The following is a 40,385-nucleotide window of genomic DNA, read 5'->3' as shown; positions in this document are numbered from 1 at the left end:
CTTCTTGAGTAAGATGAGTATAGTTCATGATGCAACTTTGACTTTGGTCGGTCGGAAGCATAATGCTAACTCATCTTGCTTTCTTCCAATACATTAATCTCTGTTGCACTTCATTTGAGAATCTAAGAAGTTAAAAAATGCCAAGCTTTTCATTTTAAAGGCGGGCAAGCCGCCAAAACGGGCACAGGTGGACATTTACCCGGTCATAAAGTAGTAGGTAAAATTGCCGAAGTACGTAATCTACCTGAAGGCGAAGCCGCAATTTCTCCAGCGACCTTCCCTGACTGGACGGAGCTGTCTCAATATAAAGACTTTGCAAATTATATCCGCGAAGAAACTGGTGGCATTCCAATTGGCTTTAAGCTGTCTGCTCAGCATATTGAAAAAGACATCGATGCAGCCATCGCGGTTGGTGTTGATTACATTATTTTAGATGGCCGTGGTGGGGGTACAGGTGCAGCACCCACGCTGTTCCGTGACAATATCTCCGTTCCGACCATTCCAGCACTGGCACGTGCACGTCGACACCTAGATCGCTTGGGTCGCCGAGATATCAGCTTAGTGATTACAGGTGGTTTACGTGTGCCTGCCGACTTTATTAAAGCTTTGGCTTTAGGTGCAGATGCAATTGCAGTGTCTAACTCTGCGATGCAAGCCATTGGCTGTTTGGGTATGCGCGCATGTCAATCCAATGATTGCTCAGTCGGTATTGCCACACAGCAAGATCATTTACATGCACGACTTGAAATTGAAAAATCTGCACAGCAATTGGCAAATTTCTTTCATGCATCTATTGAACTCATGCAAGTCATGGCGCGGGCATGTGGCCATCATCATCTAAATCAATTTTGTAAAGATGACCTCACCACATGGAAAAAAGAAATGTCTGAACTGACTGGCATTCATTATGGCGGGTTTCAGAATTAAGAACATCGCGATGAACATGCTGTAAAAGCAATGCTTAAAATGCCAAAAACAGATGGTGCACACTTAGTCTCTAAATGTGCACCACGTGGCATGTAGTTGCCTATTACGAATTACACACAGTGCCGCAAACTGCGCGATGATCGCCTCACTTTGACTGGGGCGAATAAACACATAATCATCGACCTGTATTTGGCAGCCTGAAGGTAGTTGCAACATTTCCTGATTGCTACTTCGACCATATAAACCATGTGGTTTTGCACCCAATGGGTACTCACATTTCCCCCGCCAATATCCGCCGTAAATAAATACCGCCTGTTGTTTGCGAAATACGCGTGACAAGAATGATAGTTCAGGTAATTGCACGTGAGGAATCACTTTTAAAACTGGTGCTGCAATCCACAGCGCAGGACGAAATGCCTTTAATGAACTTAACTCAAAATCCAGCGGTTTGACTAAAGCAGATCCCACCGCCAAATCATTACAAACCGTAGCTTGCTGATGTAAGCCAAAGCTGGCACTGCCTGCACCATTCAAGCACACGTCCTTTAATTCAGCTTCAGAAAAATACTGGCGTAGGCATCGTATAAAAAACTGATACCGTTGCTGTATACGTTGAAAAATAGCTTCTGGCTTAAACCAAGGCTGAGGCAACTTGCTCACATGCGCATCGTAGCCCATTAAGCCGCTGAGCTTCAAATACGGCGCATTCGCCTGAATCAATGCCAATGCCTGTGTAAAGTTGGTTTCGTCTGCAAAGCCACCTCGGTGCAAGCCTATATCAATTTCCAAACTTACCCTAAGTTGAATCTGTCTTGACTGCGCAAACTGCAAATATTGGTTTAAGCGCTCAACTGAGTCGATGAGCCATTGTATATTTTGCGATTCAAAAAGCTGTTGATCCGATCTTTGTAAAGATTGGATCGGCATAGGCTTGCCCAATAAAATATCACCCTGCGGAAATAGAGTTTGAATCTGTTTTAAATGTGGAAAATGGAACAGCATAAAGCGTTGGCTCGGCAATCGCTGGCTAATGTATTGCAACAACTCAGGACTTGCCAAAGACTTAACAACAATGCGCATCTGACATTGAGCATTCAATTGAGCTTGTAATGCAGCAAGGTTAGCATCTAAACTATCGAGATCTAACAGCAACTGTGCTTGCCCCGTTCCTGCTTGTATCAACTCACGATTCAGTGCTTCAAAGTACGCAACAGACATATCAATCACTACGTCCCCAAAATAAATGTTCCAGATGCGAATTGATCCACTTTTTCTCAGGATCTAACTGTTGCCGCAAATGCATAAAATCATCCCATTTCGGATACAAGGTACTTAACACATCTCCTCCTAGCGTGTGCAATTTCCCCCAATGTGGTCGTCCACCATATTTTTGAAAGATTGGCTCTGCCAATTTAAAAATACTGACATAATCTTGCCGATAGTACTGATGTATCGAAATTGAAATCGAGTCCTGCTGATAAAATGGGCTCAGCCAAATGTCATCGGCTTTGACATAACGAAATTCAATTGGAAAAAACATCGGGACTTTGTGCTTTTTTAAACAGTACATCAGCTCTTCTAAGCAAGCGAGTCCTTCTTTGACTGGCAACTGATATTCCATTTCGTTAAAGCGTGTTTCACGTACAGCGGGAAAGATCCGACTGGACCAATCAATTGCGGTACTCGGTCGTACCAATAGACTCACCAATTTCTGCAATGCTGGATTTAAAACAGGACATGACTTGGTGAGTTCAGAACAGATTCGTAAAAATACATCTTCATCTACAATTTGTTCTGTTTTAGGTTGTACGGGTTCATTGGTTTCGTCTAAAGTTTTTAAAATGACATTCGGCGAATGAATAAATGCCCAAAACTCGATATGCCGATGTTGTGATTTCCATTGCTCAATATGTTGGAGCACTTCTGTAAATGGGCAACTGCGGATCTGCTCTTTGAGCTTATACATGGGACGATTTTGTAATTTAATTTTAGTCATGAGCCCCAAGCTTCCAAAAGCAACGCGACCTGCTTGATATATCTCACGATGGTGCAATGCATCACACCAAATTAAATCGCCATCTGCCGTAATCAACTCAAAGCCTTCTACATAGGCAGATAGACATTGCAAATCGATCCCCGTGCCATGCGTTCCTGTCGCAATTGCACCCGCCAATGTCTGTTGATCTATATCCCCCTGATTCATGAGCGCCTGATTATAGGCAGCCAGTTTTTCACCTAAATCATATAAATGCGTACCTGCCTGCACCACACTTTGGCAATGCTGATCATCATGTGAGACCACACCTTTAAAGTAATCTAGGCTCAAAAGTACGTCATTGGTTTGGGCCAAGCGACTAAATGAATGCCCTGCACCGATCACTCGAATTTTGGGGTGTGTACGTATCACATTTTGTAATACCTCTAAGCTGTTCGGACGCAGTACTTTTGGATAGGCCTGTTGCGAACCTGACCAGTTCGACCAAAACTCGGATTGCATTTTTATCATTGTTATATCCTCAGTCTGTGCGCTAAGCACAATGCTGAATTGCTCTTCTTATTTTTTTAAAGTGTGCAATGCAATATTGACCCTTCCTATATGTATATGGCTCAATTTATAAACAAAAGTCAATCTACTTTAAGTTCTTGCTTAGCTATAAAAACGAAAAAGGCACAGCTATGCTGTTATTGAACGCTACCTTGTTGAATATACTTCATTAAAAATCTCACACACAGGTATGCTCTTTCTCATACTTCAGGACCCCAAAAGCTGTCTAAATCACCTCATCTCTCTATACCCAAAAAAAGATCAATGCACTCGACGTTAAGCATACAATAGAGTAAATACTCGACTAAAGAATAAATGCAACAATCCACAATTCTGAATATTGTGTAAGCAGGAAATTAGAATAAATAAATTTGGAGTTTTGACATGGTCAGTCCTTATGATGAATTGCCTCGTACACCGGCAAACTTCGTTGCATTATCACCTTTGCGCTATTTAGAACGGGCTGCATATATTTATCCAGACCAAGATGCGATTATTCATGGTGATCGTCATATCAGCTGGCGTCAAACGTATCAGCGCTGTCGTCAGTTTGCCCACCAATTACAGCAATTGGGCATTCAAAAAAATGACACTGTGTCGGTTTTACTTCCAAATATTCCAGCAATGATCGAAGCACACTTTGCAGTGCCTATGGCAGGTGCGGTTTTAAATACCCTTAATACCCGCTTAGATGCAAAAACCATTGCTTTCATGCTTGAACATGCTGAAAGCAAAGTTCTTTTGGTTGATCCTGAATTTACCAGCGTAGCACAAGAGGCCTTAGCCCTGATCAATAAAGAGATCTACATTATTGATGTCGCTGATGTTGAATATGAAGGCACCAGCCAACGCATTGGTCAAATTGAATATGAAGACTGGATTGCACAAGGTGATAGCAATTTCGAATGGGACCTCCCTGGCGATGAATGGGATGCGATTAGTCTGAGTTATACCTCAGGCACCACAGGCAATCCAAAAGGCGTGGTTTATCATCACCGTGGTGCTTATATTAATGCAGCCAGCAATATCATTGCCTGTGGTATGAAGCCACGTGCGACTTACCTTTGGACCCTCCCGCTGTTCCATTGTAATGGTTGGTGCTTTGGCTGGACCATGGCAGCCAATGGTGGAACCAATATCTGTTTACGTAAAGTTGATCCTGAGCTGATTTTCAAATTAATCGCTGAACATAAAGTGGATTATTTCTGCGGTGCGCCAATCGTACTTTCAATGTTGATCAATACCCCAGAAGAGAAAAAGACTTCATTCGATCATCGTGTAGAAGTGATGGTGGCTGGTGCAGCACCTCCAGCAGCCATTATTGAAGGCATGCGTGGTATTGGCATCAATGTGACTCATGTTTATGGCCTTACAGAAACCTATGGTCCTTCTGCACTGTGTGCTTCACAAGCAGGCTGGTCAGAGCTTTCAATTCAAGAACAAGCACAGCTACACTCGCGTCAAGGCGTACCATATCCACTTCAGGATGGCATGAAAGTGCTTGATCCAGAAACAATGCTCCCTGTAAAAAATGATGGCCAGACCATGGGTGAAATCATGTTCCGTGGCAACATTGTGATGAAAGGCTATTTGAAAAACCCCGAAGCTACGGCTGAAGCTTTTGCTGGTGGCTGGTTCCATACTGGTGATTTAGCAGTCTGCCAGCCCGATGGCTATGCAAAAATTACCGATCGCTCTAAAGATGTGATTATTTCAGGTGGCGAGAATATTTCATCGCTTGAAGTTGAAGAAGTCCTGTACCAGCACCCAGCAGTACTCACTGCGGCTGTCGTTGCGAAACCAGATCCACGTTGGCAAGAAGTCCCTTGTGCCTTCATTGAGCTCAAGGTCGGCAAAGAAGCCACTCCTGAGGAAATTATTGAATTCTGTAAGCAACACCTTGCACGCTTTAAAGTCCCTAAAGATGTGGTGATTACAGAAATTCCAAAAACCTCGACAGGTAAGTTACAAAAATTTGTCCTTCGTGACTGGGCAAAAGAACGTGCCACAGGTGAGTTCAGCTAAGCATTCAGTTAAAACAGAAAAACGACCGCTATGGGTCGTTTTTCTTTATGCACAGATAGAATCAATAGACATACTACTCATAGATTCAAAAAAAACAGCTCTTATGAGCCGTTTTTAATTACAACATTAATTGTCTGAAATTAATGCAACTTGCTGTACATAGTTGAATAATTTGAGTCTAGACGCTGCAATTTCTTCTTCCGTTGCATTCTTTGCGATATCACGATGAACACGTAAAGCATGCTGACGTAGAGTATGGCGCTCTGTCGCATTATAAGTTTTAGAAAAGTCATTAATGACTGGATCACCATCTTTAATAATGCGATCAACCCAACGATTCAACTGCGCAGTTTTTTTCAAACCTTGCTTCGGTGTTAAATACGATAAAATGACACTTTCATCTTCATTACGCATTAACTTGCCAATACGCGAGCATTGACGGCGACGCGCTTCATGCGATGAAATTGCTTGAATATCAAGAAGCGCTTCAATCAAGCGCTCATCCACTGGAAGATTTTTGATTTGTTTAGGACTCAGCTCTGCAAGCTGTTCACCCAAAGCGGCCATACGCTGTACAGCCTTCTTTTGTTCGGTTTTGCTTGCACGTCCTTCTAGAGATTCAAAATCATCTTCAGTAAAACGAGTTGGTCGACGTGCCACGATTAATCTGCCTCATAAAATTTTGCTGCGAATAATGCTTGAATATCAGACAAAGCTTTTTCTTCATCTGCACCATCAATCACTAAGCGCAAAGTTGTGCCTTTACCAGCACCGAGCATGAGCAAAGACATAATGTTTTTTGCGTCTACTAATTTATCACCTTTGCCAATCTGAATCGATGAGCGAAATTTAGTGGTGACTTCAATGAGTTTTCCAGACGCACGCGCATGTAAACCTAGTTTGTTTATTACGTCAACAGTTGTGTCTATCATGACCAGTGCTTCATTTCTCTATGTAAGACCTGAACAGACCATTTTGCCTCAAGGGCTCTCTTGAGTCTATCCACAATATAAACCGAACGATGTTGTCCACCCGTACAACCGATAGAAACCGTCATATAATGGCGGTGTCCTTCTGCAAAAGCAGGCAACCACTTTTCTAAAAATTGATAAATATCAGTAAACATTTCATTGGTTTGTGCACTGCTTTCTAAGAATTTTTGTACAGGTACATCTAAACCAGAAAATTTTCTTAACTCTAAATCCCAATGCGGGTTAGGTAAATGCCGAACATCAAACACATAGTCCGCATCTAAAGGGATGCCATGTTTAAAACCAAAAGACTGTAAAATAACAATTAATTGGTCAGCTTGCCCTAATTTAGATAAAAGCACATGCTTTAAATCATGTACGCTTTTATCTGTGGTGTCGATATGTACTGTCGCACGAAATTGAATCGGCAACAACAAATCTTTTTCTTGTTGAATACATTCATTCAAACTATTAAAACGGCTGGATAATGGATGAGGACGACGCGATGCACTAAAGCGTGCTATCAGTTCCTGATCACGCGTAGTCAAATAAATCACATCCACGGCACCATGCTTTTGCAATAATGAAAAAACATGGTCAAACTCTTGCATATCTTGGCGTGTACTTCGAACATCCACCCCTAAGGCCAGTTGCTCGAGATTATTTTCCTGATCTAATTTTTCAACAATTTCAGGCAACAGCGCGAGAGGCAAATTATCAATACAGTAATACCCCAAATCTTCCAGCACCTGCAAAGCAGATGACTTTCCTGATCCTGACTGGCCTGTAACGATTAAAATTCGTTTCATCGCGCGTGCTGTCCTTTCATGCAAATTAAGATGCAGTAAACTTAACCTGTAAATTATCAATTAAGCGTGTTTTGCCAATTTTGGCTGCTACAAACAAGACGACGTCTTGATTAAAGCTATCGACTTTTTGAAGTTCTGGGCTACGTGCTTCCACATAATCCACCACAAAACCAGCATCCGTTAATGTTGCTCGAATTGTATTTAAAGCATCTGACAACGCAGTGCCTGACGTGAGTTGTTGTGCTGCCGTTTGTAAGCTTTGGTAAATAACTGGAGCAATTTCACGGTGCTCAGGGCTTAAGTAACCATTACGTGAGCTGAGTGCCAAACCATCTGCAGCGCGTGTAATCGGCACACCAATCACTTCTAAAGGAATATTTAAATCACGCACAAACTGACGAATCACAGCCAGTTGTTGATAGTCTTTTTGACCAAAAAATGCAAAATTGGGTTGCACCATGTTAAAGAGTTTGGTCACAACTACTGCAACACCATCAAAATGACCTGGGCGCTGTGCACCACATAAATCATCTGTAATGTTATTCACTGAAATATTGGTTAGACGCGGTTGATTGCCATACATTTGCTCTACAGTTGGCGCAAAAACGATGTCACAACCCACATCAGCTAAAAGTTGCTGATCGCGTTCTAAAGTACGTGGATAATTATCAAAATCTTCATTTGGCCCAAACTGAATTGGGTTGACAAAGATACTCACCACCACCACATCACAGAGTTTACGCGCTTCACGTACAAGGTTTAAATGCCCTTCGTGCAAATTACCCATAGTTGGAACAAAGCCAATAATTTTACGTGCTGCTTTTGCAGGACTCAGCGATGCAGTCAAGCCTTGAATCGTGGTTTCAGTTTTCATCTTTTATAACTCAATTTGGAAAGTTTGTTCTTTTGCAGGGAAAGATCCATCGAGCACTGCGGCATGGTAAGCCTTAAATGCATCTAAAATAGCCGTCTCACCTGACTGTTCTTTCATAAAGTTACGTACAAATTTCGCAACATGGCTAAATGTAAGCCCGAGCATATCTTGCTGTACCAACACTTGGCCATCCGTATCTGCCCCAGCACCAATACCAATCACAGGTGTTTGCGGGAACAATTCACTAATTTCTTTACCGACTTGTGCTGGAACGCATTCCAACAACAAAATCGCAGCGCCTGCATCAACCACAGCTTTACAGTCTGCAATAAGCTGATCTGCTGTTTCACGTGTACGGGCTTGGACTTTATAGCCACCAAATACGTGTACAGATTGAGGTGTTAAACCTAAATGCACACATACAGGAATCCCGTTACGTGTCAGCGTTGCCACAGTTTCTGCTAACCATGCCCCACCCTCAAGTTTCACCATGTGCGCACCGGCTTGCATAATGGTTTTTGAGTTTTCTAAGGCATCATTTAAAGTTGCATAACTCATAAATGGCAGATCAGTTAAAATAAAGGCATGTTGATTACCACGGCGCACTGTTGCAGTGTGGTATGCCATATCTTCAACAGTTACAGGCAAAGTCGAATCATGACCTTGAATGGTCATTCCGAGTGAATCACCTACTAAGATTGTATCAATTTCAGCAACTTCCATTGCTTTTGCCATACTTGCATCATAACAAGTTAAGCAAGAAAACTTTCGGCCTTCCGCTTTAAATTTTTTTAAGTGGCTTAGACTGATCATCTAGAATTTCCTCTTATGGCCATATTTTCAGCCAATAAAAATTTAAATTTTTGCCCAATTTCCTGCATCTAAGACAGTCAGACTGACTTGATCCAGAATGGGTAAAGTATTTAATTGTTGTCCATTTAACTGTAGATTTTCATCTAAATCGAGTAATGGAATCAGCACAAAATCACGTTCCATCACGCCTACATGAGGCACAATTAAACGCGGATGTTGAATATTTTGTTGGCCATAAATCAACAAATCTAGGTCAAGTGTACGCTCGCCCCAACGGCGTAGACGTACGCGACCAGACTCTTGTTCAAAGCGCTGTAATTCATCAAGTAATGCCAATGGTTCTAAATCGGTTTGCAATTGCACTACAGCATTTAAATAATTCGGTTGATCCTGCGGACCCATGGGCGGACTTTGGTACAGTTTAGAGACTTTAACCGTACCTAGTGTCGACAATTTATGCACAGCTTCGGTCAAAATTTGCAGAGAATCCCCCAAATTACTGCCTAAGCCAATATAGGTAATCACGCTCATTGCGTTGGTCCAAAAATCACCGTGCTCAAATCTCGTTTTACACGCTTACGTTTTAGAATTGGGTGATCTGCCGTAATTTGATCATTCCCCCCATTCACCGCCTGTGCTTTAAAGTCAGCTTGTTGCTTGGCTTTACGCGCACGACGACTACGAGGTTCTGGCTCATTCACCAAAGGTTCAATCTCAGCTTGTTGAACTTGATGTAATGGCTTAATGTCTTCTTGAGTAGCACCTTTACGGCGCCCTTTCGCACGTTGGCGATTGTAGTCCGCAATCGCACGTTCTTTTTCATCTGTGCTAAGTGTTTGGTAAGTATCCCACCACACACCCATGCCTTGAGTCGTTTGATCACCCGATTTTTCACGTAGCAATAAAAAGTCAAAACCCGCACGGAAACGTGCATGTCCAGACAATGCTTCAATTTGCTGCGGTTTTGGATTAAGCAAACGCGTCTGCATCTCCCAAACTTCACGAATAAAAGTTTCTGCAAAACGTGGAATAACAGTACGTGTCGCTTGACGTTTAAGCACATCTAAACCAGCCTGAGCACGAGCTTCAGCAGCAACTACGCCTTTTTTCGCATAAAACTCACAACGCTCAAGGAAAGGCTTCCACAGCAACACTGCATAGAAAAATGCAGGATTGATGGTCTTACCAATTGAGATACGCTGGTCTGTGTTTTTGGCTGCGCGCTCGATAAATGGCGTGATATTTGGCTGGATATCCGCAAATAACTGATGCCAGATCTCGAATTCTATCAGCATTGGCATGACACGGTTTAAGTGTCCCATCGTGAAGAGTTTCTGGGACTCATCGTATAAACGATGTGGAGACACATCACGGAGTAATTGCGCAGTTTCAGGTGTAAAGACATCCAAAATGCTTTGATCGATAGAGAAGTTTAATTTCGCTGCAAAACGCAATGTGCGTAACATACGCACAGGATCTTCTTCAAAACGAAGCATTGGATCGCCCAATAAACTTAACTTTTTCGCTTTGATGTCTTCATAGGCATTACAAAAATCGAGCACGATACCTTTGCGTGGCTGGTAATACATGGCATTAATTGAAAAATCACGTCGTGCAAAATCTTGCTCAATGGTTCCCCAGTTATTGTCACGTAAAATCATGCCTGCAGCAGAAGTTACTGCTTTTTTCGGAGGTGCACGAAAAGTAGCAACTTCAATGAGTTCACGACCTGAATAGACATGTGCCAACTCAAAGCGACGTCCGATAATCCGACAACGTCGTCCGAAGACTTCTTTAACTTGTGATGGTGTGGCATTCGTCACCGCATCAAAATCCTTAGGATTCAGACCCAGCATTAAATCACGTACACCACCGCCGACGATATAAGCTTCATAGCCTGCCTTAGTTAAGGCATCAATCACATCTAATATGGAAGAAGGTAATTGTGCGGTAGATAAACCGCATTTGGACGCGCGCAAAGTTTGCAAAAGACGCTGTCTCCTACGTCTGGACGTAAAAATTTTAAGATGCCGTAATCATATCTCTAACACAATCAAAGGGCAATTTGATTCTATCAATCCAACCGTATTGCCTAGATTGGAATTTTCTACAATTGCAATATTTACAAACTTAAGCGCGCTCTATTTTTGGCATACAAAGCAGGCCCTATACCTTTGACTTGTTGGATTTCTTCAATGCTTTTGAACTTCCCGTTTTGGCTCCGATACGCAATGATTGCCTCAGCTTTTTTCTGACCAATACCGTGTAATTGTTGTAACTGCTCACTATTCGCAGTGTTTAAACTCACTTTGGCGCCTGAAGTATTCGCATGTAACGTAGGTTTAGCCAAATAATGCTGTGCCGTAGCATCTGGGGTTTTCAAGCGCTGATCATGTGCCTGTTGCGTCGCTTTCCACTGCGTGTAGTCTGCAGTTTCAGCTTTAGCCCAAGACATGCTCAGTGTCATCAAAATCATTAACCAAAGAAGAAGCTGTGCTTTATTCAATCCGCCCTGTTTCATGCTGTGCCTGCTGTTTTAAGTGTTGTTTTGCCTGTTCCCACAGCTGATCCATTTCAGCCAGTGACAGGTCTTCTATATTGTTATTGTGTAATGCAACCTGTGATTCTATATATGCAAAGCGTGAGCGAAATTTTTGAATCGTGCCCAACAATGCAATCTCACTAGAGATGCCTAGTTTACGACCAACATTCACCAGTGAAAATAAGCAATCGCCAAATTCATCTATAATTTCATCGGAATTTTGCGAAGCCAAAGCCTCTTGAAATTCTGCCAATTCTTCTTCGACCTTGCCATACGCCTCTTGCACATCTGGAAAATCGAACCCTATTTTGGCAACTTTTTTTTGGATCTCTTCTGCTTGATTCAATGCAGGGCCAGGTTTAATTGCATCTAAGCGGGATGCACTTTTTCCAGCACGTTCCTCTGCTTTAATTTTTTGCCAAAGCTTGGCAACATCGTCCGCATTGAGCTGGCTAAATTGCTCGGCTTGAAACACATGCGGATGACGACGAATTAATTTTTCTGAAATCGCATTCACGACATCATCAAAGGTGAAAGCCCCCATTTCACTATACATTTGCGATTGAAACACCACCTGTAAGAGCAAATCACCAAGTTCATTTTTGATCTCATCAATATGACCTTCACGAATTGCCGCTTCAACTTCGTATGCTTCTTCAATGGCATATTGAGTGAGGCTTTGTGGCGTTTGTTGTTGATCCCAAGGGCACTTCATCCGTAGCTCTTGCATAATATTCAATAAACGTTCCACATTTCACCTCAGTGTTTTTCATGTTGCTCAAGATTTCCTCATTTTATTTTGTTATGCTCAAAATCGCATAGGGAAAATAAGGAGAATCATAAAAGTGCAAAGTATATTTATTAGTGGGGCAGCACAAGGCATTGGTGCAGCAACCGCACAATTATTTTATCAACAGGGCTATAAAGTCGGTATTTACGACATTAACGTCGTACAAGCTCAACAACTGGCTCAGCAACTTGGCCCCCATGCCAAAGCAGGCTTACTCGATGTCAGCAATGCTCAACACTGGGAAAATGCGCTCGCAGAATTTAGCACTTGGGCAGGTGAGCTCAATATCTTGGTCAATAATGCAGGAATTCTCTACTCTGGCCCCTTTGAAGAGACTGAACTCAGTACTCACCTTAAAACCGTCGACATTAATATTAAGGGCGTTTTGACGGGTTGCTATTTAGCATTGCCCTATTTACGCCAAGCATCTTTTGCACGTGTGATTAATCTATCTTCTGCTTCTGCCATTTATGGTCAACCCGATTTAGTCAGCTATGCCGCATCTAAATTTGCAGTCCGAGGCCTGACCGAGGGTCTAGATATTGAATGGCAAAAATACGGGATTCGCGTGTTCGATATTATGCCTTTATTTGTACAAACCAATATGGTGAAAAACATGAATGCAGGGAGTATTCACAATATGGGGGTACACTTAAGTGCTACAGATGTTGCACGGCAAATACTACACACAGTCCAATTAAAAGATACGCCTTTTACCGTCACGCATCATACAGTTGGCCTAAAGGCCAAAGTCCTCATGACACTCTCCAATGTAAGCCCACAGTTTGTTAATCGAATGAGCAATCTTTGGATTAGCAAAAAATAGTTAAGCAATCCACTGCACAGCATCTTGCACGTGATTCAGACTTCATTTAAACAAACTAAAGGTGCGAATGAACTGCAATCACGGGCAGGCGAAAACCCTGACAAGAACGTTCTGTACGCCAAGCCACACTAAGCATAGCTTTTCCAATCACATAACATTGATAAGCAAACACCCCAAGTTCAGGATGACTACATATTCCACTGTTTTGTGTAGCATGAGCTTGTGTGTTCAGCTCATGTAAATTCAGGCGAATGCCGAGCCCTGATGCCTTTAATACAGCCTCTTTAATGGTCCAAACCTTAAACCAATATTCCGTATCCTCTGCTAAATCGCGCCAATGTTGTATTTCTTCGGGATGAAATGCGTGTTGAGCCAAAGCAGCAAAGCGCACAACACGATCAAGGTCTTCCACATCAACCCCCAAATCTGCCACACGATGGCTCGTGGCTAAGGCATAATGTTTTTGACTGTGACTATGATTAAAATAAAATTTCGGATGTTCAAGCAAATAAGGTTTGCCATATTCAGTCCGTGCAAAATCTGTATTTTGAATAGGTTGCTCAAGCACTGCTGATAAATAACGATTGCGCATTTCGGCTGTCATTACTTTGCGATGTTGTACTTGTTGCTGACGGTTCAGCTGTAAATCTGCTAATTGTACAATCTGCTGTAGATCAATCCGAATCTGCGCCATCAAGCTGACCTCAATTTCATGTGTGTAAACCAATTTAACTCACCAATCTCTAGTCTAGCCCAAAGCGCAAAAAGCCTGCAATTGCAGGCTTTTTGAGATCAACGAATTAACGTTTAAATTTCTTTTCAGCTTTCTTAAACTTCTGAACATAACGGCGTTTACGTGCCAAAGTACGTTCATCCACTTGAGATTTACGACCTTCAAATGGGTTTTCAGAGGTTTTAAATTCGATCTTCACTGGCGTACCTTCAAGCTTGTACACTTTACGGAACACGTTTTCTAAGTAACGACGGTAATCCGCAGGTGTTTTATCCACTTTGTTACCATGGATCACAATCGTTGGTGGGTTTTGACCGCCAATATGCGCATAACGCATTTTGATTGCACGACCTTGCACTTTCGGTGGATGGTGCGCATCTGTCGCATCATTCAAAATTTGGGTGATTTTTGCTGGTGAAACCTTCAAACGTGATGAATCATACGCACGGTGAATTGAAGGATAAAGATCGCCAACACCTGTACCATGCAAAGCAGAAATCAAATGAATTTTTGCCCATGGAATAAAGTCAAAACGACGCTCAACATCAAGTTTACATTGCTTACGATCATATTCAGACATATTGTCCCATTTATTAATCGCAATCACCATCGCACGACCCGCTTCAATGGCATAGCCAATCAAGTGTAAGTCTTGCTCAACAATCCCTTCACGCGCATCGACCACTACCACAATCACGTTGGCATCTTTCATCGCTTGTAAAGTTTTAACAATTGAGAACTTCTCAATCATTTCATCCACTTTACCTTTACGACGTACACCAGCAGTATCGATTAATGTGTATTTACGGCCATCACGTTCAAAAGGAATATAAATCGAGTCACGCGTTGTACCTGGTTGGTCAAATGCAACAACACGATCTTCACCCAATAAACGGTTTACTAGCGTAGATTTACCCACGTTTGGACGACCAATGATCGCAAGGCGTAAGCCTGTATCTTTGTCATGTTCTGCAGCATCTTCATCTTCAGGTACGTCTGTAAGGACTTCCTCAAGCATTTGTTGTACGCCACGGCCATGGCTGGCTGCAACCTGCAAAGGCTCACCCATACCTAACTTGTAAAATTCAACAAGTGCGGCTTCAGCATGTACACCATCAACTTTGTTAGCAACAAGATAAACTTTTTTACCTAATGTACGTAGCTCACGAGCAATCTGTTCATCAGATGCCAACAGTCCCGCACGAGCATCGACCACAAAAATGATCATATCTGCTTCGTTGATTGCAGTTTTTGACTGCTCAGCCATGTATGAGTCAATACCACCTTCATTTTCGCCAATACCACCAGTATCAACAACAATGAATGATTTATTTTGATACGTTGCATCACCATATTTACGGTCACGTGTAAGACCTGCAAAATCGGCAACAAGTGCATCACGGCTCTTAGTAATCTGGTTAAACAACGTTGATTTTCCGACGTTCGGACGACCAATGAGCGCAATTACGGGTTTCATAGATTAACCTTTATTCAAGATCAGCCAGCTAGGTCTGGTCTGAACATCAGAAAGTTTGGGAAGAATAAGAATTGGATTTAGGCCCAAAAATAAATAAAAACACGGGGTATTGAATAACAATCACCCCGCGTTCAAAAATACGGTTGGCTTATTTTAGCATAAGCCAACGAAAAATTAACGGTTCTGCCAAATGCTCATTGCACCCTTACGCGTCGCAACAAATAATTGATTGTCGATTACGCGTAAAGTACGGACATCACCGCTGGTTTTTGCACGGCCAATAATATTTCCTGTGCTCGGATCAATCAAGTGTAATACACCATCCAAATCACCCACCACAAGGTTTTGACCTAACATTACAGGGTTACTGAGTTTACGATTCAACAGCTGATCGTTTTCCCAAAGTTTATGACCTGTGGTAATTTCATAAGCCGTGATTTTGCCATCATTTTGCGCCACAAACACACCGTTACCTGAAACTTCTGGGCGCTGCGTACTGCTCGCATCTTCACTCCAAATCACTTGTTGGCTCACCATATCCATCACAGTCACTTGACCTTGATAGCTGGTTGTTACCAAAAATTGACCTGCAACTGTCGGCTCACCATCAATATCAACTAAACGCTGAATATCCGAACGGCCTTCCGTTACTGCCATACGACGTTGTAAACGCGGTGCGCCACTTAAAGCATCAATAGCATAAATATAAGCATTTGCTGAGGCAATCAATACATTTCGAGCATCCAGCGCGACAGGTGCTGCTTGGCCACGCAAACTAAACTGTACGTTTGGTAAGCTGTATGTCCACGCTTGTTTACCTGTATCAAGCTCATGCGCATAAACCGTACCATCGTTGGCTACGGTAATTACACGACCCGCATGAATCAACGACGGCGCAAGAATTGCACCAGACAATTGTGCTGTCCACTTTTGTTCGCCTGTCGCTTGATCCAAAGCAAACAATTGACCTTTCTGGTTACCCACAACAACAAGACCTTCGGCTGCTTCTACACCAGAACTCAAACCTTGTTTGCTGACATTTTTCTGCCAAAGACGTTGTTTACCTTGATAAGCCTCAACTTCGCCCTTTGGATTAATGACATACACTACACCGTTGTTTGAATCCAAACGTAAACGTAATGGGTCTGCTTCGCTGGTCGATGCAACACTGGTAGAAAATACAGAGCTCAGTGTTTGTGGATTGACTAATTTTGGTAAAGGATTTGGCTTTGGCTCTTCTACCTTTGGACCTTTACTTGCACATCCGGTTAGTGCAAGTGTTAAAACTGTCAATGCACACGCAAATTTGTATTTTCTATTCATTCAGCTTCTTCCACATGTGTATCTAATATCGGGCGTTCAATTTCTGGATCATCAACTAAAACGCCTACACTTTCGAGTTTAATTTGTAAAATTTGGCGTTCTTCTTTACGTTCTACCAACGCATCCCATGCACTTTGATATACTTTTTTAGCATTTTCAATATCATTTTTTGCAACATACACATCACCACGCGCTTCATCAGCTGTTGCTTTAAAGGCAGGATCAGTCACAGCTACTAAGGTTTTTAAGGCCTCATCATATTTCTTCTGTGCCAATTGTGCATAAGCCAAACGTAATTTCACGACTTGTACTAAGCCTTGATCATCTACTTTTGAGTTTTCAACTTTTTTCAATGCTTTTTCAGCACTTGCATAGTCTGACTTATCATAAGCCAATTTCGCCATCAGCAATTGTGCTTGAATTGCCTGAGCTGAGTCAGGTGCATCTTTTACAATTTTATCTGCAGATGTCGACAGTTGAGTAAATGCATCACCCTGTGCAGACTGCGCATCACCAATCAATTGTTGCACTCTGGCTGTTTCCACTTGGGACTCAGCCAGATTTTTCTTCTGCCAATATTCCCAACCGAAAAAGGCAATCAACGCAATTAAAATCCCGCTAATAATGGCAGAACCATACTTCTTAGAGAATGATTTCAAGTTATCAAGCTGTTCATCATCACTTAATGCGCTCATGTGATTCCCTTTTCCTTATCTGTTATGGCTTATTTTGAAGAAATTTGTTCGATAATAAATGGCACAATGGCTGAAACAGCAACTTCTGTTTGTGTCGCTGTTGCAAGCTCTTTCACCAATAATTGCTGAGCATCCCACTCTCGTTCACCCAGAATCACAGCGAAAATTGCACCCGATTGATCGGCTTTTTTCATTTGTGATTTCATTGAACCCTGTGAGCCTACTTTGAAGCGAATCGCCGATGTCGCAGCATCTAATTGGTCACGAATTTGCTCTGCAAGCACCAATGCTTTAGATTGATATGCAGGTTCAGAAACCAAAAATACTTCACAATCACGGACTGGTGTATTGTCTTCAACTTGTTCAAGAAGAAGCAATAAGCGCTCCATACCCATTGCAAAACCGACTGCTGGTACAGATTGATCTGGCTTGCCTTTCAACTGCCCAACTAGACCATCATAACGACCGCCTGCACACACTGTACCCTGTGAACCCAAATGCGTTGTAGTCCATTCAAATACAGTTTTGTTGTAGTAGTCTAAACCACGCACCAATTTTTGGTTAATCACAAAGCTTATACCAGCATCTGTTAAATACTGCTGTAACTGTGCAAAATGAGCCAAAGTTTCTTCACCCATAAAGTCATGAAGTTTTGGTGCATTTTCAAGAATGCTTTGTGTTTTTGCATCTTTAGAATCTAAAATACGAAGCGGATTGGTAGTCAAACGACGCTGTGAATCTTCATCTAAATCTGCTTTGTGTGCTTGAAGAAATTCAACTAAGGCTGCACGGTAGTTTGCACGTTCATCAGACTCACCCAAAGTGTTGAGTTCAAGTTGAACTTTATCTGCAACACCCATACGCTTCCAAAGACGCGCTGTCATAAGAATCAATTCAGCATCTTGATCTGGCGTTGAAACACCAAAAGTTTCTACACCAAATTGGTGGAATTGACGATAGCGACCTTTTTGTGGTTTTTCATAACGAAACATCGGGCCGACATACCACACTTTTGGCGTTGCACCACGCAGTAGGTTATGTTCTAGCATTGCACGCACACAGCCTGCGGTCCCTTCAGGGCGCAAGGTTAAAGACTCAGGTGGCTGACCTTTGTCTAAAAAAGTGTACATTTCTTTTTCAACAATATCTGTTGCATCGCCAATTGAACGCTTAAACAAATTGGTTTGCTCAACGATAGGCAAACGAATTTGTTGATAACCGTATGCATCCATTAATGATGCTAAATGCTGTTCTAAACGTCTCCACGCAGGAGTTTGCGTTGGGAGAATATCGTTAAAACCTTTAATTGCTACAATTGAACTCATGACCTACTCAGAACTGGTGCGAATGATTTCTTTAGATTTCGCTTCTTCAAGCGCTAAAACACGTTGACGAACCATCGCTTCAATTTCGTCAACCAATTGATTGGTGTCGATTAAATGACTCTTTTCGCCATTACGATACACCAGTGAACGCGGACTTGCACCCACCACGCCAATATCAGCTTCTTTAGCTTCACCAGGGCCATTAACTTTACAGCCAATCACCGAGACATCCATTGGCGTACGTACATCTTCAAGGCGTTCTTCTAAAGCTTGCATCACAGAAATGACATTAAACTCCTGACGCGAACAACTCGGGCACGCAATAAAATTAATGCCATTTGAACGTAAGCCCAGTGATTTTAAAATATCAAAACCAATTTTTACTTCTTCTTCAGGCTCGGCTGCCAATGAAATACGCATCGTGTCACCTATGCCTTCCATAAGTAAACCGCCCAATGCAATCGCTGACTTGACTGAACCTGTGCGGTAGATTCCCGCTTCAGTCACACCCAAATGAAGTGGATTATCAATTTGTTGTGATAACAAACGATAAGCATCCATAGTTAAAAATACATTCGATGCTTTGACCGACACTTTAAATTCATGAAAATTTAAGCGGTCTAAAATATCAATATGGCGCATTGCAGATTCAAGCAAAGCTTGGCCTGTAGGCTCACCATATTTTTTTTGAATATCTTTTTCGAGTGAACCTGCATTCACCCCAATACGCATAGAAATATCGTGATGACGAGCTGCAGCCACCACTTCACGGATTTTTGCTTCCGAGCCAATATTACCCGGATTAATACGGAGGCAATCTGCGCCAAAGTCGGCAACTGCCAAGGCAATTTTATAGTCAAAGTGAATATCGGCAACCAATGGCACATTCACTTGCTTACGAATTTCACCAAAAGCTGCTGCCGCTTCCATGCTCGGCACAGAAACACGCATGATATCTGCACCCGCATCTACACAGCGCTGAATTTGTGCAACTGTTGCATCTACATCACAGGTTTCAGTATTGGTCATGCTTTGAATACTGATTGGTGCGTCACCACCTACATACACCGAACCGACACGAATTTTACGAGTTGGACGGCGCTTAATCGGATTTTCAATCATTGTTCGAATCTGCTCTGTTATGCCTTAACGAGATAAACGGAAGTCTGCTCGACCATTTACGGTATACGGCGACAATGAAATATTTTCATTATTGAGGCTTAGTGTCACGGCTTCTGCATCATCTAAACGAATTTGGAATGGTGATTCACCATGTAAAGTTAATGTCGTAGCTTGGCGACCCGTCGCCAGTACTTTACCCGTCGCATCAACAATATTCACTGAGGTTGGGCGACTAAAATTCAATTCTAATTGCTCGCCAGATACAGCCGATGAACCATCCATATTAATGACTTCTACATCAGATGTTTTGACTGGAGCGCCTTCAGTATCAGAAGGTGTAGATGACATATTTTGCACAGCCATCACGATTGCCGCCAAGACCACCAATACAACAATCGCCAACACACCACGTTTTAACCACTTACGATTACGATCGCGGTTAGAACCTGGCAATTTGCCCATAATTTTAATTGGAGAATTATTTAAAGCATGATTTGGCAAGAGGCCCGTATCATTGGCATAAATTTCATCAAATCGCTGAATGATATTGGTCGCATCAACTTTTAAAAATTTTGCGTAGGTACGGTAATAACCTTTAATAAAGGTTGCTTCAGGTAATGACTTATAGTCATCCTGCTCCAATGCCATCAATGTCTTTACAGGAATGTTTAACTCCTGCGCAACTTCATCTAAATCACGTTTTTGCGTGACACGAATCTGGCGTAGGTACTCACCTGGACGCTGAACATTTCCTAACGCATTTGGGGCTACGCTCGAGTTATTCGATTGCGGTGAATTAGGATTTATTTCCATACGGCCTCAGTACTGTACTGTAATTGCAAATAACGTTGGTATTCTGGACTTTCCGGGAATAAAGCACGTAGCTGGTTCACTAAAACCTGCTGACCAATGTTGTCTTTATTCGCACGCGCGGTACGAATACCAATCCAAAGCGCACGTGCACTTTGGTTGTTCTGACCTACTGTACGCACAAATTGTTCATACATTTGTGTCGCATCAGCAGTCTGCTGGTTCAAATAAAAAATTTCTGCCAACTCTAACATCGAAACATAAGAATCACGATTAGCTTGCAAGGCTTGCTTGAATGTTTTTTCAGCACTCGCAACATTACCTAATTTAAGGTAAATACGCCCTGCATTTTCCAGCGCTCTTGCACGCTGATCATACCCCAATGTAGAACCGGCGATATTCAACTGTTCAAGCGCATCATTATAGCGTTCAAGTTGATATAAATACGTACCATAGTTGTTACGTACTTGCGCATTTTTAGGCTCAGATGATATGGCGCGTTTAAAATAACCATCCGCTTTTTGAATATTGGCTTTACTTCCTTCTTGCTGTAAAAGCACACCCATCATCATATTTGCTTGTGCATCACGGCTATTTGCTTCTAAGGCTTGGTCAAGCTCACGTTTTGCCGAGTCGAGATCGCCATTTTTAATATATTCAGCAGCCATTTGAGTTCTTACTTTTGCTGCTTTTTCTGGGTCCTTTTTGACTACCCCACCACTTGCACTATGAATACCCGTAGTTTGACACCCTACCATTGCACTCAACGCAATACATAGTGATGAAATTAAAGCAATTTTATAAGTCGACTTTCTCAATTGGCTGCCTCTTTGTTATCCTTGCGAGCGCAGAATCTCATTCTTTGCCGCAACTTTCTTTTTCCATTGCTCCGCACGACGAGTACGGTCTGCAACTTGCCCCACAAGTTGTCCACACGCAGCATCAATATCATCGCCACGTGTCTGACGAATCGTACACACAAATCCAGCATCAGACAAAGTTTTTTGGAAAGAAATAATGCGGTTACGACTTGAGCGGCCATACGGCGCATGCGGGAAAGGGTTAAATGGAATTAAATTAATTTTACTCGGCAGATTTTTGAGTAATTTAATCATTTGTTGCGCATGCTCTGGATGGTCATTTACACCATCTAACATGACATATTCAATCGTCACGTGTTTACGTGAACTTTCGTTGCCATCTTTAGCAATATAACGCTGACATGCTGCAATCAATTGTTCTAGTGGATATTTTTTATTGATTGGCACCAGTTCGTTACGAAGCTCATCGTTTGGTGCATGCAATGAAATCGCCAATGCGACATCAATATCTTTCACCATCTGATCGATTTTAGGCACAACACCCGAAGTTGATAAAGTCACGCGACGCTTTGACATGCCATAAGCAAAGTCATCCAACATGGTACGCATAGAATTCAGCACTGCATCGTAGTTAAGGAGTGGTTCGCCCATCCCCATCATTACGACGTTCGTTACCGAACGCTCACGCTCAAGAACAGGCACATCTTCCATATAAGAATAGTTTGCCATCCATAGCTGACCAATGATTTCAGCCTGATTTAAATCACGCTGGAAGCCTTGTTTACCTGTAGAACAGAATGAGCAATCTAGTGCACAGCCGACTTGTGAAGAAATACACAATGTACGGCGTAAACCACTACGGTGTTCAGCAGGAATGAGAACAGTTTCAACTAAAGAACCTGCACCCTCACCCACGCGGAATACCCACTTACGGGTACCATCTTTAGAATAGTTTTTATGCACCACTTCTGGCGCTTTAATTTCAGCAATTTTTTCTAGTTTTTCACGCAATTTGCCTGAAATATTGGTCATTTCAGCAAAATCAGTCACAAAAAATTGGTGCATCCACTTCATCACCTGCCCAGCACGGAACTTCTTCTCCCCCATATCTTCGAAGAATTTTTCCATTTGTGGACGTGACATGCCAAGTAGATTCACTTTTTCCACAGGCTTTTGCTGCGTTGGAGCGGATGGAGATTGTTGCTGTGCATCAGAAACAGCTGATGTAGCGACTACTTCAGTACTCATGTGTAATTACCTAAACCATGTCTAAAGATGAAAGGAGAAGCTCAATAAGTGAGCAAAGGATTATTCAGGGAATAAAAAAACCAGATAAGTATAATAACACTTATCTGGTTTGAATACTTCGAATTAACGAGTACGTGGAGCAATCTCAGTTTGAGCGAAGAAGTAGTTAACTTCACGATCAGCAGATGCTACAGAGTCAGAACCGTGAGCAGCGTTTTCGTCGATGCTTACAGCGAAGTCAGCGCGGATTGTACCTGGAGCAGCTTCTTTAGGGTTAGTCGCGCCAAGGATTTCGCGGTGAGCAAGAACTGCGTTTTCGCCTTCAAGAACAGAAACAACAACTGGACCAGAAGTCATGAATGCAACTAGGTCAGCAAAGAAACCACGTTCTTTGTGCTCAGCGTAGAAGCCTTCAGCTTCAGCTTGAGTCAAGTGTTTCATTTTAGTTGCAACGATTTGAAGACCAGCTTTCTCGAAACGAGCAAAGATGTCACCGATGTTGTTTTTAGCAACTGCGTCTGGTTTAACGATAGATAAAGTACGTTCGATAGCCATGGTAGGCTCCTTAAGTCATAATGTTGACAGGAAAATTTGGCGCATTATACCGAATAATGCGCTGTTTTCTGCTTTTGAGATGTAAAAAAATTGCTTTTTTCGACGCAGTGTTAACTTGCTTCGTCTATCCAAGCCATTTGAATCGCTTCCAGTAAACCTTCAGTCGATTTTTCTGGGTTATCTGCAAAGTCTGGCAAAGCGCACACCCATGCATGTAAATCAGTAAAGCGAATCCATTGTGGATCCACATCTGGATGAGCTTCATAAAGCTCAATTGCGATATCAATCGTATCTGTCCAGCGTAAGCCCATGTGCGCCATCCTAACATCCAATAAACGATGCTGTACTTTAGCAAATTTCTAAATTGCTGCCTAAATTTTCAATCAATAAAGCCTCATTTTTTATTGTCATGGCAGATTTTAATGCCCCCACACCACAACATTGGCTTAAAGCATAATATGTAAAACGGGTGCACATAAAATAATGGCTATCGCCACCACAGCACCAATCAATGCCCCAATGACCACATCGCTAGGATAGTGCAGCCCTAAAACCATACGCGACAAAGCCACCAATACGGTAAAAGGCAACATCAAGATGAGTAAAATCGGCTGTACCCACCCCAATACAGTCGTCACCATCACCGCATGTAGGGTATGCCCTGAGGGAAAGCTAAAGTGGTCTAAAGGGCGCTCGCCCAATCGAATCACTTGATGCACTTGATAAGGCCTTGGCCGTACGGTTTTTTGTTTGAGCAACTTATATATACCAGTTCCCAGCAAACCACTCAGTGCAATGTACAGCAATTGAAATGCATACATCAGTCCTTGTAGCATCCACACAGCCATCAACATGAGATACCAAAAAACTCCATCGCCCAAGCGACTAATCATTTTAAAAAAGTACGCGATTCGCTCTGAGTGAGAAAACGTATTGAGATAAATACAGCCTTTTAAATCGAGATCAAGCATTCTTATTTTTGCATTTTTGAATTTCATGGCTCTCTCCTCAGGTGGTCAATAACCTTCCTGTTATCGCTTCATAAAGCAGGATTAGCTTGGTGCAATACTTCGCCTAGCAACACTATATAAAGCCTGCTCAAATTGTTGTACAGGATGCTTCCATCCAACATGTTGCACATCTGCTTGTGCTTGTATACCCATGGTTTTTAATACTTCTCGTGCAGGTAGCTTCTTAATCAATTCGCTAAATTGGGTAAGTTGCCCCAACCCCGCTAACCAGCCCGTATGCCCAATTCGCACATATTGCTGCGCACATGCATTGTCATAAGCCACGATGGGCAATCCGCTGGCCATCGCCTCTAACACTACATTACCAAAGGTTTCAACTTGACTTGGAAAGACAAAAACATCAGCACTGGCATATACTTCTGACAATGCAATACCACTCAAGCTTCCCATAAAAATAATACGATGCCCCTGTGCTAAACGTTGTAGCTTTTCGCGCTCAGGACCATCTCCCACAATAACCAAACACTGCATTGCTATTTGTTTGGTTTGCTGGGTAATAAAAGCCTCAATCAGTACATGCAATTCTTTTTCTGGCGATAAGCGCCCAACATAAAGCAATACTGTAGTCTGCTCTTTGACTTGCCACTGCTGACGCAAACCAGTCGAAGCATATTTAGGATGAAAGACATCGACATCTACACCCCTTCCCACCACAACCTTGGGACAAGTCACGCCTAAGGATTGTAGCGACTTTGCCGTTCCCTGACTGGGTACACAGGTCAATTGCGTACTGTTATGAAACCAACAGAGATAACGTTGTATTGGCTTAAGCAAAAAGGCCAAATCAAAGAACCGACTAAAATCTTGAAATGCAGAATGAAAGCCACTTGAGATTGGAATTTTCTTATTTTTAGCCGCTTGCAATGCCGCCAAACCCAGTGGACCTTCTGTCACAATATGTACAACGTCAGGTTCAAAACTTTCAATACTACTGGAAACTTTTAAATATTGTGGCCAGCCAAACTTTAATCCCGGATAACGCGGGATGGACTGCGCCAACACCAAACACTCCTGATAGGGCTTAAAGCTCAAACATTCACTTTTTTGTTGTGGGCGTATTAATAAAATTTTATGGCCTAACGCTTGTAAACCTTTACACAATTGAAGCAATGACAGTGCCACACCATTAATTTCAGGTGGCCATGTTTCAGTTACAATGGCAATTTTCAAACGGGGTCTAACCAAATCATTCAGTTCACGTCTATCCGCTTTGAGATGATTTGAATTCTTATTTTTAAAATAAAAGCGTAGGTTTTCTGGAAATTGCTGTTGCTTGAGCAGGCTTGTCGCTGTTTGATCTGACATAGGCCACCTATTTATCTTTTTTGTTTTAGCCTACTGCCCTTTCTTTGCATTTTAATGTGGATTTAATGACACTTTTTTGACAATACCTCAACCTTTATCCTCAGAGTTTTTTACGCACTGTAATGCGTGTACAACCAGGCCTAGATTCAACTTCAAGCATCGCATTGATTTTGATCAATCGTGCACACATGCTTTTTAAGCCTACACTCAAGCCCGATTCTTTCACTGCTGTGGTATCAAAGCCAACGCCATTATCCTGCACAAAAGCAATCAGCTCTTGATTATGAAAGCGCATGTTTACATCCACCCGATCTGCATAACTATGTTTCAGCACATTCGTCAGACACTCCTCCAAAACCCGTTGTAGTGCAATACAATCTGCTGGAGTAATTGCACCTTGCCAATGATCTGGAAATTCCCAACAGACAATTACACCCAGTTCATCAAACAACTGATTAAAACGGTGACGTGTCGGCGCAACCCACAACGTTGGTGTTTCAGGAACAGAAGTATTTAGGCTTGATCCACTATCAATCACAAGTCTAAGGTCATCACGTAAATGCTTAAGTACAGATAAAAACTGATGGTTATTCAAATTTTCACGGGTATGTTCAATCGAGGCCATAGAACGCACCAATGAGCTTCCCAACCCATCATGTAGATCATGTGCTAATTGAATTCGTTCCTGCAATTTAGCATTTTTCAGCTCCAGCTGGTGACTGTGGTTCAAACTATCCTCTAGCTCTGTGCGTACCTGCTTCACCTTTAGGGCGAGACGTGTATTAAATCGCTCTACACCATTCATACTACGGGTTAAACGTAGGGCAAAAATACACGCTAAAATCACTGCAGTAAAAGGTGATGCATAAACAATTAATAAATTTCCCTCATGTAGGTAAATACTCAAACCATCATGCAACGACAAGGGCAAGTACACACAAAACATCACCAATGCTAAACAATAAGCTTCAGGCTGTTTAGAACGATATGCAACAACAGGATAAACAATACAGTTAAGCAAATAGATGCCAACTGCCACAACAAAACTCACTTTCAATAAAAAATCGAGATATTGAACAGGCATAAATAAAGTGAGCGATAAAAAAACTATAGCCAACCAAAGCAATGTACGCTCTAAGCAAGGCGCCCTGAAGTTGGCAAAACGCCAACTATATAAACAGGTAAAGCAAACAAATACTAAAAAAATTAAACTTTGAATGCGCGCAAAGTCCAATGTTTTCAGTGCAAATAATGGCTCTGTAATGAGCTTCATCCCAATATATAGTACCCAAAGCAAGGTTGCTAAAGCATAGTATCCAAATGCACTTTCCTTGCGCCTAAACAACCAAACAAAAGCAGCAATTAATCCAAGTGCAACCTCCAGACAGAGTGTGTAGGTCAACAAGTCTCGCATTTCAAGCCAATAATGTTCGTGCTTTGCCATGACGGACTCATAGTCCCCCAAATGAACAAAGCCAATTCCTGGATTGAGCTCAGAAACACCTTCCACACGTATATAAACTGTATTTTCACCTGGCTTTAAAATACCGACGGGCAACATCCAGCGTCTAGGGATGTTCAAGTTACGAGATAAAGGTTCTTCAAGTGATTTGTTTTGCCATAGGAAGTGGTCATTAATGTAGACCTGCCCAGCCATATTAATAAAACTGACTGACAGCATCATGGGCTGATTTTGTTTTTCGTCACAATGAAATTGCCAAGTCAGCTTATACCAAACTGTACCGCTAAATTTTGGCCAACGGTCATTCCAATAATCTGGCGTACTTGAAATTGTTTGCCACTGTGATATTTGTGGCCGACCTTTAGCATTTGGACCAATTCCTTTTGCACTTTGAATCTGCTTAAGTTGTGCATAACACTTGGTGGCCTGCTGATATGCGTGTACTTCTGTCGTCATAAAAATTGACCACAGTAAAACACAAAGGCACAGTAATATTTTGTGTAAGCTTCGCCCTCTCACACCAATCACATGAGCAAAATTTAGGCAAAAAATACAAACTGTATTATGGCAAAACGCCAAAAGCGTCACCTTATTTTTTAAAATTATAAAGTCGTTCAATCATACTCAAATTTACACAAACAATACAATAAAATTGTAATAATATTCATTATCATCTAATTTTAATTTTTATATGTGCAAAGTATAAACACCTCCCTTTATACAACTTAAGCAATTGTCACTTGAATTATTGCACCAAATACATCAAGCCACCTTTTACCTGATATAACTACCCCTCACCAAAATCTATTTGTTGCTGGTCTCCACGCAACCGAGGAAAACCAATCAATGCATCCAGCTGTGCGGAACGCTGAAATTGGTGTGTTTTAGGGTTAAACATCCAATAGATAAACCGTTTATCTTCTATTTTTTTGCCATTGGACACATCTGAAAGCACCACATCATAATAACCATCAAAATTCACATCCATGTAGCCAATGCTATTGGCAAAGGCTGTAAAACCCGTCAGGCTTTGTAATAGCTTATTCGTTTTTTTATCAATCACATCAACTTGCGTTAAGGCTTTACCAGCCGGATATTGCGAATGATCCACACCATAAAATTTAAAAACCACCACAGGCTTATCCGCTGCTTTAAAAGCAGGTTCAAAACTGAGTGATGTCGCACCTAGCGATGTATTCCAATTGGCTTGCATAATGCCCGTGTTTGCATTTAATTCGCCACTTAAGGTTTCATTATTGGGCGTAGCCATACCTTCCGCGCTCACAGCGAGTAAATTAATTTGATCTGCTTTTTGCGTGCCTTTGAGTGCGTAGGCAGTAGAAGCTGACTCATCATATAAAGTGCCGTGTGGATTCCAAATACCCGCATACAAATCTAAAAAATACTGATTGTCTGTTGAACGTAGCATTCGAAGCATCGACACTCGGACATTATTTAAAGGCTTAAGCTGTTCACTGCTTATTCCTGATGATGCAGGTTCAGCAAAAGAAAGACTAGGGAGAAATAAGGCAATGATACAAAGCAAAATTTTATTGTTCATTGTGAAGCCACACCTAAACAAGGAATGAATAATGTGGAATTTATCACACTTTAAAACACTAAAATGTATAGTCTTTGCTTAACCATTCGATAAGCTAAATACTGGTTAAAGTGCAAACCATTGTTTTCTCACAGCACATAAATTAATCTAAAAGCCAATCAAATAAAAAATATAACTTGAATGAATTTTAAGTCCGCCCCTGAACGTGAAATTTTAAGCTTTCAGCCACACCTGCTTAAGCTCACAGAAACAGACAGCCACCATCAGACGTGGCAACTCCCTCCGGAACTTCAAGAAAAAACGGGATTGAATGAAATTTACATCCATGAAAAATGGGCTGAATTTAATCATAGTTTAAAAATTAGACAATCTTATCCCGTCAGCATTTATCAAGGTAAGTTTCAAGATTATTGGATTGAAGCAAAAACCTTTCAACAACTAGGGCCGATACAGGAGTCACAACCATAATGACACCTGTACATACAATTCGGCATACTGTTTGCACCAACAAAGAAGACCAAGAGCTGCTTAAATATCAGCTATTAAATCAAGCTAAACGCGATTATAAATTATCAAAAATCAATAGATTTTTACTTCATAAAAATATGCATCCAATATTGATTTTAGTTCTTGTTTTTCTAGTTGGATATGGCAAAGATCAAATCTTATTTGGAGTTTTAATTCAACCTTACTATTACGTATTTTTTGCACTCGCTCTGCTGCATCCAATTTATGAAGCATGGATGGATCGTAAGATCAAACGGAAAATTAAACGCGAAATCGATCAATCTGCTTATTTTTCTACAACAGGCACAATCAAAAAAATAATCTCGCATCACCCCAAAGACAATCTGATTGAGTTTGAAATTAAATATCTCCATCCAAAATTTCAAACTATCACACGTATTTTTAAGCATTTCTACCAAGCTGATATTTATAATCCAAACGATTTTAAGAATCGTGAAAGTTACATTCTTTCCTTAATCAATCAGCCTATCACACTGTATTTATCTGCTGAATCAGAAACATTAATTCAGTTGTATTTACTCAATTCAACAGAATCAGCTGTATATTTTAAGAAAGGCAAATTTTTTCAAAATCGCGCTCGATGGTGGTTCTTCCATCATGGCCCACTGCTTAGCCCGATTTGTTTACATCCTGATGATCTGAGAAAAATTTACTTATACTATTCAGAACAGGATCAACATTGGCATTACAGCTTTCACGGTGAAGCCTTTGAAAATATCACCCTGCATTCTCAGATTATCAATCTTGGTGATTTTGAACTTGCGCTCTCACAAACTTTGCCTTCTTTCAATCATGTGCAGTATCAGACGATTAAAGCTAACCACCCCGAACATCCTCAATTAATTTGGGAGAATAAAAACCCGCTGAGCCATGCCGAAAAGAGAGCTTTACACAATAAACTTGCCGTCAAATTAAGCCTCTATGCGACTGTACTGAGTGTATTGGCCATTACGGTCTTATACTCAACACTGTTCAAAGTAATTGATGACATTATTCTGAATATTTTGCTCGGCTTGCTCAGCACTGCAGTCATAGCCATTAGCTTCATCTATTTATTTTATGCGCTATGCCAGCATAGACATTATCTGGCAGCAGATCAGCAAGTGGCGCTGTTTCAAATTCAACCGCGTAGAAAAGAAAACCTGATGTAAGAAAGAAATTCATCATTTTGTGCAGCTATTTTTATCAAATCACATTAAAAGACCCACTCAAAATGAGCGGGTTTTTATATTCAAATCAATTGATTCAAGAAATTAGTTTTTCTCTTTATCAACAATTTTGTCCGCCTGAATCCACGGTACGTAAAGCAAGGAAAGCACTGCTTTACTTGCTTTAGAGGCACGTAACCTTCGCCTTCAAGCATTTAAAAAGCCCCTGTTAAAAACAGAGGCTTTTTGACTGACTTAGAAATTAGAACTTAGTTCTTTTCTTTGTCTACGATTTTGTTCGCTTGAATCCAAGGCACGCAAAAATAGAAAAGTATGCTTTTCTATTTTTAAGGCACGTAACTTTAGACATTAAAAAACCCACTCAAAATGAGCGGGTTTTTATATTCAAATCAATTGATTCGAGAAATTAGTTTTTCTCTTTATCAACGATTTTGTTTGCTTGAATCCAAGGCACGAAAATGATGTAAGCATCGCTTACATCATTTGAGGCACGTAACTTTGATACTATATTCAATAAGGCATAAAAAAAGCCCCTGTTAAAAACAGAGGCTTTTTGACTTAGAAATTAGAACTTAGTTCTTTTCTTTGTCTACAATTTTGTTCGCTTGAATCCAAGGTACGTAAAGCAAGGAAAGCACTGCTTTACTTGCTTTGGAGGCACGCAACCTTCGCCTTCAACCATTTAAAAAGCCCCTGTTAAAACAGGGGCTTTTTTGACTCAGAAATTAGAACTTAGTTCTTTTCTTTGTCTACGATTTTGTTCGCTTGAATCCAAGGCATCATCGCACGTAACTTGTTACCAGTTACTTCAATACCGTGAGCAGCGTTTTGACGACGGCGAGCAGTCATTGAAGGGTAGTTTAAAGCACCTTCGTTGATGAACATTTTCGCGTATTCGCCAGATTGAATGCGTTTAAGTGCATTGCGCATAGCTTCACGAGACTGTTCGTTAATCACTTCAGTACCAGTTACATATTCGCCGTATTCAGCGTTGTTAGATACTGAGTAGTTCATGTCCGCGATACCGCCTTCGAACATTAAGTCAACGATCAATTTAAGTTCGTGTAGACATTCGAAGTAAGCCATTTCTGGAGCATAACCAGCTTCAACTAGAGTTTCGAAGCCCATTTTAACTAATTCTACTGCACCGCCACAAAGAACTGCTTGCTCACCGAAAAGGTCAGTTTCAGTTTCTTCACGGAATGAAGTTTCGATGATACCTGTACGACCGCCACCTACGCCTGAAGCGTAAGAAAGAGCAAGGTTACGAGCGTTGCCAGAAGCATCTTGGTGAATCGCGATAAGATCTGGAACACCTGAACCGCGTTGGTATTCAGAACGTACTGTGTGACCAGGCGCTTTAGGCGCAACCATGATTACGTCAAGGTCAGCACGCGGAACAACTTGGTTATAAAGAACAGAGAAACCATGAGCAAATGCTAAAGTAGCACCTTGCTTGATGTTTGGTTCAATTACGTCACGGTAAAGCTGAGATTGGAACTCATCTGGAGTCAAAATCATTACTACGTCAGCTTGTGCTACAGCAGCAGGAACTTCAGCAACTTTAAGACCAGAATTTTCAGCCTTTTTCCAAGAAGTAGAACCAGCACGTAAACCTACAGTTACGTCAACGCCAGAATCTTTAAGGTTAAGCGCGTGAGCATGGCCTTGTGAACCATAACCAATGATCGCTACTTTCTTAGATTGGATGATAGATAAGTCGCAGTCTTTATCGTAAAAAATTTGCATTGCTGTCTCCGCTAAAATGCTTTTTGTTTCCTTAACTCAACACATTGATGTTTTTTGATCTTCGCCGTGCTGAGCGCCTGCCCTTTCAGGCAGGCATGTATGTTTAAAAAATTAGATTGTTAAAACTTTTTCGCCGCGCGCGATGCCCGAAACACCTGAGCGTACAACTTCAAGAATGGTATTTTCAGCCAAAGCATCAATAAAACCGTCAATCTTTTCAGTTGTACCCGCGATTTGAATCGTATACGTCGTTGGTGTTACATCAACTACTTGGGCACGGAAAATATCTGCTGTGCGTTTGATTTCAGCACGTGCTGAACCTAGCGCTTTTACTTTAATCAGCATCAATTCACGCTCAATGTGCGCACCTTCAGAAAGATCCACTACCTTTACAACTTCAACAAGTTTGTTCAACTGCTTGGTAATTTGCTCAATCTTGTGGTCATCACCATAAGTCGTCAAAGTCAGGCGTGAAAGTGTCGGATCTTCAGTTGGCGCTACGTTTAAAGTCTCAATGTTATAGTTACGTTGAGAAAATAAACCCACCAAACGTGAAAGCGCGCCTGCTTCATTTTCTACAAGTACAGAGATGATATGTCTCATGATGTGCGCTCCCCTTTGCCTAACCACATGTCTTTCATTGACTGGCCAGCAACTAACATTGGATAAACGTGCTCTGTACGATCAACCATCACGTTGATGAATACACATTTATCATTAATTGCCATTGCTTCAGCAAGCTTAGACTCAAGCTCATCCGCATGATCAATTTGAATGCCTACGTGACCGTATGCTTCCATCAATTTAGGGAAATCAGGCAATGACTCTACATAAGAGCTCGAATGACGGCCTTCGTAGTTCATATCCTGCCATTGTTTAACCATACCTAGCGCACGGTTGTTCAAGCATAGAATTTTTACATTTAAGCCATATTGCTTACATGTAGAAAGTTCTTGGATACACATCTGAATGGATGCTTCACCTGTAATACAAACAACTTGTTGATCTGGGAATGCAAGCTTAGCAGCCATTGCATACGGCAAGCCCACACCCATGGTGCCTAAGCCACCAGAGTTAATCCATTGGCGTGGACGCGTATATTTGTAGTACAGCGCGCCGAACATTTGGTGCTGACCTACGTCAGAAGTAATGATCGCTTGGCTATTGGTAATTTTGTCCAATGCAGCAACAACTTGTTGAGGCTTCATTGTGCCGTCAGTCGGCGCAACGATTTTTAAGCCATGCGCTTCGCGCCATGCATTGATTTGCTTCCACCAGTCCGCAATTGCTTCAGGGTTTGGCTTAGAAACATTCAGCTGTTTCAACTGCGCTAACATTTCCTGAAGTACAGGTTCAACTGCACCTACAATTGGAATGTGCGCCATAATCGTTTTTGAAATCGTCGCTGGGTCGATATCAATATGAATGACTTTGGCGTTTGGACAGAATTTAGCTGGATTGTTTGTTACGCGGTCATCAAAACGCGCGCCAATCGCTAAAATCACGTCAGCATTCGCCATCGTCATATTGGCTTCGTATGTACCATGCATACCCAGCATGCCCACAAATTGTGGATCAGTACCTGGGAATGCGCCTAAGCCCATTAAGGTATTCGTAACTGGATAACCCAATAAATGCGCAAGCTCTGTCAATAAAGCTGAAGCATTGCCCTGTACAACACCACCACCCGTATAAATAATTGGGCGTTTAGCGTTAAGAAGCTCTTCAATCGCTTTACGGATTTGACCTGAATGACCACGGTGAGGTGGCTGGTAAGAGCGCATCTTTACTTTTTCAGGATATTCGTAAGCGAACTTTTCTGCAGGATTGGTCGCATCTTTTGGAATATCGACTACTACTGGACCTGGACGACCAGATGAAGCGATATAAAATGCTTTTTTGATAATTGCCGGGATTTCGCTAGCATGACGCACTTGGAAACTATGTTTTACAATTGGACGAGAAATACCGACCATATCAGTTTCTTGGAATGCATCTTCACCAATTAAGTGACTCGCAACTTGGCCTGACAAAATCACCATTGGGATTGAGTCCATGTAGGCTGTAGCAATTGGAGTGACTGTATTGGTCGCGCCCGGACCTGATGTTACGAGAACAACACCAGTCTTACCTGTTACACGTGAGTAAGCATCTGCCATGTGGCCAGCAGCTTGTTCGTGACGTACGAGGTAATGGTTAATTCTTTCTTGTTGAAATAGCGCATCGTAAATATGCAGTACTGCGCCGCCTGGATATCCAAAAACATGTTCAACGCCTTCGTCCGCTAATGCGCGAACAAGCATTTCACCACCAGATAAAAGTTCCAACGTGATTCACCCTAATCTTTTTTCGTCGGCAAATGGGAGGCATTTGCGACGCTCATTCATTGATTGTCTGCACTGTTATAGCACACAAATTTCATAGTTTTCATAGCAATAAGAAAAAAATCTGACCTGCTTGCTGTTTGAGCAATATGGGGCCTAAAACATGTTGGGATAAACATATTTTGTTGGCTTTGTTCATCTTCTCGGCTAGAGAAGAAGTCCATTGCTAAAATGTACTTATTCGAAGGGTGATCGATCTAAGACATATAAAACTAAAGACAGCATTTTTGTGGTTTAAACCCTTAATGTCAAGTTTAAAAATTAGCTTTTTCTTGTTTATTTAGAGACCGTATATTTTTTAATCTTTGCGAAATAGCGCACAATCTCGTCCTACACTGATTTTTCGTCATAAATCCTTAAAACAAATAAAAAACTTTTATATATTGAATAAATAATTTAAATATAAAAATGATTTTTTATTTGCCTCGCCCTAAGTTCTGCTCAATTCAATCTATATGACTATTTAAATCTTGATGAATTTCCAAGCAATAACAGCCTATTTTAAAAGCATTGTATTTAATAAACACCACTCATCTGTTGTCATACAAAAAGACATAGCGTGTTCATAAAAAATGGCGCAAAATTTCCTTATAATTTTCATTATCATGATTTGTTATTGAATAAAAATGGACATCTAATCGACATGAAAAATACCTATACAACGATTGGCTTATTTGGCCTTTCAATTGCACTAGCGAGTATCGCACCAAGCACATTTGCTCAAAATTTTTATAAATGGGTAGATGCCAAAGGTTCAACACATTATACGGCGACACCACCACCAAGTAGCGCTAAGAAGAAAAGCAAAGTAGAAACGTATGGCTGGAAAACAACACCTGCAGCTAAAGCAAACAATGCATCTGAAAATGAGCAAGTTGTTACACCTCAAACTGCCCCTGCCACAAATACATCGAATAACAATCAGCAGAACCAACCTACACCCATTCCACACTTAGGCCAATCAACCCCACCTGCTACAGCCACAGGAAATGCACGTTAAACCACTTGGCTTGCTCCATTAAAAAGCCACAGCCTTTAAGCTAAACAGTGACAACTCACTTTGGTTTATAGGAATCGGTGGCTTTTTCCTATTTTAAAGCATCGCCAAATTCACTTTTAGGTATGTTTTGCGCTATGCTGTGTCACAAACTTTTTAACCATTGTTCCTATATACGTATATGACTACTCACATCGACCCTGAATATCAAGCGAGCGCGATTGAACCTCAAGTTCAACAAGCTTGGGAAACCAATAAAGCATTTAAAGTTGCCGACCAAGTAGAAGGCCCACGTCGTTATATCCTCTCGATGTTCCCTTATCCAAGTGGCAAGCTTCACATGGGTCATGTGCGTAACTATACGATTGGTGACGTAATCAGCCGTTTCCACCGTCTCAAAGGTGAAACTGTACTTCAGCCTATGGGTTGGGATGCTTTCGGCCTGCCAGCAGAAAACGCAGCGATTGCCCACCAAGTTGCCCCTGCAAAGTGGACTTTCGAAAACATTGACTACATGCGCAACCAGCTGAAAAAACTGGGCTTGTCTGTAGATTGGGACCGCGAGTTTGCAACCTGCACACCTGAATACTACCGTTGGGAACAATGGTTATTCGTACAGCTTTATAAGAAAGGCCTAATTTACCGTAAGCTTTCTACAGTAAACTGGGACCCAGTAGACCAAACTGTTTTAGCGAACGAGCAAGTTGAAAATGGTCGTGGTTGGCGTTCGGGTGCATTGGTTGAAAAACGTGATATTCCAATGTACTACTTCCGCATTACTGACTATGCGCAAGAATTATTGGATGATCTAGACACATTAAAAGACGGCTGGCCACAGCAAGTTCTTACGATGCAACGTAACTGGATTGGCCGTTCGCAAGGTATGGAAATTACCTTCCCTTCTGCAAATCCAGCAGTTTATGCAGACAGCCTCACTGTTTATACCACACGTGCAGATACACTAATGGGTGTAACCTATGTTGCAGTTGCTGCAGAACACCCAATGGCGTTAAAAGCTGCTGAAACAAACCCAGAATTGGCTGCATTTATTGAAGAATGTCGCATGGGTTCTGTTGCAGAAGCAGACCTTGCTCAAGCTGAAAAGAAAGGCATGGCAACAGGTCTTTCTGTAAAACACCCAGTAACTGGTGAAGAAGTTCCTGTTTGGATCGCAAACTACGTATTGATGTCTTATGGTTCAGGTGCGGTGATGGCGGTTCCATCACACGATGAGCGCGACTTCGAATTTGCTAACAAATATGGCTTAACCATCAAACAAGTGATTGATGCCAAAGGCGCTGATGATGCTGACTTTGATGCAACAACTTGGCAAGAATGGTACGGCTCTAAAGAAGGTAAACTAGTCAATTCAGGCGAATTTGACGGTTTAGATTTCCAAGGTGCATTTGATGCATTCCTTGCAAAATTAGAACCTGCTGAACTTGCAAACTCTAAAGTTCAATTCCGTTTACGCGACTGGGGTGTTTCTCGTCAGCGTTATTGGGGTTGTCCAATTCCAATGATTAACTGTAATACCTGTGGTCAAGTGCCAGTACCAGAAGAGCAACTGCCTGTTGTACTTCCAACTGACGTGGTTCCAGATGGTTCAGGCAACCCATTGAACAAAATGCCTGAATTCTATGAAACGACTTGCCCATGCTGTGGTGGCGACGCACGTCGTGAAACAGATACCTTGGATACATTCGTAGAATCTTCTTGGTACTACGCACGTTATGCATCTCCAGACTTCACTGATGGCATGGTAAAACCTGAAGCGGGACAAACTTGGCTTCCTGTAAACCAATATATTGGTGGTGTTGAGCACGCGATTCTACATTTACTTTATGCACGCTTCTTCCACAAATTGATGCGTGATGAAGGCGTGGTACAAGGTAATGAACCATTCACTAACTTATTAACACAAGGCATGGTGCTTGCAGACACTTACTACCGTGAAGCTGAGTCAGGCAAGAAAACATGGTTTAACCCTGCCGATATCGAACTTGAAAAAGACGAAAAAGGTCGTATCACTTCTGCGAAATACAAAGAAGATGGTCAAGACGTGATCGTTGGCGGTCAAGAGAAAATGTCGAAATCGAAAAATAACGGTATCGACCCGCAAGCCATTATTGACCAATACGGCGCAGATACTGCACGTGTATTCATGATGTTTGCTGCACCACCAGATCAATCACTTGAATGGTCAGATGCAGGTGTTGAAGGTGCGAACCGTTTCTTGAAACGTGTTTGGCGTTTAACCACAGGTTTCCTTGAAAAAGGCAATGCAACAACTGCAATTGATAAGGCAAACTTATCAAAAGATGCACAAGACCTACGTCGAAAAACGCATGAAACCATCCAAAAAGTGGGGGATGACATCGAGCGCCGTCATGCATTTAACACTGCTATTGCAGCGATGATGGAATTGCTGAATGCAAACAACAAGTTTGAAGCAAAAGATGATAACGATGTTGCGGTTGCCCGTGAATCTATCATCGCATTATTAACGTTGCTTGCACCGTTTGCACCACACTTAAGCCAAACATTATTGGCTGAGTTTGGCATTGAATTGACCGCTACTGCATTCCCTAGCGTTGACGAATCTGCGTTAACACGCAACACACAAACAATTGTAGTTCAAATTAACGGCAAACTTCGCGCTAAGTTAGAAGTTGCAGCTGATGCGTCTAAAGATGATATTTTGGCGATGGCAAAAGCACTTCCAGAAGTTCAACAATACTTAACGAGCCCAACTAAGAAAGAAATTGTTGTGCCGAATAAGTTGGTAAACTTGGTGGTTTAACAGCCTTTAAGCCTCCCTTTACAAAGGGAGGTTTGGTGGGATTTCGTCAAAAATAATCTCCCCTAACCCCTCTTTACGAAAGAGGGGAACTAAAAGGAATAAACAATTCCCAAACAAAGCCCGTTGCCAGCCAACGGGCTTTGACTTTACAATCCCTACAGAATTTAATTTATATAAATCGCGTTTAATAACGACAGAGGACACCGCATGCATTTGGTTCAACGTGTTGCTGCAATTGTATTAACCTTGGGTCTAGGTGCAAGCCTTACAGGCTGCGGCTTTCATTTGAAAGGCACGAACCCAAATGTTGCACCTGTAACTTATGCCAACATGAGCTTGGCACTTCCTAAAAATGCAGATGACCTCGAAGAGAAACTTCAGATTTATTTAGGTGCTGCTGGCGTTAAAGTAAGCAATGACAGCAACAACTATGTGTTACGTGTGCTGGAATACACCCCGCGCCGTCTTGAGTTGAATGGCAAACTGATTGAAACCCTATTGCGTCTGAATGTCACCTTCCGCATTGAAGATGCACAAGGTAACCCCGTAACTGAACCACGGACGGTAATGGCAACTCGTACCTACCAATATGACGTAGCAACTGTAAACACGGATGATCAAGAACAAACTTATTTAAACAAAGTAATTATTGATGATGTCGCACAACAAATTGCGCGCCAAATTTCATCGAATCGTTTACCACCCGCTGTACAGCGTACGAATGCTCCTGTGAGTGTTACGCTACCTGCAACTGCTGCGGAATAAGCTTTAAACCGTATGAAGCTCGATTATCTACAAGCCCTAAAACGTATTGATGAAGCTCGAGGTGCTTGGGTCTTACATGGCCAAGAACCTCTACTTGAGCAAAACTTAATCGATGCCTTTCGGGCCAGCTGGCAAAAGCAAGAAATCGAGCGTCAACGCTTTGATATTACAAGTGTAAGTGATTGGAAAACCGTCTTTAATGCACTCAATAGCTTATCGCTGTTTTCGAGTCAGTTGGCCATTGAAGTGCATGGCAACATTAAACCTGATGCCAATGGGCTAAAAGAACTCAAAAGCTATTTACAGCATAATGAGCATAATCTCTTATTGGTGGTCATGCCCAAGCAAGATGCCAGTAGTTTAAAAACCGCTTTCTTCCAAACGATTGATGCCAATGGTGTTAACGTCGCGTTGACCGCGAACTATGCCAAAGATCGTCAGCAAATTTTGGCGGTTGAAGCTCAAAAGCTAGGGATAAAATTAGCCAATGATGCATGGCAATGGGTAGAGCAACACCATGAGCATAATCTATTAGCCGCCAAAAATAGTTTAATGCGCGTGAGCGACACCTTTGCTGATGTCGACATCATTCAAATTGATCATTTATATTCATGCCTACAAGATCAATCTCGCTATACCACCTACGATCTAAACGATGCCATGCTACAAGGCAACTTGGCGCAGTCGATTAAAATTTTTCAGTATTTAATCGCCTCTGGCGAACCGATGAGTCTCATCTTGTGGAGCATCAGTAAAGATATGCGCTTATTGATGGCGCTGTTTGAGCAGCCACAAAACGCCTTACAGCTGGGGATTTGGAAAACTAAAGTCAGCTTGTATCAACAAGCCTTACGTCGCCTCAATCCTAATGTTTTTTTAGCATGGCCTGCACTTTTGTTACGTATTGATGCATCAATTAAAGGTCTTGGCCATGAAAACCCAGAGCACCTTGTACAACAGGCGATTGCCAGCCTATGTGGTCGAAGCCTGTTTTAATTTATATCAACCTCATGTGTAGACTCAATGATAATTGAGATTGAGTCTGCTGACTTCTTAAACACTCAGCTTCTTTATAATAAGAATCATTTCTGTTTGTATAAAAAATTCACGATTTATCCGTAATTAAAATCTATACTTGATCTATTATTCTCATTCAAATTCTCCAACTAATCATGCCGAAAATAAAACCAGCGAAACTGCTTATAGCAATCATTTGCACTCTCGCCATAGCCCTTACGGCATGGTACTTTTTTAAACCTAAACAACAACAGCCACAGTTTATTACTGCTGAAGTTACTCGCGGCGATTTAGAGAACTCGGTATTGGCCACAGGCGTATTAGAAGCGACCAAAATGGTCAGCGTCGGTGCTCAAGTGTCGGGGCAGGTAAAAAAAATGTAT

Annotated in this window: 38 protein-coding genes and 1 pseudogene (1 of these 39 cut by a window edge); 10 read left to right on the top strand and 29 right to left on the bottom strand. The window is 41.7% G+C overall.

What is annotated here, in order from left to right; all coding sequences use genetic code 11:
* Positions 1 to 144 precede the first annotated feature (144 nt).
* Positions 145 to 927: pseudogene (locus tag HYG93_RS04680) on the top strand (FMN-binding glutamate synthase family protein); the annotation flags it as partial.
* 63 nt (positions 928 to 990) lie between these two features.
* On the opposite strand, the gene HYG93_RS04675 reads toward HYG93_RS04680, so the two are convergent.
* Complete coding sequence (locus tag HYG93_RS04675) at positions 991 to 2,145, bottom strand: alanine racemase (protein ID WP_178961919.1); 1,155 nt, start codon at positions 2,143 to 2,145, stop codon at positions 991 to 993.
* 1 nt (position 2,146) lies between these two features.
* Positions 2,147 to 3,433: a D-arabinono-1,4-lactone oxidase gene (locus HYG93_RS04670; protein WP_178961917.1), complete on the bottom strand. Its 1,287-nt coding sequence runs from the start codon at positions 3,431 to 3,433 to the stop codon at positions 2,147 to 2,149.
* 423 nt (positions 3,434 to 3,856) lie between these two features.
* Here HYG93_RS04670 and HYG93_RS04665 point away from each other — a divergent pair, with 423 nt between their 5' ends.
* The gene (locus tag HYG93_RS04665) at positions 3,857 to 5,497 is read left to right on the top strand and encodes an acyl-CoA synthetase (protein ID WP_120365139.1); all 1,641 of its coding nucleotides are present in this window, start codon (positions 3,857 to 3,859) and stop codon (positions 5,495 to 5,497) included.
* A gap of 126 nt (positions 5,498 to 5,623) precedes the next feature.
* Here the strand turns inward: HYG93_RS04665 and yjgA are convergent, their stop codons facing one another.
* The 9 genes from yjgA to mazG all read right to left on the bottom strand — a co-directional run bounded on the left by yjgA (position 5,624) and on the right by mazG (position 12,257).
* Positions 5,624 to 6,157, bottom strand: a complete 534-nt coding sequence (yjgA, locus tag HYG93_RS04660) for a ribosome biogenesis factor YjgA (RefSeq protein ID WP_106986111.1) — start codon at positions 6,155 to 6,157, stop codon at positions 5,624 to 5,626.
* A gap of 2 nt (positions 6,158 to 6,159) precedes the next feature.
* Positions 6,160 to 6,429 carry an HPr family phosphocarrier protein gene (locus HYG93_RS04655; protein WP_026438354.1) on the bottom strand — a complete coding sequence of 90 codons (270 nt, stop codon included), beginning with the start codon at positions 6,427 to 6,429 and terminating at the stop codon, positions 6,160 to 6,162.
* Entirely contained in the window at positions 6,426 to 7,277 is an 852-nt protein-coding gene (gene rapZ, locus HYG93_RS04650) for an RNase adapter RapZ (RefSeq protein WP_106986110.1), read from the bottom strand. Before rapZ ends, HYG93_RS04655 begins: the two co-directional genes overlap by 4 nt.
* 25 nt (positions 7,278 to 7,302) lie before the next feature.
* Positions 7,303 to 8,151 carry a pantoate--beta-alanine ligase gene (gene panC, locus HYG93_RS04645; protein WP_106986109.1) on the bottom strand — a complete coding sequence of 283 codons (849 nt, stop codon included), beginning with the start codon at positions 8,149 to 8,151 and terminating at the stop codon, positions 7,303 to 7,305.
* A 3-nt stretch (positions 8,152 to 8,154) separates the two neighbouring features.
* Complete coding sequence (panB, locus tag HYG93_RS04640) at positions 8,155 to 8,964, bottom strand: 3-methyl-2-oxobutanoate hydroxymethyltransferase (protein WP_120364264.1); 810 nt, start codon at positions 8,962 to 8,964, stop codon at positions 8,155 to 8,157.
* Between the two features lie 42 nt (positions 8,965 to 9,006).
* The gene (gene folK, locus HYG93_RS04635) at positions 9,007 to 9,495 is read right to left on the bottom strand and encodes a 2-amino-4-hydroxy-6-hydroxymethyldihydropteridine diphosphokinase (protein WP_117007884.1); all 489 of its coding nucleotides are present in this window, start codon (positions 9,493 to 9,495) and stop codon (positions 9,007 to 9,009) included.
* Positions 9,492 to 10,952: a polynucleotide adenylyltransferase PcnB gene (gene pcnB, locus HYG93_RS04630; RefSeq protein WP_106986106.1), complete on the bottom strand. Its 1,461-nt coding sequence runs from the start codon at positions 10,950 to 10,952 to the stop codon at positions 9,492 to 9,494. The genes folK and pcnB overlap by 4 nt, the downstream gene beginning before the upstream one ends.
* Before the next feature lie 134 nt (positions 10,953 to 11,086).
* Entirely contained in the window at positions 11,087 to 11,485 is a 399-nt protein-coding gene (locus HYG93_RS04625; RefSeq protein ID WP_106986105.1) for a ComEA family DNA-binding protein, read from the bottom strand.
* Positions 11,463 to 12,257, bottom strand: coding sequence for a nucleoside triphosphate pyrophosphohydrolase (mazG, locus tag HYG93_RS04620; RefSeq protein WP_106986104.1), 795 nt, complete (start codon positions 12,255 to 12,257; stop codon positions 11,463 to 11,465). The genes HYG93_RS04625 and mazG overlap by 23 nt, the downstream gene beginning before the upstream one ends.
* Before the next feature lie 94 nt (positions 12,258 to 12,351).
* On the opposite strand from mazG, the gene HYG93_RS04615 reads away from it, so the two are divergent.
* Positions 12,352 to 13,122 carry an SDR family oxidoreductase gene (locus HYG93_RS04615; protein ID WP_120364262.1) on the top strand — a complete coding sequence of 257 codons (771 nt, stop codon included), beginning with the start codon at positions 12,352 to 12,354 and terminating at the stop codon, positions 13,120 to 13,122.
* 55 nt (positions 13,123 to 13,177) lie between these two features.
* Here the strand turns inward: HYG93_RS04615 and HYG93_RS04610 are convergent, their stop codons facing one another.
* From HYG93_RS04610 to HYG93_RS04540, 15 genes are all read right to left on the bottom strand, one after another.
* Positions 13,178 to 13,816 carry a 4'-phosphopantetheinyl transferase superfamily protein gene (locus HYG93_RS04610; RefSeq protein WP_106986102.1) on the bottom strand — a complete coding sequence of 213 codons (639 nt, stop codon included), beginning with the start codon at positions 13,814 to 13,816 and terminating at the stop codon, positions 13,178 to 13,180.
* A 106-nt stretch (positions 13,817 to 13,922) separates the two neighbouring features.
* The gene (gene der, locus HYG93_RS04605; protein WP_117007880.1) at positions 13,923 to 15,332 is read right to left on the bottom strand and encodes a ribosome biogenesis GTPase Der; all 1,410 of its coding nucleotides are present in this window, start codon (positions 15,330 to 15,332) and stop codon (positions 13,923 to 13,925) included.
* A gap of 174 nt (positions 15,333 to 15,506) precedes the next feature.
* Positions 15,507 to 16,655, bottom strand: a complete 1,149-nt coding sequence (bamB, locus tag HYG93_RS04600; RefSeq protein WP_106986100.1) for an outer membrane protein assembly factor BamB — start codon at positions 16,653 to 16,655, stop codon at positions 15,507 to 15,509.
* The gene (locus tag HYG93_RS04595; protein ID WP_106986099.1) at positions 16,652 to 17,350 is read right to left on the bottom strand and encodes a tetratricopeptide repeat protein; all 699 of its coding nucleotides are present in this window, start codon (positions 17,348 to 17,350) and stop codon (positions 16,652 to 16,654) included. The genes bamB and HYG93_RS04595 overlap by 4 nt, the downstream gene beginning before the upstream one ends.
* 29 nt (positions 17,351 to 17,379) lie before the next feature.
* Positions 17,380 to 18,675 (bottom strand): histidine--tRNA ligase, encoded by a 1,296-nt coding sequence (gene hisS, locus HYG93_RS04590; RefSeq protein WP_106986098.1) that lies wholly within the window; start codon positions 18,673 to 18,675, stop codon positions 17,380 to 17,382.
* 3 nt (positions 18,676 to 18,678) lie between these two features.
* Positions 18,679 to 19,797 (bottom strand): flavodoxin-dependent (E)-4-hydroxy-3-methylbut-2-enyl-diphosphate synthase, encoded by a 1,119-nt coding sequence (ispG, locus tag HYG93_RS04585; RefSeq protein WP_106986097.1) that lies wholly within the window; start codon positions 19,795 to 19,797, stop codon positions 18,679 to 18,681.
* A 24-nt stretch (positions 19,798 to 19,821) separates the two neighbouring features.
* Positions 19,822 to 20,610, bottom strand: coding sequence for a helix-turn-helix domain-containing protein (locus HYG93_RS04580; RefSeq protein WP_120365140.1), 789 nt, complete (start codon positions 20,608 to 20,610; stop codon positions 19,822 to 19,824).
* Positions 20,601 to 21,425, bottom strand: coding sequence for a type IV pilus biogenesis/stability protein PilW (gene pilW, locus HYG93_RS04575; RefSeq protein WP_120364259.1), 825 nt, complete (start codon positions 21,423 to 21,425; stop codon positions 20,601 to 20,603). The genes HYG93_RS04580 and pilW overlap by 10 nt, the downstream gene beginning before the upstream one ends.
* Positions 21,426 to 21,440: 15 nt before the next feature.
* The gene (gene rlmN, locus HYG93_RS04570; RefSeq protein ID WP_120365141.1) at positions 21,441 to 22,676 is read right to left on the bottom strand and encodes a 23S rRNA (adenine(2503)-C(2))-methyltransferase RlmN; all 1,236 of its coding nucleotides are present in this window, start codon (positions 22,674 to 22,676) and stop codon (positions 21,441 to 21,443) included.
* Between the two features lie 123 nt (positions 22,677 to 22,799).
* Positions 22,800 to 23,231, bottom strand: coding sequence for a nucleoside-diphosphate kinase (gene ndk, locus HYG93_RS04565; RefSeq protein ID WP_106986093.1), 432 nt, complete (start codon positions 23,229 to 23,231; stop codon positions 22,800 to 22,802).
* 110 nt (positions 23,232 to 23,341) lie between these two features.
* Positions 23,342 to 23,542, bottom strand: a complete 201-nt coding sequence (iscX, locus tag HYG93_RS04560; RefSeq protein WP_106986114.1) for a Fe-S cluster assembly protein IscX — start codon at positions 23,540 to 23,542, stop codon at positions 23,342 to 23,344.
* 135 nt (positions 23,543 to 23,677) lie between these two features.
* On the bottom strand, positions 23,678 to 24,229 hold the full coding sequence (locus tag HYG93_RS04555) for a phosphatase PAP2 family protein (protein ID WP_106986092.1): 552 nt from the start codon (positions 24,227 to 24,229) through the stop codon (positions 23,678 to 23,680).
* A gap of 54 nt (positions 24,230 to 24,283) precedes the next feature.
* Positions 24,284 to 25,567, bottom strand: a complete 1,284-nt coding sequence (locus HYG93_RS04550; RefSeq protein WP_120365142.1) for a glycosyltransferase family 1 protein — start codon at positions 25,565 to 25,567, stop codon at positions 24,284 to 24,286.
* A 100-nt stretch (positions 25,568 to 25,667) separates the two neighbouring features.
* On the bottom strand, positions 25,668 to 27,485 hold the full coding sequence (locus HYG93_RS04545; protein WP_120365143.1) for an ATP-binding protein: 1,818 nt from the start codon (positions 27,483 to 27,485) through the stop codon (positions 25,668 to 25,670).
* 331 nt (positions 27,486 to 27,816) lie between these two features.
* Positions 27,817 to 28,590: a hypothetical protein gene (locus HYG93_RS04540; RefSeq protein ID WP_178961915.1), complete on the bottom strand. Its 774-nt coding sequence runs from the start codon at positions 28,588 to 28,590 to the stop codon at positions 27,817 to 27,819.
* Between the two features lie 180 nt (positions 28,591 to 28,770).
* Between HYG93_RS04540 and HYG93_RS04535 the strand changes: the two genes are divergently transcribed.
* Positions 28,771 to 29,058 carry a hypothetical protein gene (locus HYG93_RS04535; protein ID WP_178961913.1) on the top strand — a complete coding sequence of 96 codons (288 nt, stop codon included), beginning with the start codon at positions 28,771 to 28,773 and terminating at the stop codon, positions 29,056 to 29,058.
* The gene (locus tag HYG93_RS04530) at positions 29,058 to 30,269 is read left to right on the top strand and encodes a hypothetical protein (RefSeq protein WP_178961911.1); all 1,212 of its coding nucleotides are present in this window, start codon (positions 29,058 to 29,060) and stop codon (positions 30,267 to 30,269) included. Before HYG93_RS04535 ends, HYG93_RS04530 begins: the two co-directional genes overlap by 1 nt.
* A 750-nt stretch (positions 30,270 to 31,019) precedes the next feature.
* Here HYG93_RS04530 and ilvC read toward each other — a convergent pair.
* From ilvC to HYG93_RS04515, 3 genes are all read right to left on the bottom strand, one after another.
* Positions 31,020 to 32,036 (bottom strand): ketol-acid reductoisomerase, encoded by a 1,017-nt coding sequence (ilvC, locus tag HYG93_RS04525; protein ID WP_106986085.1) that lies wholly within the window; start codon positions 32,034 to 32,036, stop codon positions 31,020 to 31,022.
* Positions 32,037 to 32,147: 111 nt separating this feature from the next.
* A complete protein-coding gene (gene ilvN / locus HYG93_RS04520; RefSeq protein WP_120365147.1) occupies positions 32,148 to 32,639 on the bottom strand; it encodes an acetolactate synthase small subunit in 492 nt (163 codons plus the stop codon).
* Positions 32,636 to 34,363: an acetolactate synthase 3 large subunit gene (locus tag HYG93_RS04515; RefSeq protein WP_106986083.1), complete on the bottom strand. Its 1,728-nt coding sequence runs from the start codon at positions 34,361 to 34,363 to the stop codon at positions 32,636 to 32,638. Before HYG93_RS04515 ends, ilvN begins: the two co-directional genes overlap by 4 nt.
* A 700-nt stretch (positions 34,364 to 35,063) precedes the next feature.
* On the opposite strand from HYG93_RS04515, the gene HYG93_RS04510 reads away from it, so the two are divergent.
* From HYG93_RS04510 to HYG93_RS04490, 5 genes are all read left to right on the top strand, one after another.
* Entirely contained in the window at positions 35,064 to 35,420 is a 357-nt protein-coding gene (locus tag HYG93_RS04510; RefSeq protein WP_106986082.1) for a DUF4124 domain-containing protein, read from the top strand.
* Between the two features lie 178 nt (positions 35,421 to 35,598).
* Positions 35,599 to 38,220, top strand: a complete 2,622-nt coding sequence (gene leuS, locus HYG93_RS04505) for a leucine--tRNA ligase (protein WP_178961909.1) — start codon at positions 35,599 to 35,601, stop codon at positions 38,218 to 38,220.
* Between the two features lie 207 nt (positions 38,221 to 38,427).
* Positions 38,428 to 38,985 carry an LPS assembly lipoprotein LptE gene (gene lptE / locus HYG93_RS04500; protein ID WP_106986079.1) on the top strand — a complete coding sequence of 186 codons (558 nt, stop codon included), beginning with the start codon at positions 38,428 to 38,430 and terminating at the stop codon, positions 38,983 to 38,985.
* Between the two features lie 12 nt (positions 38,986 to 38,997).
* Positions 38,998 to 39,981, top strand: a complete 984-nt coding sequence (holA, locus tag HYG93_RS04495) for a DNA polymerase III subunit delta (protein ID WP_120364255.1) — start codon at positions 38,998 to 39,000, stop codon at positions 39,979 to 39,981.
* Between the two features lie 176 nt (positions 39,982 to 40,157).
* Positions 40,158 to 40,385 carry the beginning of a MacA family efflux pump subunit gene (locus HYG93_RS04490; protein WP_106986077.1) on the top strand. 1,101 nt of this gene lie beyond the right edge of the window, so 228 of the gene's 1,329 nt are visible here — the first part of the coding sequence; it begins with the start codon at positions 40,158 to 40,160; its stop codon lies beyond the right edge, outside the window.

It is taken from the genome of Acinetobacter sp. SwsAc6 (assembly GCF_013391565.1).
GTDB lineage: Bacteria > Pseudomonadota > Gammaproteobacteria > Pseudomonadales > Moraxellaceae > Acinetobacter > Acinetobacter cumulans.
The sequence above is the reverse complement of the archived record's forward strand: the minus strand, read 5'-3'. Positions and strand labels throughout refer to the sequence as shown.

Coding starts and splice junctions, on each gene's coding strand:
- HYG93_RS04675 (WP_178961919.1), bottom strand. CDS start 2,145: ATGTCTGTTGCGTACTTTGAAGCACTGAATCGTGAGTTGATACAAGCA.
- HYG93_RS04670 (WP_178961917.1), bottom strand. CDS start 3,433: ATGATAAAAATGCAATCCGAGTTTTGGTCGAACTGGTCAGGTTCGCAA.
- HYG93_RS04665 (WP_120365139.1), top strand. CDS start 3,857: ATGGTCAGTCCTTATGATGAATTGCCTCGTACACCGGCAAACTTCGTT.
- HYG93_RS04655 (WP_026438354.1), bottom strand. CDS start 6,429: ATGATAGACACAACTGTTGACGTAATAAACAAACTAGGTTTACATGCG.
- rapZ (WP_106986110.1), bottom strand. CDS start 7,277: ATGAAACGAATTTTAATCGTTACAGGCCAGTCAGGATCAGGAAAGTCA.
- panC (WP_106986109.1), bottom strand. CDS start 8,151: ATGAAAACTGAAACCACGATTCAAGGCTTGACTGCATCGCTGAGTCCT.
- panB (WP_120364264.1), bottom strand. CDS start 8,964: ATGATCAGTCTAAGCCACTTAAAAAAATTTAAAGCGGAAGGCCGAAAG.
- folK (WP_117007884.1), bottom strand. CDS start 9,495: ATGAGCGTGATTACCTATATTGGCTTAGGCAGTAATTTGGGGGATTCT.
- HYG93_RS04625 (WP_106986105.1), bottom strand. CDS start 11,485: ATGAAACAGGGCGGATTGAATAAAGCACAGCTTCTTCTTTGGTTAATG.
- HYG93_RS04610 (WP_106986102.1), bottom strand. CDS start 13,816: ATGGCGCAGATTCGGATTGATCTACAGCAGATTGTACAATTAGCAGAT.
- der (WP_117007880.1), bottom strand. CDS start 15,332: ATGAAACCCGTAATTGCGCTCATTGGTCGTCCGAACGTCGGAAAATCA.
- bamB (WP_106986100.1), bottom strand. CDS start 16,655: ATGAATAGAAAATACAAATTTGCGTGTGCATTGACAGTTTTAACACTT.
- HYG93_RS04595 (WP_106986099.1), bottom strand. CDS start 17,350: ATGAGCGCATTAAGTGATGATGAACAGCTTGATAACTTGAAATCATTC.
- hisS (WP_106986098.1), bottom strand. CDS start 18,675: ATGAGTTCAATTGTAGCAATTAAAGGTTTTAACGATATTCTCCCAACG.
- ispG (WP_106986097.1), bottom strand. CDS start 19,797: ATGATTGAAAATCCGATTAAGCGCCGTCCAACTCGTAAAATTCGTGTC.
- HYG93_RS04580 (WP_120365140.1), bottom strand. CDS start 20,610: ATGGAAATAAATCCTAATTCACCGCAATCGAATAACTCGAGCGTAGCC.
- rlmN (WP_120365141.1), bottom strand. CDS start 22,676: ATGAGTACTGAAGTAGTCGCTACATCAGCTGTTTCTGATGCACAGCAA.
- ndk (WP_106986093.1), bottom strand. CDS start 23,231: ATGGCTATCGAACGTACTTTATCTATCGTTAAACCAGACGCAGTTGCT.
- iscX (WP_106986114.1), bottom strand. CDS start 23,542: ATGGGCTTACGCTGGACAGATACGATTGATATCGCAATTGAGCTTTAT.
- HYG93_RS04555 (WP_106986092.1), bottom strand. CDS start 24,229: ATGAAATTCAAAAATGCAAAAATAAGAATGCTTGATCTCGATTTAAAA.
- HYG93_RS04550 (WP_120365142.1), bottom strand. CDS start 25,567: ATGTCAGATCAAACAGCGACAAGCCTGCTCAAGCAACAGCAATTTCCA.
- HYG93_RS04545 (WP_120365143.1), bottom strand. CDS start 27,485: ATGACGACAGAAGTACACGCATATCAGCAGGCCACCAAGTGTTATGCA.
- HYG93_RS04540 (WP_178961915.1), bottom strand. CDS start 28,590: ATGAACAATAAAATTTTGCTTTGTATCATTGCCTTATTTCTCCCTAGT.
- HYG93_RS04535 (WP_178961913.1), top strand. CDS start 28,771: ATGAATTTTAAGTCCGCCCCTGAACGTGAAATTTTAAGCTTTCAGCCA.
- HYG93_RS04530 (WP_178961911.1), top strand. CDS start 29,058: ATGACACCTGTACATACAATTCGGCATACTGTTTGCACCAACAAAGAA.
- ilvC (WP_106986085.1), bottom strand. CDS start 32,036: ATGCAAATTTTTTACGATAAAGACTGCGACTTATCTATCATCCAATCT.
- ilvN (WP_120365147.1), bottom strand. CDS start 32,639: ATGAGACATATCATCTCTGTACTTGTAGAAAATGAAGCAGGCGCGCTT.
- HYG93_RS04510 (WP_106986082.1), top strand. CDS start 35,064: ATGAAAAATACCTATACAACGATTGGCTTATTTGGCCTTTCAATTGCA.
- leuS (WP_178961909.1), top strand. CDS start 35,599: ATGACTACTCACATCGACCCTGAATATCAAGCGAGCGCGATTGAACCT.
- lptE (WP_106986079.1), top strand. CDS start 38,428: ATGCATTTGGTTCAACGTGTTGCTGCAATTGTATTAACCTTGGGTCTA.
- holA (WP_120364255.1), top strand. CDS start 38,998: ATGAAGCTCGATTATCTACAAGCCCTAAAACGTATTGATGAAGCTCGA.